We start from the raw sequence: 57671 nt of genomic DNA, 5'->3' as shown, positions 1-57671 counted from the left end.
GGGTCTACTCCGCTGTCCCGCCGCTGCACCGCTTCGAGCTGTCCAATCCGAAGAAGGGGATGGACAAGTACCTCTACACCTACAACGACCAGGAGTATCAGCGGAAGGCCGCCGAGCTCACCAAGAAGGGCGTCAACTTCAAGGAACCCCAACGCTACAAGGGGTTGGGGGAGATGGACGCCCATCAGCTGGCCGAGACCACGATGGACCCGAAGCATCGGCTGCTGCGTCGGCTGACGGTGGACGACGTCGCCGCCGCGGAGACGACCTTCGAATTGTTGATGGGCAACGATGTCGCGCCGCGCCGGGAGTTCCTGATCGACGGCGCCTACCAGTTGGACGCCGCCACCATCGACGCCTGACGCAAGCGTCCTGAGCTTGCAAGAGTCCTGAGCTTGTCGAAGGACCGGTAGCCCCTACCGAGTACCAGCCCTTCGACAAGGTCAGGGCTCTGGTAGCAGGATCTCGCATGTTTTCAGCGGATCCACCCCTCGTCACCGCGGGGCGCTGCGTGACACCATGTCGATCATGACGACATTCATCGCCGAGGTCGACAACGCCACCACCTCCTATCAGAGCCAAGGTGTCGTCCAGGTCCGTGGATTGATCGGTCCGGACGAGATCTCCCGCATCCGCGACGTTTTCACCGAGCAGGTCGAGCGGGACAACTCCTTCGGCCACGATGATCACGTTGCCGAGGACGACATCCTGCGGCGATACCCGCGATTCGTCCACCCCCATCGGCATCCGGAGATGGAGGCCGGCCGGATCGCTCGCGAGCTGATGATCGATCGGCGGATCTTCGATGTCGTGGAGTCGCTGATCGGCCCGGCCCTCGCCGCCCAGTCGATGTTCTACTTCAAGCCACCGACCGCCCGCGGTCAGGCGATGCACCAGGACAACATGTTCCTGCAGGCTCATCCGGAGACCTGCATCGCCGCCTGGATCGCAATGGACCGGATCGCCGGCGACAACGGTGGTCTGAAGGTGGTGCCCGGATCACACCGGATCCAGCTGCTCTGCCTGGAGCCGGCCGATGAGTCCGAGTCCTTCACCGATGCCCAGGTGCCGCTGCCCGACGGTGTCGAGATCGTCCAGACCGAGATGGAGCCGGGCGATGTGCTGTTCTTCCACGGCAGTCTGGTGCACGGTTCGCGGCCGAACACCAGCGATCGGTTCCGGCGTTCGCTGATCTTCCACTACATTCCGCAGGCCTCGCAGGAGGTCGCAGCCTTCTACAATCCGCTGATGACGCGAGCCGGCGACGAGATCAACATCAACGAGGCGTCCGACGGCGGTGCCTGTGGCGAGGGCTGGGAACCGGGTCCGCACTGATCACGGTGGATCTGCTGATCGTGCGGCCGACCCGCCGGCAGTGCTCGCAGATCAGCTCCGGCTTCGGCCGTTAGGCTGGCGCCGTGACTGCCGCCGATGCAACGTCCGAAGATCTCGACCTGGCCGCCCAGCTCGTCCGCGACGCCGGCCGGCTGGCCGCCTCGATGCTGGCCGAAGGGCTGGAGACCCATCACAAGACGTCGATCTCCGATGTGGTCTCTGACGCCGATCATGCCGCGGAGAAGTTGATCAGCGAACGGTTGATCGAGCAGCGTCCCGACGACGGGCTGGTCGGTGAGGAAGGGGCCCGACGGCCGGGGGAACGGACCTGGTACATCGATCCGGTCGACGGTACCTACAACTTCCTGTCCAAGATCGGCATCTGGTGTTCCGCGGTCGGGCTGACCGACCCCGACGGGCTGGTGCTGGGCGCGGTCTACCATCCGGTTGCCGATGAGCTGTGGGTCGGCGGCCGCGGCCACCGCACCACCTGCAACGGGGTCGAGGTCGACGAACTGGCCGATGCGCCGCTGGCGGAGCTGTCGATCGGCAGCTACCTGCCGCCGGCTCGGCTGAAAGCCGACACCATCGGCGGTCTGGCGCCGCTGTTGAACGCGATCTCCGGCGCGGCCACCGTACGGGTGATCGGCTCGGGTTCGATCGAACTGGCCTCGGTGGCCGGCGGCCGGATCGGAGCCTCGCTGCATGTCGGGACGCTGCCCTGGGACTGGATCCCCGGCGCCGCGCTGGTCGAGGCCGCGGGCGGCGTCGGTCGGGTGGTCGAACAGGGCGGACACAGCTGGTACGTGGCCGGCAACGCCCAGGCCGTCGACGAGATCACCGCCGCGATCCAAGAATCCTGAGACGGCCCATCATCCTGAAACGGTCCATCGACGGAGTCGGTGCGATTGCCCCCGTCGTCACTGAGTCCTGAGCCGGAGTAGCGCAGGATTGTTGCACGAAAGTGACGGAAAGTAGATCAAACGAAACAGTAGCGTGCAACCATGATCCCAGTTACGCTCCCAGGGTTTGGGAGCGTTCGGGTCGAAGGACCGGGCGCAGCCGGGACGGACGACTCATGAGATTGGGAGGACGATGGCAGCGGTCGAAGTCGGGGTCGCCCCGCGTGCAGCGGGAGCGGTGCCGGTCCTGCGGAAGATATGGCGGAACTACGTACTGAGGCGAGTGCTCCGGGCGATCTTCGTCGTCTGGGTGGTCGCTACCGCTGTCTTCTTCATGGTCCGACTGCTCCCCGGTAACCCGGTCCAGGTCTACATCAACCAACAGATCGCGCAGTACGGCGTGAGCTACGCCGACGCGGCCGCCTCGGCCAGGTCGTACTTCAGTTTCGACCCCGAGAAGCCCGCGCTGCTGGCCTACTTCGACTACCTCGGCGGCCTGGTCCGGGGCGACATGGGGATGTCGATCTCCAGCCGCGGCGTGTCGGTGATCGACATGATCGCCACCTATCTGCCGTGGACATTGTTCAGTGTCGGCATCGGGATGCTGATCGCGATCGCCATCGGGCTGCTGCTGGGGATGGTGATGGCCTACCGGCGCAGCGGTGTCATCGACCACGCCGTGACCGCGATCGGCAGCATGCTGCACGCCATCCCGAACTACCTGCTGGCAATCATCATCGTCGTGATCGGCGGTGCGCTGCTGCACCTGTTCGACGTCGCCTCGATGCGTGGCACCGTGACGCCCGGCGTCGACCCCTCGTACGGGTTGGCCTGGGTGTCCGACATCTTCTACCACGCCTCGCTGCCGATCCTGACCTACGTCTTGACCACGGCCGGCACCTGGGCGTTGATCATGAAGTCCTCCACCACGCAGATCCTCGGTGAGGACTACGTCACCGTCGCCCGCGCCCGCGGTCTGACCGACGCCCGGATCCGGACCGCCTACGTCGGGCGGAACGCGATCCTTCCGTTGGTCGCCCAGATCGCGACCCAGGCGGGCTTCGTGGTGGGCGGAGCGATCTTCGTCGAGCAGACGTTCAAATACGACGGCATCGGCATCACGCTGTACAGCGCACTGCAGACCCGCGACTACACCGTGCTGCAGGGAATCCTGTTGGTGATCACGGTGACGGTCGTGTTCGCCAACCTGATCGCCGACCTGATCTACAGCCTGCTGGATCCGCGGATCCGTACCGACGAGACGAAGGACTGACCCGATGGCACAGGCAACCGTCGAGCAAGCAGGGCTGCCGGCGGCCGCGGGCCGGAGCAGCATGCGCGGCTCGGGGCTCTTCGCCCAACTCACCCGGAGTCCGTCCGGATTCGCCGGGCTGATCCTGGTCGTGATCATCGTCGCGGTGGCGCTGATCGGGCCGCTGGTGGTCTCGGCCCCCGCCTCGGACACCCAAGCGATCTGGGTCGGGCCCGGTGCCGGGCACCCGTTGGGCACCAACGGCAGCGGTCAGGACGTGCTGGCGATGATCATGCGCGGGGGTGCGCCGGTGATCCTGGTCGGGTTCGGCGCCGCCGCGCTGACCACGGTGATCGCGGTCGCCATCGGCGCTCTCGCCGCCTACTTCCGGGGCCGGTTCGATGCGGTCATGCTGCAGATCACCGACATCGTGATGACGATCCCGCAGATCGTTCTGCTGGCGGTGCTCGGCGCGTTCTTCCAGTTGAACTCGCCGTTGGCGCTGGCGGCGCTGATCGGCGGTCTGTCCTGGCCGGTGCTGATGCGTTCGATCCGCGCCCAGGTGCTGTCGCTGAAGGAGCGCGAATTCGTCGAGGCGGCACGGCTGCTGAATCTTGGAACCATGCGGATCGTGTTCGTCGAGATCGTGCCGAACATGGCGAGCTATATCTTGATCAACTTCATCATCGCGATCACCAATGCGATCTACGCCCTGGTCGGTCTGTACGTCCTCGGTCTGGCGCCGATGGCCGGGAACAACTGGGGCATCATGATCAACGACGGCTGGACATCCGGAGCGATGTTCAATCCCTCGGCGATGAGTTACATCTTCTCTCCGGTAGCGATGATCGTGCTGCTGCAGCTCGGGTTGATCATGCTCAGCCGTTCGCTGGAAGAGATCCTCAACCCGCGGCTCCGCGATCGCTGACCAGGCTGGAAGGACTGAGCAGATGAACAGCAATACTCCGATCCTCTCGGCCGAGGACCTGGTGGTGCGCTATCAGACCGGGTCACGCCAGCATGTCGATGCGGTCCGCGGCGTCAGCTTCGATCTGTATCCGGGACAGTCACTGGCTCTGGTCGGCGAGTCCGGCTGCGGCAAGACCACCCTGGGCCTCGGCCTGCTCCGGCTGCTGCCCCGACTGGGCAGCGTCCCGCACGGGAAGCTGTCCTATGTCGGCAAGGACGGCAAGACCATCGACGTGCTCAAGCTGAGCCGGCAGGCGCTGCGGCGTTGGCGATGGGAAGAAGCGGCGATCGTCTTCCAGGGTGCGATGAACTCGTTCAATCCGGTGATGCGGATCGGCGATCAGATGGCCGACACCATGCGCGCCCACCAGGTCGGCGGCGTGAAGCCGACCAAGGAACAGATCGCGGAGAAGAGCGCGGAGACCCTGCGGCTGGTCCGGCTGGAGCCCAAACAGGTGCTGCCCAGCTACCCGCACGAACTGTCCGGCGGCATGCGACAGCGGGTGCTGATCGCGATGAGTCTGCTGCTGGACCCGCGGTTGTTGATCTTGGACGAGCCCACCACGGCGTTGGACATCCTGACCCAGCGGGCGATCGTCGACGTGCTGTCGGAACTGCGGGAGAAGCTCGGCTTCACGATGATCTTCATCACCCACGACCTGGCGCTGGCCGCGGAGTTGGCCGACCGGGTGGCCACGATGTATGCCGGCCGGATCATCGAGACCGGCAGCGTACGAGACATCTTCTCCTCCGCCCGGCACCCCTACACCGCCGGTCTGATCAACGCGGTGCCGCCGGTGACCGGGGATCTCCCGACCTTGGCGTCGATTCCGGGATCGCCACCGTCGCTGGCAACACTGCCGGCCGGCTGCGCGTTCCGGGATCGCTGCGAGTACGCGATCGACGACTGCGCGACGACCGATCCACAGCTGGACATGATCGAGGGGCGGGCCGAAGGGCTCAGCCACACGGCCGCGTGCCTGCGCTGGCAGGACGTGGACAGCAAGCGAGAGGTGGTGACGGCCGATGTCTGAGCAGCTCGGTGCACGGACGGATGCTCCGCTGATGGAGCTGAAGGGCGTTTCGCAGATCTTTCAGACCAAGCGCGGCGAACGGCCGGCGGTCCGTGACGTCTCGCTGACCGTGAACGCCGGCGAGGTGTTGTGCGTGGTCGGCGAGTCCGGCTGCGGCAAGACCACCACCGCCCGGATGGCCGCCGGCCTGAGCAAGCCGACGGCCGGCACGGTCGAGTTCGGCGGCCGGGACATCTGGTCGATGAACAAGGAGACCTTCGCCGACTTCCGGACCGCGGTGCAGTACGTCCATCAGGATCCGTACGCCTCGCTGAACCCGATCCGGAGCGTCTACAAGTCGCTCGCCGCTCCGCTCCGCAAGCACGGTCTGGCCAAGTCCAACGACGCTGCTTGGGAACAGAGCGCCGAGCTGCTGCGGCGGGTCGATCTGACACCGCCGGAGAGTTATCTGCCGAAGTTCCCGCATCAATTGTCCGGTGGCCAGCGACAACGCGCGTCGGTTGCCCGGGCGCTGTCGCTGAATCCGAAGTTGATCATCGCCGACGAATCCACCTCGATGTTGGACGTGTCCATCCGGGTTGCGATGCTGAACATGCTCGGCCGGCTGCGGGACGACCTCGGTGTCGGATTTCTGTTCATCACCCATGACCTGGCGATCGCCAAGTACTTCGGCTGGCAGGGCCGGACCGCGGTGATGTATCTGGGCCGGGTGGTCGAGTACGGCCCGACCCAGGAAGTGATCAAGAACCCGCAGCACCCGTATACCCGGGCGTTGTTGGACGCGGTGCCCGAGCCGGATCCCGATCTGGCCGCCAAGAAGCTGCCGGGTGGCGGATTGCGCAGCGCGGAGATTCCGAGCCTGGCCGCGCTGCCCAGCGGCTGCACCTTCCATCCGCGGTGCCCGATCAACGAAGAGGGGTTGTGTGAGGTGGAGGAGCCGCAGCTGGTCAGGATCGGAGAGCGTCGGGAGGTGTCCTGTCACGTGGTCGCCCGGGAAGCCGGGGAGCATGAGCTCGACGATCTTCGAGGTGTCAGGACCGAGCCGGCTTCGGCATCGGGGTCGGGACAATGATCAGTCTGGTGATCAGGGCAGCACTCAGCATGGGGATCTTGTTGGTGCTGACGTCGGTGTTGCTGTTCCTGATCGTCAAACCCGGCAGTAGTCAGTTCGTTGTCACTATCATCAATTTGATCATGGGGGGAGTCATGATCGGTGTAGCCATCCCACTCGCCCGTCGACAGTCCCGCCGGATGTCACCCAAGGAGAACCAATGAGTGAACCAAACGGAGTTTCACGTCGGAGTCTGCTGCAGTTGGTCGGGCTCTCGACCGTCGGCATCGCCGGCGTCGGTGCCGCGACCGGTTGCGCGCCGGCTGAGCCGAAGAGCGGCGGCAAGGGCGCGTCGGGTGGTGCTGCCGGTGGCGGCGAGTATCGCGGTGCGTACCCCTATCTTCCTTCTCCACAAGGCAACTACAACGCCGTCGGCAAGCCGTTGGTCGGGTCGCCGAACGCGATCCTGGCCGGGACGCCGTACACCGATCTGTTCCTGCTGCCGAGCGGCATGTACCACTGGAAGGAACAGACCTGGGAGTTGTTCCTGGCCGACTCCTACGAGCTGGACAAGAAGACCAACACCTACACCGTGAAGGTCAAGTCCGGGCTGAAGTGGAGCGACGGATCAGCGCTGACCGCCAAGGACTACGTGACGACCTTCTGGTGCCACTGGATCCTGAACTCGCCGCTGTGGAGCTACGTCGACAAGATCGACGCGCCGGACGACACCACGTTCACGCTGCGGATGAATCAGCCGGCGATGGTGGTCGAGCGCTACCTGCTGCGCAGCAACATCGTCGCCAGCTCGGTCTACGGCGAGTACGCCGACCAGGCCAAGTCACTGAAGGAAGCGGGCAAGGACTCCGATTCCAAAGAGGTGACCGCGCTGAACAAGAAGTTGATCGAGTTCGCGCCCAAGGAGTACGTCGTCAGTGGGCCCTACAACATCGACTACAAGACGATCAACAACACCCAGTTGACGATGGTCAAGAACAAGACCGGATTCGGCGCCGACACGGTCAAGTTCGACAAGTTGGTGATCTACAACGGGGAGACCCCGACGGTCACGCCGCTGGTGCTGAGCAAGGACATCGACTACGCCACCCACGGCTTCCCGGTGGCGTCGGAGAAGCAGTTCGAGAGCATCGGCTACAAGATCCTCCGGCCGCCGACGTACTCCGGCCCGGCGTTGTTCATGAACTTCGACAAGGCCGAGGAGTTCGCCGATCCCAAGGTCCGGCAGGCACTCAACTTCGCCATCGACCACAAGCAGAACGGAACCGTCGCGCTCGGCGAGTCCGGCGTGCCGACCAAGTTCTACACCGGCTTCTCCGACAACCTGATCGACATCTGGATCGAGAAGGCCGATCAGTCCAAGTTCGAGCCGTACGCGTTCGACCAGGACAAGGCGGCGAAGCTGTTGGAGGGCGCGGGCTGGAAGAAGAGCGGTAGTAGCTGGAAGCTGCCCAACGGCAAGCCTGCTGCTTACCAGTTGCTGTATCCGTCCGACTACGCCGACTGGAGTGCCGCGTCGAAGGATCTCAGCGAGCAGTTGACGAAGTTCGGCATCAAGATCACTCTGCACGGCGTGGTCAGCACCCAACAGCCGATCGACGTCGACAAGGGCAACTTCCAGCTCGCGCTGCAGGGTTGGGGCAACTCGACCCAGCCGTATCCGTACTTCTCGTTCGTGTCGGCCCTCTTGACGCACAATTATCCGATCGCCAAGAACAGCGGCGGCAAGGGAATGAACTTCCCGTTGGCCCAGACGGTCGAGGGCTTCGGCAAGGTCGATCTGCAGAAGCTGATCGATGCCAGCGGTAGCGGCATCGACGAGGCGGCCCTGAAGAAGAACATCACCAAGCTGGCCCAGATCTTCAACAAGACGCTGCCGATCATCCCGCTGTTCGAACGGCACGGGAACACCCCGACGCTGAACGGCGACCGGGTCAAGCAGTTCCCGACCAACGACGACCCGATCACCCAGAACTCGCTGTACGCCGACAACGAGGTCGCCCTCTGGATGCTCACCGGCAAACTCCAGCCCGCCTAACCCACCCGCCGACCCGTCAGTTCCTCCCCGCTTTTCGCGGTGTGTCGCGGAGGAACTGACGGGTCGGCGGCGGTTGGTGGGGTGATCAGGCATCAGCGTCCGGTTGTCGGCTTTGAATCAGGAGCTACCGGCCGGCGGCGGAACCGGACCTCCGGGCGGCTCGGCGCAGGCCGGCACGGAGTTGGTTGCCGACCACGTTGGCCCGACTGTGGTAGACCTCACCCCGTCGGAAGTGGTCGACGATCCACCCGTCGGCAGCGAGATCTTCGTCGCGTGCTCGGTCGGCGGCGACCTGTTCCTCGGTCGAGTGCCAATCGTCCCCGTCGTACTCGGCTGCGTAACGCACCCGACGGATACCGAGGTCCAGCCGATAGCGTTGCCACCGGCCGGTCGGAGACACGACGATCTGCAGTTCGGGCGACGGCAGCCCTTCGTCGATCCAACGCAGTCGCAGTGTCGATTCGCCCATCGACTCGGACGTTCCATCGGCCCAGCGAACCAACTCGCGAAGCTGAACGACGCCGCGGTAACCGCGAAACCGCCGCACCTCGCCGATGAGCTCCTGTTGATCGAAATTCCCATGGCGCAACATCGCATCCAGGGCGCCGATCGCGTCGTCACGGGCCATCAGCCGGCCGAGATCGCATGCCGTACGGAGTGGCGACGTCACCGTGATCCCGTGGACGATCTGAATGTCGCGTTCGGACAGGGTGCGTTCGCCGCCGTTCACGGAGGGACGACGGACGCGGCTGCGACCCGGTGGGCGAAAGCAGTGCACCTCCGGCTCACGCAGGTGCGCACCACGGGGCCGTACGTCGGCGCCGTACAGCCAGGCCGCCGTGCTGTCGGTGACGATCGCATCGCTCGGGATCGCCAGCGAGATCGCCTGGGACCGGAGACCGATGCCGTCCGGCACGGCGTTGTCGACGTAGACGCCCCGCAGGACGCGTCGCAGCACACCTTGCCGGACCAGACGGGTGAGCACATTCGGTCCGATCCCGTAGCCGATCGCCATCGCCCGGGTGAAGGGTATTCCGGCGGGCAGGTCCAGTTGGTCGATCTCGGGGAGCGGAGACACCAGCGTCTCCGGCCGGCCCTGCGCGGATTCCGCTGCCGTGTGAGTGGTCCTCATACCCACACACTCGGCCGAATCCGACCGGCCGGTCCTGCCTGTGGACAGTGCTTCGAACAGCTCCCGACCCGGGTGCGTTGTCCACAACCCGCCGAGCCGTCAGTTCCTCCCCGACACGCCGACGAAAACGGGGAGGAATCGACGGGTCGGTGGTTAGGGGATGGTTCGGGTGGCGGCGGCGGTGATCGGCTGGGAGGCGGGGACACCGGAGCCGTCGCGGCGGCCGTCGGCTTCGGGGAGCTCGACGGGGGCGCCGCTGTCGGCGGTGGCGATCGCCGGCGTCGGACCGGCCCAGGCGAACAGCAGGGTGTCCTCGCCCTTCAGGAAGCGATGACAACGGACACCACCGGTCGCCCGGCCCTTGCCCGGATACTCCTCGAACGGCGTCACCTTGATCGCGCCGGCGTCGGTTCCCGGCAGCGCATCGGCACTGCCGGAGACAGTGACCACGATCGCCTCGCCGGCGGGCACCGCACCGAAGAAGGCGACCGATCGTCCGGCGCCGAGCTTGATGCCGGCGATGCCGCCGCCGGAGCGGCCCTGGGGTCGGACACCGGTGGCGGCGAAATGCAGCAGCTGGGCGTCGTCGGAGATGAACACCAGTTCGGCGCTGTCGTCGGTCAGCTCGACGGCGCCGACCACCCGGTCGCCGTCGTCGAGGCGGATGATGTCCCAGCTGTCCTTGTTCAACAGCTCGGGGTTGACCCGCTTGACCACACCGTTCCTGGTGCCGAGGGCGATCGTCGCCGCGTCCTCGCCGAGTCGCGTCAGGGCGATGATCTTCTCACCCGGCTCGGCGGCCGCGATCAGCTCGGTGACGTGCGCACCGCCCTGCAGGTTGGGTGCGTTGGCCGTCACCGGGACGGTCGGCAGGTCCAGCGCGTTGCCCCGGATCAACCGGCCGTCGGTGGTGATCAGGCCGTAGTCGCCGCGCGCCGTCGTCCGGATCGCCGAGACGATCACATCGTGATTGGCCCGGCCGCCCTCGGCGGGCAGCGGATCGGCGTTCTCGGTGCGGGCCAGCAGGCCGGCGGAGGACAGCAGCACCCAGCACGGATCGTCGGGCACCTCCAGCGGTGCGGCACTGGTGGTCGTGCTGACGCCGCTGGAGGACAGCAGGATGGTGCGTCGCGGCGTGCCGAACTGCTTGGCGACATCGGCCAGCTCGTTGCCGACCAGCGTCCGCAACAGGTCCTCGTTCTCGATGATCTCGGTGAGTTCGGCGATCTTGGTCTGCAGCTCGTCCCGCTCGGCGTCCAACTCGATCTTGGAATACTTGGTCAGCCGGCGCAGCTGCATGTCCAGGATGTAGTTGGCCTGCACCTCGGTGAGCTCGAACACGTCCATCAGCTTGGACCGCGCGGCGGCCGCATCGTCGGCACCGCGGATGATCGCGATCACGTCGTCGATGTCCAGGATCGCGATCAACAGGCCCTCGACCAGGTGCAACCGTTCGGCGGCCTTGTCCCGGTCGTAGGTGGTGCGGCGCAACACCACCTCGAGGCGGTGCTTGAGGTAGACCTCCAGCATTTCCTTCAACGACAGCGTTCTGGGCTGCTCGTCGACCAGTGCGAGTGCGTTGATGGAGAATGAATCCTCCAGCTTGGTCTGCCGGTAGAGCTGCTCCAGCAGTGCGTCGGGATTGAACCCGTTCTTGACCTCGATCACCAGCCGGGTGCCGTTGGTCAGGTCGGTCAGATCCTTCAGATCGGCGATGCCCTGCAGCTTCTTCGACCCGACCAGCGACTTGACCTGCTCGATGATCTTTTCCGGTCCGACGCTGTAGGGCAGCTCGGTGATCACGATGCCCTTACGTCGCGGGCTGACCTGCTCCACCCGTGCGGTCGCCCTGATCTTGAACGATCCCTTGCCGGTCTCGTAGGCATCCCGGATGCCTTCCAGGCCGATGATCTTGCCGCCGGTCGGCAGATCGGGACCGGGTACGAAGCGCATCAACGTGTCCAGAGTGGCGTTCGGGTGCTTGAGCAGATGGCGCAGCGCTTGGACGACCTCGACCAGATTGTGCGGCGCACAGTTGGTCGCCATCCCGACCGCGATCCCGCCGGCTCCGTTGACCAGCAGGTTGGGGAACGCCGCCGGCAGCACGACCGGCTCGGTCTCCTTGCCGTCGTAGTTGGCCTTGAAGTCGACGGTGTCCTTGTCCAGGCCGTCGGTCATCGCCAGCGCCGGCGGCGCCATCCGGCACTCGGTGTACCGCATCGCGGCCGGGCCGGCGTCCAGCGAACCGAAGTTGCCGTGGCCGTCGACGACCGGCAGCCGCATCGCCCACGGCTGGGCCATCCGGACCAGGGCGTCGTAGATCGCGGTGTCGCCGTGCGGGTGCAGCACACCCATCACCTGGCCGACGACGCGGGCACACTTGACGTGCGGACGATTCGGCAACACGCCCATGTCCCGCATCGAGTACAGGATCCGTCGCTGCACCGGTTTCAGACCGTCCCGCGCATCCGGCAACGCCCGGGTGTAGATCACCGAGTAGGCGTACTCCAGATAGCTGGTCTCCATCTCCGACGAGACGTCGATGTCGACGATCCGTTCGACGATGTCGTCCGGTGGTGGCGTCGTGGTCTTCCGTGCTGCCATCGTGTGCCTATCACTCTCCAAGGTCGGTGCCGGGCCATTGTCCCTCCTCGGGCGCGTGATCCGGCGAAGCCTCGCCGTTCAGGGGTCAGCCAGGCTGAGAGATGAGTGTCAGAGCCCGTGGGCGCGTTTGGCGATCCGTTTGGCCAACCGGCGACGCAGCGCGGTCTCCTGGGCGTGCAGCACGCCGAAGGTGAAGCCGTTGCGTCCGGGGATGCCACCGAGGTCGCGGAGCAGCACCGAGGCGACCCGGCTGTCCTGGTATTCGCCGAGCTCGTCGGTGAACTGCTGATGCAGTTCCACCAGCCGGTCGGCGGACGGGCCGAGGACCGGGGCCGCGGCCTCGACGGCGTATCGATGCCGTTTGCCGACCCGGCGTGCGGTGTGGATCAGCTCGTCGCTCTCGGGGTCGTCGGCAGCGATCGCCAGCGCGGCGGTCCGGAGCCGGCGGCCGAGCTTGCTCTCCGACCGTTTCAGGAACTTCTTGATCTTGGTGGCCGGCTTCGACGCGTCCGGGACGAAGGCCGGCTTGCGTTGCCAGGCGGCGAGTTGATCAAGAAGATCGGCGTACGGTTCGCTGTGTACGGCGTCGCGCAGTTCGGCCAGCGCGATCTGCCGTCGGTAACCGATCTGGATGATCAACTCCTGCCGGGCGTCGTGCAGGATCAGATCGGCATCGAGCCGGTCCATGGACCGGGTGAGTCGTTCGCCGAGCACGTCGAGATCGCGGACCGCACCCATCCGGGACGCGAACCAGCCGGCGTCGTCGGACAGCCGTCCGCTCTCGGGGACGGAGAAGAATTCCTCGTACACCTTGACGATGCTGCGGATCCGGCGGCACCCGGACCGGCCGTCGTGGATCCGCTCGGCCGACAGCGCCGGTTCAAGATCATCCTGGAGTGCCGCCTGCAGGTCGGCGCCGACCGCCTGCACGGCAGCGCACTGCTCGATCAGATACGGCCCGAGCACATCGGCAACCGTGGGCCCGTTGGTCTTCTTGCTCACGCCACCGTCCCGTTCACAACCCCGAAGCTACTCGAAGTCCTGGGCGTAGAACTCGAACTCGCCACGCTCGCTGCGGGACTGTTCGGCGTTTCGTAACTCGACCCGACGGATCTTGCCACTGATCGTCTTCGGGAGTTCACCGAACTCGATGATCCGGATCCGCTTGTACGGCGCCAGGTGCTCGCGGGCGTAACCCAGGATGTCGCGGGCGACCTCGGCCGTCGGCTGGTGATCACCGGCCAGGATGACGAACGCCTTGGGCACCGCCAGCCGTACCGGGTCGGGGTGTGGCACGACGGCGGCCTCGGCGACGGCCGGATGTTCGATCAGCACCGATTCCAGCTCGAACGGGCTGATCCGGTAGTCGCTGGCCTTGAAGACGTCGTCGGAACGACCGACGTAGGTGAGGTAGCCGTCCTCGTCGACGCTCACCACGTCACCGGTGTGGTAGACGTCGCCGGCGAAGGCGTGTTCGTTCTTGCCGTCGTCGAACTGGTCGGCGCGTTGCTTGTAACCGGTCATCAACGGCAACGGTCGGGGCTGCAACTCCAGACACAGCTCGCCCTCATCGGTCCGAGTCTCGCCGGTGGCCGGATCGACCAGCCGGACCCGGTAGCCGGGCAGCGGACGGCCCATCGACCCGAGCTTCAGCGGCACCCCTGGCGGGTTGCCGACCTGTGCTGAGGTCTCGGTCTGGCCGTAGCCGTCCCGGATCGTCAGCCCCCAGGCCGTCTTGACCTGCTCGATCACCTCGGGGTTCAGCGGTTCACCGGCGCTGAACGCCTCCCGGATGGAGGTCTTCGCCGACCCGAGGTCGGTCTGGATCAACATCCGCCAGACCGTCGGTGGGGCACAGAACGTCGTGACACCGGTCTGCTCCAGCACACCCAGCAGTCCCCGTGGTGCAAACCGCTGGTAGTTGTAGACCAGGATCGTCGCGCCGGCCAACCACGGGGCGAAGAAGCTGCTCCAGGCGTGCTTGGCCCAGCCCGGCGAGCTGATGTTCAGATGGACGTCGCCCGGTCGCAGCCCCATCCAGTACATCGTGCTCAGATGGCCGATCGGGTAGGAGGTCTGGGTGTGTTCGACCAGCTTGGGCAGCGCGGTGGTGCCGGAGGTGAAGTAGAGCAGCATCGGGTCGTCGGCCCGGCTGACGCCGGGGAAGCCGGCCTCACCGACAGCGTCGGTGGTGACCGCCGCGTAGTCGTGCCAGCCGTCCGGCACCGGTGCACCGGAGCCTGCTCCGTCCACCGCCACCTTGCCGTACTCGACCTCCAGCGCGGCGAACTTCTGCTGATCGGCGACGTCGGCGATCAACAGCTTGGCCTCACCACGATCGACCCGGTCCGCCAGGTCGGCCGGCGCCAGCTGCGGCGTGGCCGGGATCACCACCGCGCCGAGCCGGATCGAGGCGAGCATGATCTCCCACAGCGGCACGCAATTGCCCAGCACCAGCAGGATGCGGTCGCCGCGGCGGACGCCGAGGCCGCTCAACCACTGGGCGGCCGCGATCGAGCGGTCCCGCAACTCGGCGAAGCTGAGTTTCTGTTCGCGGCCGGCGGCGCCGTCCGGTGCGGCGTCGATCACCCACAGCGCGGTCTGATCCGGTGATTCCTCCGCCAGCCCGTCGAACCAGTCGGTGGCGAAGTTGAACAGCTGCAGGTCCGGCCAGCTGAATCCGGCGTACGCGGTGTCGTAATCGCTGCGATGCAGCAGCAGGAAGTCCCGTGCTGCTCGGACCTGGGGATGAGTCGCCATGAGCCGACGCTATCGCGAGCGGTTGGTGATGTCCCGTACGACAGCGGTTTCGGAGGCTGTCGCGGTCGTATCCGACGACCGTTCCCGGGCAGCGTGCCAGAGCAGTTCCCAGGCGGGGCCGGCGGTGGCCAGCAGCCGGTGCGCGTCGGAGGGATCGACGTCGGGCAGCCGGAAGCTGCCCGGACTCGCCGCCGAGGTGGCGACCAGAGTGACCAGCCCGAGCCGGCGTTGGGCGGGGGACTGACGCAGGTTCCAGCCGAGCAGACCGCGGCGCCGCAGGATGTTCGTCCGCCGGAACACCGACCCGCTGCGCAGCACGACGTGCTCGGGTGTGATCAGGTGACCCAGGCCGGCGATGTTGTCCCGGCACAGCCACCAGCTGATCGGGATGCCCAGCAACGCCAGCACCGCGACCAGCCACCACAGGTCGGCCGAGCCGCGCAGCGCGGACCACAGGATCGCCGGCACCGCCGCCATGATCAGGACGGCGATCAACGCCAGCAGCGACCAGCGATAGCGCCGACCGGCCGCAGCGTGTGGATGGGACTGCAGACTCGTCGGTGGATCGGCATCGAGGATCGCCGCGGCGACACCGACGGCGACCTCGCGCGGTGCGGCCGGCACGATCGTCGTGCTGTCCTCCTTCTTGGAGCCGTCCTCCTTCGTGGTGTCCAGCCCGACCGCGACCACATGCAGCTTGGCCGCGCCGACCCGGCGATAGCCGATCGGTTCGTCCAGCCCGACTCCGCGGATCCGGGCGCCCTGATAGGAGCTGGACCGGCGGACGATCAGGCCACGCTGCAGATGCAGGGTGCCGTCGGGGTCGCGGTCGAGTTGGTAGCCCCACCAGGACTCGACGAAGAACAGCAGTGAGCCGACGATGCCGACCAGGACGGCGACGACGAGCAGAATCAGGATCCGGACCGGGATCGGCAGGGCGCCCAGGGCGTCGTTGAAGACTCCCAGCAGCCGGGGGACGGCGTTGAACCAGTCGGCCACCTGGACGATCGCACCGAGGGCGGCGATGCCGATCAGCGGGGTGCCGAGGCTGACCGGTGCGTACCGGAGCCAGGACGGGTCGAAGGTCGCCAGTCGCCCGACCCGGTCACCGGTTGCGGCGGAGCGTTCGCCGAGGATGGCGGTCCGCAACGCCTCGGCCTGTGTCCGGTCGATGGCGGTCAGTTCGAAGCGGCTGCCGCTCTGATCACCGGTCCCGAGCCGGACCGATGCCAACCCGAGTCGACGCTGTGCCAGATCGGCGTTGATGTCCACGGCGCGAATCCTGCGCAGCGGCAGCGAGCGGGTGCTGGAGGCGAACAGGCTGACCCGCAGGTCGATCCGATCCTCCCGCAGCCGAAACCGGCTGGCTCGGACCCGGAGCGCCTCGAAGACCGCGATCGCGCCGGTCACGACGATGATGCCGCCGACCACCCAGAGCGCGATCCAGCCGATCCCGACACCGCCGAGCAGCAAGCCGATCGCGACCGGGACTCCCGCGCCGACGACCCCACCGAAGGTCATCGCCGTGCTGGCCAGCACCGTACGAGGGTGCAGTCGTTGCCACGGCTGCTCGACCTCGCCCGGCTCTCGCTCGCTCACGGTCGGCTCTTCCTCGTTCACCTCGGGCTCTCGCTCGCTCACGTCGCGTCCCGGTCATCGGCGCCCTGCTGCTCGGCGGTGCCCTGGGTGCGGACGGTCAACTGCTGCACCAGATCCTCGGCCTCGGCGGCGTCCAGCGCCTCGATCTTGACCGCTCCCTTGGCCGATGCCGTCGTCACCGTGACGGTGGCCAGCCCGAAGCCGCGTTGGATCGGGCCGCGGACCAGATCGACGGTCTGCACCCGGGACAGCGGGGCGGCGCGCCATTCCCGCCACAGCCAGCCCGATCGGACGTAGACCGCGTCGTCGGTGGTCTCCCAGCGGTGCACCTGATACTGCACCCGCGGCGCAGTCAGCGCGAGCACCAGACCGGCCGCGAGGAGGACGGCGGCGGGCACCAGGAACCAGATCCGAGCCGGCGGGATGAGCAGCCCGAGCCCCGCCAGCACGATCACGGCGGAGCCGAACAGCACAGCCCATTGGACCGCCCACCAACCGCGGCAGCGCGGATCGACAGGGGACTGTGGTGGACGAGGAGCGGGGAGAACGGGACCAGAATCTGACCGCATGGTCAAATAATAGGTCGATCGGTCAATTCGGGCAAAGGGTTTCCGATTCGAGCCTGCCTGCACGTGTCACCAGCGGCACCCATCACCGGGCAGTCGCGAGCCCGACGTATACGGTGACTCCGTGGAGCATGATCACTGCTGTGCGCCCGGCCGACCGGTCGGCCCGTCGACGCTGCCCACCGCCGAGCCGGCTGCGACCGCCAGCACGGACGACCTGGGCGACCGGATCGCCTTGCCGGGTGGCGAGTTCCTGATGGGGACCGACGATGCCGAGGGGTTCCCCGACGATGCCGAGGGACCGATCCGGCTGGTGCACGTCGACCCGTTCGCGATCGGTGCGACGACGGTGACCAATGATCAGTTCGCCCGTTTCGTCGCCGCGACCGGCCATCACACCGAGGCGGAATCATTCGGCTGGAGCTTCGTCTTCGCCGGGTTCCTGCCGGCAGCGATCCGCAAGATCAGCGCGCGTCCCGAGGTCACCCCCTGGTGGTGTGCGGTCGAGGGCGCCACCTGGGACCATCCTGAAGGGCCGGGATCGGACCTCGACGGGCGGGCCGACCATCCGGTGGTGCACGTCTCCTGGAACGACGCCGTCGCCTACTGCGACTGGGCCGGCGGCCGGTTACCGACCGAGGCGGAGTGGGAGTACGCCGCGCGGGGCGGACTCGAACAAGCCCGCTACCCGTGGGGCGACGAACTGACCCCGGGCGGTGATCATCTCTGCAACATCTGGCAGGGCAAGTTCCCGGTCCGAAACGTTGCCGACGACGGGTTCCGGGGGACCGCCCCGGTCCGCAGCTACCCGGCCAACGGCTTCGGGCTCTACGAGATCGTCGGCAACGTCTGGGAATGGACCGCCGATCACTGGGGCACCGATCACCAGACCGCCGCGCCCGGACAGCCGATCATGAACCCGTCCGGCCCGCCGAGCGGACCGCAGCGGGTGATGCGCGGCGGCTCCTATCTGTGCCACAAGTCCTACTGCAATCGCTATCGGGTCGCCGCCCGCAGCCGCAACGAACCCAACAGCGGCGGCGGCAACAACGGCTTCCGCTGCGTCTGGCCCGCCGGTTCCTGAGCTTGTCGAAGGACCGGTGGCGATGATCAGCTTTCTTGCCCCTTCGACAGGCTCAGGGTCGCGGTCAGCCCTTGATGCCGCTGGTGGCGACGCCCTCGATGATGTAGCGCTGCAGGACGACGTACAAGATCAACACCGGGATGGAGGCGATGGTGGCGCCGGCCATCACCACCGGATAATCGGTCGACTCCGCTCCCTGCAGGGTCGCCAGGCCGGGCGCCAGGGTCAACCGTTCCGGTGAGAAGAGCACGAAGATCGGCCAGATGAAGTCGTTCCAGTTGGCCAGGAACGCCAGCACCGTCAGGGTGACCAGGGCCGGCTTGGCCAACGGCAACACGATCCGGGTGAAGATCACCCAGGAGTTCGCGCCGTCGATCAACGCGGTCTCCTCCAACTCCCGCGGGATGGACAGGAAGAACTGCCGCAGGAAGAACACATTGAAGGCACCGGCGGCCCCCGGGACGACCAGCGCCCAGATGGTGTCGGTCCAGGACAGCGTGTCCATCAGCAGGTAGTTCGGCATCAAGAAGACGAAACCCGGGATGAACATGGTGGCGATCAACACCACGAACAGCACCTTGCGACCCCGGAACTGCATCCTGGCCAGTGCATAGGCCGCCAGCGACGACACCGCCAACACCAGCACACAGTGCAACGACGCCGCTACCAGCGAGTTCAGGGCCCAGCGGAGCACCGGATTCTCGCTGTCGACAAAGACGAACCGGTAGGCCCGCAGGGTCAACTCGTCGGGGATGAACTTCACCGGGATGGTCCGGGCGTCGGCCTCGGTCCGGAACGAGGTCAGATACATCCACAGGATCGGCACCACGAAGATCAACGACAGCAGCACGATCGCGATCCAGAACAGCGGTCCGTTCCGATCGCGGCGATAGGCCCGACGATGTGGTCCGGGCGACCGGCGATCGGTCGTGGTCGAATCGGTGGCAACCTCTCGTACGGCGGTCATGATTTCCGCTCCCGCAACAGTCCGAAGTTCAAGATCGAGATGATCGCCAGGAAGATCGCCAGCAGGTACGACATCGCCGACGCCGTCCCCATCTGGAACCGGCGTAGACCTTCCTCGGTCATCACCATCAGTGCGGTCCGGGTGCTGTCACCGGGGCCGCCGTTGGTGACCAGATAGGACTGGCCGAACATGTTGGCACTGGCCAGCACGGTCATCGTGATCACAAAGACGAAGATGTTCCGCAACCCGGGAATGGTGATGTAGCGGAACTTCCCCCAGGCGCCGGCCCCGTCCAGTTCGGCCGCCTCGTAGTGTTCCTCCGGCAGCGACTGCAGCCCGGCCAGGTAGATCACGCAGTTGAAGCCGAGCGTCCACCAGACCGTCATGCCGACCATCGCCGCCCAGGCCGCCGGTTGCTCCTGGGTCCAGCCGACCGGATGGATCCCGACCAGGCCGAGGACGGCGTTGATCAACCCGAACTGGGTGTCCAACAGGTAGTTCCACAGCAGGCCGACGATCGCAATCCCGAGGACGAACGGCGCGAAGATGATCGCCCGGAAGACGTTACGACCGGGGAACTTCCGGTTCAGCACCAGCGCGACCACCAGCGGGCAGAGCACCAAGAACGGCACCGACACGACGGTGAAGATCGCCGTTGCCCGCATCCCGTGCCAGAACGACTCGTAGATCACCGACTCCGGATTGAACAGGTCGCTGTAGTTCTTCAATCCGATGAACGGCCTCTCCGGCAGCATGTAGTCCCAGGCGTGCAGGCTGATCCAGATCCCGAACACCGCGGGGCCGATCACGAACGTCAACAGCAGCAGCACGAACGGGAGCACGAACAGGTACGGCGTGATCGGATGGTGGTAGCGGATCTTGCCGCGGGTCGGCTTACCAGGCGTCGTGGTCGCGACCCCCGTCACCGACCCCGGCGCGGTCGCGGTGGTCATCCGTACTTCTTCTTGTTCTGCTCGAGGATCTTGTTGCCCTTGGCCTGGGCAGCTTCCAGCGCGGCCTTGGTCTCCTTCTTGCCGAGCATCGCCGCATTCACCGCCGGCGCCCAGTCGACCAGGCAGTCGGTGATGCCCGGCACCGGCGGGGTGAAGTGGATGTAGTCCAGCTGCTTGGCGAAGTCGACCACCGGTCCCTTGTCGGCGAACTTCGCGTTCTCCCGGACATCGTTGCGGGCCGGGACCTGGCCGGCATCGGCCCAGTCCAGAGAGTGTTTGGACAGCCAGTTCAGGAACACTCGGCCGGCCTCGGACTTGTTCTCGTCGCCGCCCTTGTTGGCCGGTAACACCATCTGGTGCGATCCGGACCAGACCGCCTGGGTGCCGCCGATGTTGGGCACCACGGTGGCATCCCATTCCAGCTTCTTGACGTCGTTCAGCGGTGTCACCATCCAGGAGCCGTTGAACATGAACAGCGACTTGTCGTTCTGGAAGGAGACCACATCGCCGTCGGCGGCCGCCTTGGCCGGGCTGTAGCCCTCCTTGATCAACATCTTCAGCCAGTCGACGGCCTGCACCCCGGCGTCGGAGGCGAATTCGACCGCCGAGCCGTCGTCGGCGACCATCCTGCCGCCGAACTGGTAGACCAGCGTCTGGGCCAGCAGTCCGGAGGCGCTGAGGGCCGACACCCACATGCCCTGGATCCCCTTGGACTTCGCCTTGTCCAGGGCGTTCAGGTATTCGTCGGCAGTGGTCGGTGGCTGCTCCGGGTCGAGACCGACCTTCTCCATCGTCTTCGTGTTGTAGTACAGCCCGGCACAGTGCACATCGAGCGGAACGCTCCAGTGCTTGTTGTCGTACTGACCGCCGCGCCAGGCGATCGGGACGTAGTCGCCCTCACCGAGTCCGAGTGCCTTGTTGACGTCGTCCAGCGGCTGGATCACCTGCCGGGCGGCGTTGGTGGCCACCCGGTCGATGTGCATGATCGCGATGTCCGGGCCCTTGCCCTGGCTGACCGCGGCCGGCAGCTTCTCGTAGTACTGGTCCCAGGCGATCGCCTGCTGTTTGATCGTGATCTTGGGGAACTCCTCGGTGAAGCGGTCGGTGAGCTGCTTCATGATCGGGCCGTCACCACCGGTGAGGCCGTGCCAGAAGGCGAGCTCGACAGCCGGACCGTCGTAGCCCTGGGCGCCGCCGTCGCCTTCCTTGGGTGCGGTCTGTTGGCCGGGTCGCCCGGCCGAGCCCGGGCTACAAGCAGCGGCTGTGAGGCCGAGTCCGGCGGCGAGTGTCCCGCCGAGAAGTGTCCGACGCCCGATGGCCGGCGCAGTATCGCGCTCGGTGTCGATCGGGCTCCTGCCGGCAGGGGTATGGGGTCTGATCATGACTTCCTCCTTGAAGTCTGCACATCGGGCTGCGCGGCCCGTGCAACGATTACGGCAGACCGTAGTGCCCCTGTCCAGCAGGAAGCGCAATTTTGGTTCAGGCCTTTACAACCTTGTAATCAATATGCCAGGGTCAGGTGTCCGGTGCGGCCTCTGGGTCGCCGGACGTGAGCAGCTGTCTGTTTCCACCGTCGTGAGCAGGAGGCACCGATGGACGCGGGTCCCGCGGCCAGCAGCAAGATCAAGATCGATCCGATGTTCGTTGTCGGGGGACTCAACCGCAGGTTGTTCGGGTCCTTCGTCGAGCATCTGGGCCGATGCGTTTACACCGGCATCTATGAGCCCGATCATCCGACCGCCGACAGTCACGGCTTCCGGTCCGACGTCGCGGAGTTGATCACCGAACTCGGACCCACGATCGTCCGTTACCCGGGTGGCAACTTCGTCTCCGCCTACGACTGGCGGGACGGGATCGGGCCGAAGCAGGATCGACCGGTCCGCTACGACCTGGCCTGGAACGTCAAGGAGACCAATCAGGTCGGCACCGACGAGTTCCTGCAGTGGAGCGCCCGGCTCGGACTGGAGCCGATGATGGCGGTCAACCTCGGCACCGCGGGTGTCCGGGAGGCCGTCGAGCTGTTGCAGTACGTCAACGCCGAGCCTGGCCTGGCGCTGTCCGACGAACGCGGCCGCAACGGGCAGGTCGAGCCGTACGACGTCCGGGTCTGGTGTCTGGGCAACGAGATGGACGGCCCCTGGCAGATCGGCTTCAAGACCCCGGAGGAGTACGGCCGGTTGGCCGAGGAGACCGGCCGCGCGATGAAACGCTTCGACCGCGATCTCGAACTGGTCGCGTGCGGCTCCAGCGGCCGCGGGATGCCGACCTTCGGTAGCTGGGAACGGATCGTTCTGGAACGCTGCTTCGACCACGTCGAACACATCTCCGCGCACGCCTACTACGAGCCGACCGACGGTGACGAGCAGTCCTTCCTGGCCAGTGCCGAAGACATGGACCGCTTCATCTCGTCTGTGGTGGCGACCGCCGATCATGTCGCGGCGACCCGCAAGTCGGACAAGAAGATCACCATCAGCTTCGACGAGTGGAATGTCTGGTTTGCCGAGCGCAATGCCGATCATGAGCCGGGCACCGAGGCCGAGGAGATCTACGACGTCTCCGAGGCCGTGGTGGTCGGCAGCCTGCTGATCGAACTGATCCGGCACACCGACCGGGTCGCCGTGGCCTGTCAGGCCCAGTTGGTCAACCTGCTGGCACCGATCCTGACCCGGCCGGGTGGGCCGGCCTGGCGGCAGACGATCTTCCATCCCTTTGCGTTGACCAGTCGGCATGCCGCCCCGGTGGTGCTGGCCGAGGCGGGCGACGGGCCGGTGATCAACACCGCCCGCTACGGCGCGGTCGATCAACTGCACAGTGTCACCACCCACGACCCGGACACCGGCGCGGTGGTGATCTTCGCGGTCAACCGAAGCATCGACACGCCGCTCGGATTCGAGGTCGACCTCGGCGGCTTCGCGGTCGAGCAGTGGCAGCTCGTCGAGCACCTGGTGATCACCGACCAGGACCCGCATGCCCGCAACACCGAGACCGAACCGGACAGGGTCCGTCCGGTTGCCGGCAATGCCCGTCTCGCGGACGGCCGGCTGATCGCCGATCTACCCGCCATTTCCTGGCACTGCATCAGACTGGCTCCGGCCTGAGCCGAGCGCCGGCTCCCGTCCTGCGTCCGTCATCGATCAACCCCCGAGGTCGTCCATGATCAATCTCCGCCAACTGCTGATCATCGCGGTAGCCGCCGCGTCCATGATCAGCTTTGCGCTGCTGCCGGTCGCGGCAGCACCTCCCAGCGGTCCCGCGTCAGCGGCAGCGTCGACCTATCGCAACGCCGTCAGCGATGCCTTCTCCGACACATTCGCCGATCCGTCGGTGATCCAGGGCAAGGACGGCTGGTGGTATGCGTTCGCCACCGCCGACCCGCTGTACGAGGGGCAGCCGTCCGGTGCCATGCACATCGCGCGGACCAAGGACTGGTCGCACTGGGACTACCGCGGCACGGTCTTCGACGACGACAACCGGCCGTCCTACGCCGAACCCGACGCCGGGCTCTGGGCACCGGACATCCGCTACATCGACGGTCGCTACGTGCTCTACTTCACCGTCACCGACACCACCCTGAACGACGGCGGCGACCCCGGCGTCGGCGTCGCCACGGCCGACTCCCCGGAGGGGCCGTGGCAACCGACCGACGAGCCGATCATCGCCCCGCGGGAACGCGACGACGGCAGTTTCCTGGGCACCATCGACCCGGCGGGTTTCACCGACGTCGACGGCCAGAACTATCTCTACTTCGGCGGCTACAACGGAGGCTTCTGGGGGACCAAGATCAGTTCCGACGGACTGACCACCGAGTCCGGCGACTACACCCAGGTGACGGCCACCGACCGCTACGAAGGCGGCTACGTCGTGCGGCACGACGGGTGGTACTACTTCATGGGCTCCTCGGCCAACTGCTGCGCCGGTCCGGCGACCGGCTATACCGTCTACACCGGACGATCGCGATCGCCGCTCGGCCCTTTCACCGACGCCGAGGATCGGTCGCTGACCGATCCGTACGTCGGTGGCACCAACCTGATCAGACAGAACGGGAACCGATGGATCGGCACCGGTCACCACGCGATCATGACCGATGCGGCCGGACGGGATTTCATCGTCTACCACGCCATCGATCGCAAGAACCCGTGGCTGAATCAGCCGTTCGGGGTGAACCGGCGACCGATGCTGATCGATCGGATCGACTGGATCGACGGCTGGCCCCGCGCTCGTGCCGGTGCCGGCCCGTCCGTCACCGCGCAACCGGCGCCGGTGACCGGCTCCGGGCTGGGGATCACCGCCGACGATCCGGCAGCGGGCGGGCTCCGAGGCTTGCGCGGCGGACCGCAGGATCCGCAGGCCGGCGCAACCGCCCGGTTGACCGGCTCGGCGCGGACCGTGCAGCAGGCAGCCGCCGACAGCGTGCTGTTCACCGCTGATCTGGACAGCGTGACCGATCGGACCTCGGTCCGCTTCGGTTCGACCGGCAACCGGGTCACCGTCAGCGTCGACCCCGACCGGTCGGAACTGGTCGTCCGGGTGGACACCGGTGACCAGACCAGGATCGGCCGCGACCGGCTCGTCGGTGCTCTGTCCGATCGCACCGGCTGGCAACGGCTGACCGTCCGGGTCGAGGGCAGGAATGTCCAAGCCTGGTTGAGCGAATCAGGTTTGGCCGATCCGGGAGCCGAGGTCAGGCTGACCGCCGATGATCTTGATTTGCCGATCGCTCCGGTCCAGTTCACCGGGGCGGCGCTGATCGACAACCTGACCATCCGTCCGGTGGCCGCGCAGGCGACAGAGCTGGTCCCGACCCCCGAGCGGGGAGCGCTGATCAGCAGCGACGAGTTCACCGGTGATGATCTTGCCGACTGGAGCTGGGTGCGCCCCGAGGCGTCGTCGGCCGAGGTCACCGACGGGCGACTCAGCTGGCCGGTCCAGGACGGTGATCTGTCCGACCCCGACAACCGGGGTGCGGTGTTGCTGCACAAGCCGTTGGCCGAGCCGGACGCCGACTGGATGGTGGAAACCAGGCTCGATCTCGATCTCGGTGAGGACGAGGTGCGCAACTTCCAGCAGGCCGGGCTGGTGGCCTATCGCAGCGACACCGACTTCGCCCGGCTGGACAAGGTGGCGATCGCCGGCACCCGGGCGACCGAGTTCGGCCGATTGCTGGTCGGTTCCGGCGACGGCCGGACCGCCTGGGGTGCGGCCATCGAAGCCACCCCGAGCCGTGGCAGCACGTGGCTGCGGTTGGCCCACCACCGCAACGCCGCCGGCGAGCACCAGTTCCGGTCCGCGGTGAGCACCGACGGCGAGCAGTGGACCTGGGGAGCGGTCTGGACCTTCAGCGACGGCACGGTGCCGCGGATCGGGCTGGTCACCCAGGGCGGCTCGGAGCCGGCGACCACCGCCGCCTTCGACTACGTCCGCTTCTACAGCGCCAGCTGGCCGGGCTGACCCCACGCCCGCGGTATCGGCCACCCAGCCGCTGTGGGAACGGGGTTGCGGGACGTCGTCGGTCGGGCGGAGGGTTGGTCGAGGAGGTGGTGCGGTGGTGAGGTTCCGACGACGACGGTCGGACCGGCTGCGTACGATTGAGCCCGTGCCCGCCGACCCCAACGCCAACCCGCCGGGATACCCCGTCGGCTGGGAAGCCGACGTGGTGCTCAGCGATGGCGGGCTGGCTCGGCTGCGGCCGATCAAACCCAGCGATGCCGCGATGCTGGTCGACTTCTACGCCCGGGTCTCCGATGAGTCCAAATACCTCCGCTTCTTCGCGCCCTACCCGCGGCTCAGCGACCGCGACGTGGACCGGTTCACCACCGTGGACTACGTCGACCGGGTCGCCTTCATCCTGACCGTCGGTGAACGGATGATCGGCGTCGGCCGCTACGAGCGACTCGAGGACGACCGGGCCGAGGTCGCCTTCCTGGTCGAGGATGCCCAGCAGGGCCGGGGGATCGGCCAGCTGCTGTTGGAGCATCTGGCCGAGGCAGCCCGGGAGCGGGGCATCACCGGCTTCGTCGCCGACGTGCTGCCGGAGAACGAGCGGATGGCCCAGGTGTTCGCCGACGCCGGCTACAAGGTCAATCGGGCCTACGAGGACGGTGTCCTGAACGTCGAGTTCCCGATCCTGCCGTCCGACACCTCGGTCGGTGTGATGGAACGCCGCGAGCATCGCGCGGAGGGAGCGTCGGTGCGGCGGATGCTCAACCCCGAACGGGTGGTCGTGCTCGGCGACGGGGACCGTGCGCAGACCATCGTCACCTCGATGCTGTCCGGCGGCTACCGCGGTGAGCTGGTCGCGGTCAGCACCGACCGGACACCGATCGCCGGCGTCCCGACCAGTCCGTCGCTGGCCACCGTCGACGGCAGCATCGATCTGGTGATCGCCTCGATCCCGCGTGATGATCTTGGTGCTGCGGTGATCGACGCGGCGCACAAGGGCGCGCACGCGATCGTGGTGCTGACCGGTGCCGACATCGGGATCAGCGACAGCGGCCGGGTGGTCAGCCTGGCCAGGGCGTACGGGATCCGCGCGTTGGGTCCGGACGCGCTGGGCTTGATCAACACCAGCTCCGACGTCGCGCTGACCGCGATCCCCGGGCCGATGCCGCGGGCCGGAAGTGTCGGACTGTTCTGCCAGTCGGCCGCGATCGGGGTGGCGATGCTGGCGCCGGCGATCCGTCAGCATCTCGGGGTGTCGTCGTTCATCTCCACCGGCGAATACGCCGACGTCAGTGGCAACGACGTGATGCAGTACTGGGAGGACGACGAGGACACCGCGGTCTGCCTGATGTCGTTGGACACGTTGGGCAACCCACGCAAGTTCACCCGGATCATCCGCCGGTTGGCGCGCCGCAAGCCCGTCGTCGTGTACGCCCCCGGACGGGCCCGCCGGATCGCTTCCGCGCCGGACCACACCCGGCTGGCGCACGCCTCCGAGGCCGCCGTCGACGCGCTGTTCCGGCAGTCCGGCGTGATCGTGGTCGGCCGGCGTGAGGAGATGATCGGGATCGCCCAGGTCGCGGCCCGGCAGCCATTGCCGGCGGGGCCGCGGACCCAGCTGGTCACCAACTCCGAGACGCTGGCCCACCAGCTCACCCAGACCGTCTCCGGCAGCGGTCTGCTGTCGGCCGGTGATCCACTGCTGCTGCCGCCGGGCGCGCCGGTGGAGCAGATCGTCGAGTTGGCCGGTGGCGCGCTGGCCGACGATTCCTGCGACGCGGTGCTGTGCGCGGTGGTCGGGGTCTTCGGTTCCGATCCGCACCGGGCGCGCTGGGGGCTGGAGGACCTCGCAGCCGAGTCGACCAAGCCGCTGCTGGCGGCGTTCCTGGACTTCACCGACTTCGACGACCCGCCGCAGGGGCCCGACGTCGGACAGTCCTTGCCGATCTTCGAGGCACCGGCCGATGCGATCCGCGCGTTGGCCGCGATCAGTGCCTACGCGCACTGGCGGCAACGCGACCCGGGAGCCGTACCGCTGTTGGACGGGGTCGACACACCGGCCGCCAAACGAGTGATCAACGGGGCACTGACGACGGCTCCGGAGGGGCGCCGACTGACCGACGACGAGGCCGCCGGTCTGCTGTCGGCGTACGGGATCGAGCTGGTCCGGCAGCGCCGGGTCGACACCCTGGACCAGGCCATCGATGCCGCCGCCGGCTACGGCTGGGGTGTGGTGCTGAAGGCGACCGCCGAGAAGGTCCGCGGCCGTCCCGATCTGGCCAGCGTGTTCCGCAACCTGGACGGGCCGGACGCCATGAAACGGGCCTGGCTGGATCTGACCGGCCTGGTCGACGATCTCGGTCTGGACACCGACGGCGGTCTGGCCGCCGCCGCGCCCGTTGTGCAGCCGATGGTCGCGCCCGGAGTGCCGCTGCGGATCACCAGCCGGGAGGACGCGGCCTTCGGCCCGATCGTGGAGATCGGGCTGGCCGGGATCGCCAGTGACCTGCTCGGTGACACCGCCTACCGGGTGCCGCCGCTGACTACTGTCGACGCCGCGGCGATGGTCCGCGACCTCCGGGCGGCGCCGACCCTGTTCGGCCTGCATGGCAGCCCGGGCGTCGACGTGTCACTGGTGGAGGACCTGCTGCATCGGGTCGGCCAGTTGTCCGACGATCTGCCACAGCTGTCCAGCCTGCTGCTCACGCCGTGCATCGCGACCCGGACCGGATTGTCGGTGCTGGGCGCCCGGATCGAGGTCGCCCCCAGCAACGACCAACGCGACCCGCTGGCCCGCGAACTCTGATCGGGAGGTCGGCTGTGGATGTGGGGGCCGGGCGGGTTCGGTGGCGTGCAAGGATGGGGCCCATGCAGGCATCGACGACCATTCGGCAGGAGCTGCGCTCCGACATCGAGTCGTGCGGCTACTTCCCCGATCTGGTCGAGGACGGCGTCGTGCTGGCGGCCGGTGACGAGCAGATCCAGGGCTTCGTCGTGCACCACGAGCCGACCTTCGACCGGGACGAGATCCATCGCCATCTGACGGTGCTGCTGCTGACGCCGACCCGGTTGATCGTCGGCCACACCGATGACCATCCGGCCGAGGCCGGGGTGCAGCGGACCTTCGCGTCCTCGTCGACGGAGTCGGTTGCGCTGGGCAAGGTCAATACGGTGGTGCTGTCCCGGGTGGTGCCCGATCCCGAGGGCTTCGGAGCCGCCGGACGACGGGCCAACGGCGGCGCCGACGACGTCTACGAGACGTGGTTGTCGATCGGCTGGGGAGCGATGCGCCGGCTGGATCTCGAGCCCGCGGCCTGCACCGACCCCAACTGCGAGGCCGACCACGGCTACACCGGCAACCTGGTCGCCGATGATCTGACCATCCGGATGAGTGCGGCCGCCGACGGACCGGAGCGAGTCGCCCGGCTGATCCGGTTCGGCACCGAACTGCAACGGGCTACCGGTCGATGACCGTGACCGGTTCGATGACGATGACCGACGGATCTGCGCGGATCCCCGGCCGACCGGGTGACGCCACCGGCACGCGTCGGCTGCCGGAGATGATCCGACCGGCCTACCAGCGCTCGACGCTGGCCGACCTGATGCCGAGTATCGGTGCGCGGCTCGGGGTGCCGGGCTGCTCCACCATCATCGAACTACCCGATGCGGACCGCTTCGTGGTGGTGTTGGTCGACGGACTGGGTTGGCATCTGCTGCGTCGAGCGGTCCGCAACGCCGGCTATCTGACCAGCCTGATGGGCGAGGCCCGACCGATCACGTCCGGTGTGCCGAGCACGACCGCGACCAGTCTGACCTGTCTGGGGACCGGATTGGCGCCGGGGGAGCACGGTCTGGTCGGCTACACCTCACGAGTGCCGGAGACCCGTGAGGTGCTGAACTCGCTCTACTGGGATGCGCCGGTGGTTCCCGAGGAATACCAGCCCAGACAGACGATGTTCGAGCGGGCCGCCGCGGCCGGCGTGGCGGTCAGTTCGGTGTCACCGTCCCATTTCGCGACCAGCGGGTTGACCGCCGCTGCGCAGCGCGGTGCCGATTTCGTCGGCTTCACCGCGCGGGCGAGCGATCGGGACCGCGCCGACCTGATCGGGCGGGCGGCCCGACGCGGCAGCCGCAGCCTGGTGTACGCCTACGAGCGCGATCTTGATCATGCCGGCCATGCCCACGGCTGCGAATCGCCTGACTGGCTGGACGTCCTGACCCTGATCGACCGCCGACTGGGACTCCTTCGGGAGCGTCTGCCGGAGGACGTCGCCATGATCATCACCGGGGATCACGGCATGATCGACATCCGGCAGGATCATCGGATCACCGCCGAGGACGAGCCGGAGCTGATGATCGGTGTCGACGCGATCGCCGGCGAGGGCCGCTTCCGGCAGCTGTATGTCGACCACGACAATCCGCGGTTGGTGGCGGCCCGGTGGGCCGACCTGCTCGGCGACCGGGCCTGGGTCCGGACCAGGGAAGACGCGATCGACGACGGCTGGTTCGGCGCGGTCGACGATCGAGTTCTGGAGCGCTACGGCCACGTCCTGGTGGCGATGCGCGACGACTGGGCGATCATGACCGATACTCAGCCGCGGGAGTCCGGTCTGGTCGGCATGCACGGTTCGCTGACCCCCGCCGAGATGACCGTCCCGCTGCTGGTCGGCTGACCAGGCGGCGCGGCCATCCGGAGTAGAGGTCGGTGATCAACTTCCCCAGACGGCGAGTTGATTGCCACCCGGATCGGTGAAGTGGAACCGGCGCCCGCCGGGGAAGTCGTAGGGGCCCTCGGTGATCGGCGCGCCGGCGTCACGGACGGCCGTCAGCGTGGCGTCCAGATCATCGGAGTAGATGATCACCAGTGGCGCTCCGGACCCGGCAGAAGCCGCCGGATTGAGACCGCCGACCTCACCGTCACCGTCGGCCGCCCGGATCCCGGCATAGTCCGGCCCGTAGTCGTTGAACGTCCAGCCGAAGACTCCGCCGAAGAAGTCCTTGGACGCCTGCAGGTCGGTTGCTGCGAGCTCGACGTAGTTGATCGCGTGATGCGTGTTGGCCATGGTCAGAACCCTAGAACGCGGCTCCGACACCCCGCCTTGTCGCTGGGCGTCGCTGACCATCGCTGACCTCCGCCACCGATCGCAACCGGACTTTTCGCATCATCTGATACCGAATCGCCCAGGAATTGCTCCGGATCGGGACTTTCGCAGTACGTGTCGCGAAAAGTCCCGAGGCCGAGGAGCAGGAGGGGCGACGGGCCGGGCCGGCGGGACTGCAGCGGAGTGGGTCAGCGGGAGGATTTGAGTGCTGCGTAGAGTTCGTCGGCGATCTTGTCGCCGCCGCCGGCCTTCCATTTCTTGACTGCGGGTGCCCAGGCGGAGACGGGTTTGCGGCCTTGGATGATGTCGTCGGTGATGTTGCCGATGTCTTCGTTGAGTTGACCGCCCTTACGGTTCTCGGTCTCGGAGTACATGCCGGCGACCGGGTTGGTGAGGGCGTCGGGGCAGATCTTCTTCATGGCGTCGAAGCAGGCCTGAGCGCTGCCCGTGCGGTCGGGAAGGAAGATCGCCCACGGCGCGTCGGCCTGATAACCGAGGGAGAGCTGGGTTTCGCTCAGCCCCTTGTCGGTCAGCACCGGATTGCCGTCGGAGATCTCGTGATCGACACCCTCGATGCCGAACCGTCGGAACAGGTACTCGCTGGTGCCGAACGGCGTGGCGAGGTAGTTCAGATAGCTGAGCAGGGTCTCGACCCGGTCCTCGGCCTTCTTACTGATCGCAGTGACCGCGATCGTCGGTGCGCCGAGCCAGGTCTTGCCGACGCCGGAGCCGTCGTGCGCCGGCGTCGGGATGACCGCGAGCTCGGCGTTCTGCGGCATCGTCTGCAGATAGCCGGGCCAGCCGCTGAAGGTGTCGAACACCAGCGCACTGGTGCCGTTGCCGAAGCGGGTCTTCATGTCCTGGTTCTGGCTGGCGAAGGCGTCGGGGTGGATGTAGCCGGCCTTCCAGAGTTTGGCCAGCAGGGCGAGCGCATCTTGCTGCGCCGGATCCTCCCGATTGCTGACCAGCTTGCCGCCCTCCTCGGTCCAACTGTTGGCGATGCCGAACATGTTCTGAACGAACTGGGTCGGCACGTTGGCCAGCGCGAATTGGTTCTTGCGCTTGTTGCTGAGTTCCTTGCAGAGTTGGACGAAGTCGTCGGCGGACTTCAGCTCGGTGGACAGTCCAAGATCATCGAGGATGTCCTTGCGCGCATAGAGCGCCTGGGAGCTGATGGCTCCGCGGGGGATCGGGATGCCGTAGATCTTGCCGTCGAAGATCGCCGCATTCCAACTGGCATCGGCCAGGTTGGCCAGGAACGGGTATTTCTTGATCTTGTCGCCGGCCAGGTGTGGTGTGAGGTCGACGGCCTTGGCGGCCAGCATCTGCGGCTTCTGCGGGATGCCGCCGATCATGAACAACTCACCGAGCTTGTCGCCGGCGACCGCGGTGGCGAACTTCTTGTCGTAGTCCACCGACGGGGTGAGATCGAGCTCCAACGGTGAGCCGGCTCGCTTGTTGAACTCCTGCCAGAAGTCGTTGCGGGAGAGCTTCGGCGGGATCGGGGTGTTGGTGAACGTCATCACCTTGATCGGCTCGCCGTCGCCGGGCGGAGCGTCGATCGCCTGCACCGGTTCGGCCGGATACTTGTTGAAGGCGTCCGGGATGCCGATTGTGGCGCCGGCCATGTCAGGTTCGACACCCTGGTACGGGATGTAGGCCGGCCGGACCTTCGACTTGGAGGCGGCGTCGTTGGCTCCGGTGGTCCCGCCGCGTCCCTCGTTGGAGCAACCGGCTAGGGCGCCGGACAGGCCGACAGCCGTGCCGGCACCGAGCAGCGCCCGACGGGTCAGCGTCCGACCGGTCGCGGCCCGGGATGGGATCATCGTCAAGATGGTGTGACCTCTCTCGCAGGATGTGGTGGCTGATCAGACCGAGGAACGGACCTCAGCGGGAGGATTTGAGTGCTGCGTAGAGTTCGTCGGCGATCTTGTCGCCGCCGCCGGCCTTCCATTTCTTGACTGCGGGTGCCCAGGCGGAGACGGGTTTGCGGCCTTGGATGATGTCGTCGGTGATGTTGCCGATGTCTTCGTTGAGTTGACCGCCCTTACGGTTGTCGGTCTCGGAGTACATGCCGGCGACCGGGTTGGTGAGGGCGTCGGGGCAGATCTTCTTCATGGCGTCGAAGCAGGCCTGAGCACTGCCCGTGCGGTCGGGCAGGAAGATCGTCCACGGACCGTCCGCCTGATACTTCAAACCGAGTTGGGTCTCGCTGAACCCCTTGTCGGTGAGTACCGGGTTGCCGTCGGTGATCGTGTAATCGACGTCCTCGATCCCGAACTTGCGGAAGAGGTACTCGCTGGTGCCGAAGGGGGTCGCGAGCCAGTTCAGATAGCTGAGCAGGGTCTCGACCCGGTCCTCGGCCTTCTTGCTGATGCCGGTGACCGAGATCGTCGGGCCGCCGATCCAGGTCTTGCCGACGCCGGAACCGTCGTGTGCCGGCGTCGCGATGATCGTGATCTCCGCTTCCTTGTCCATGATCGGCAAGTAGTCCGGCCAGCCGCTGAAGGTGTCGAACACCAGCGGACAGGTGCCGTTGCCGAAGCGGGTCTTCATGTCCTGGTTCTGGCTGGCGAAGGCGTCGGGGTGGATGTAGCCGGCTTTCCACAGCTTTGCCAGCAACGCCAGGGCGTCCTCCTGTGCCGGGTCCTCCAGGTTGGTGACGAGCTTGCCGCCTTCCTCGGTCCAGCCGTTGGCGATGGAGAACATGTTGCGGACGAACTGGGTCGGCACGTTGGCCAGCGCGAAGCGGTTCTTGCGCTTGTCGCTGACCGCCTTGCAGAGCTCGAGGAACTCCTCGGCGTTCTTCAGCTCAGCCGAAAGTCCTTGCGCGTCGAGGATGTCCTTGCGCGCGTAGAGCGCCTGCGAGCTGATGGCGCCGCGCGGGATCGGGATGCCGTAGATCTTGCCGTCGAAGATCGCGGAGTTCCAGCTGGTGTCGTCCAGGTTGGCCAGGAAGGGGTATTTCTTGATCTTGTCGCCGGCGAGGTGGGGTGTGAGGTCGACGGCCTTGGCTGCGAGCATCTGCGGTTTCTGCGGGACGCCACCGATCATGAACAGTTCACCGAGCTTGTCGCCGGCGACGGCGGTGGCGAACTTCTGGTTGTAATCGACCGACGGCGTCAGATTGACTTCGATCGGTGAGCCGGCCCGTTTGTTGAGTTCTTGCCAGAACTTGTTCTGGGACAGCTTGGGCGGGATCGGGGTGTTGGTGTAGGTCATCACCTTGATCGGCTTGCCGTCGCCCGGTGGCTCGGTGGTCGCTTGGACCGGGTCGGCGGGGTAGGTGTTGAAGGCGTCGGGGATGTTGTATTCGGCCCCGGACATGTCGGGTTTGACACCCTGGTAGGGGATGTAGGCCGGGCGGACCTTCGACTTCGAAGCGACATCGTTGGCCCCGGTGGTCCCGCCGCGTCCTTCGTTGGAGCATCCGACCAGGGCGCCGGACAGACCGACCGCCGCGCCGGCGCCGAGCAGCGCGCGACGGGTCAGGGAACGAGATTCGAACATCGTCATTGTTGTGAAACCTCTCGCGGGAATGAGTGGCCCGGTCAGCGGATCCGGGGTTTTGTCAGCCTTTGACGGCGCCGGTGAGGACGCCTTTGGCGAAGTGGCGTTGGATGAAGGGGTAGACGCAGAGGATGGGGATGATGGAGATCATCAGGATGGCCATTTGGATGGTGGTTTGGGGTGGGAGGGCTTCGTTGCCCAGGCCGAGGTCTTGGCCGCCGAGTTCGACTCCGTTGACGACGTAGGTGCGGAGGACGAGTTGGAGGGGCCATTTGCTGGCGTCGTTGATGTAGAGCAGGGCGTTGAAGAAGCTGTTCCAGTAGCCGACGCCGTAGAACAGGCCGATGACGGCGATCACGGCTTTGGACAACGGGATGCCGATGTGGCGGAACATTTTCCATTCCGAGGCGCCGTCGATCCGGGCCGAGTCGAGGATCTCGGCGGGCAGGCCGGTGAAGAAGGACCGGACCACGATCACGTTGAACGCGCTGACACAGGTCGGCACGATCACTGACCACAGACTGTCCAGCAGGCCGAATTGTTGGACCACCAGGTAGGTCGGGATCAGGCCGGGGTTGAACAACAGGCTGATCAGGACCAGCATCAACAACGCTTTGTTGCCGATGGTGCCGCGTCGGCTCAACGCCCAGCCCAGGGTGCAGGTCAACACCAGGGAGATGGCGGTGCCGACCGCGGTGATGAAGCCGGAGACCAGCAGGGCTTGGGTGACGGTGCCACCGGCGAAGATCGATTCGTAGGCGGTGAGGTCGATGCCGCCGGTGGGAAACATCACGAACCCGCCGGCCCGGTTGACCTCTTCGGGAGTGGCCAGGCTGGTCGAGATCACCCCGATGAACGGCAACACGACCAGGGCACAGATGATGGTCAGGAAGACGCCCTTGACCACGCGTTCGGGCCAGCCCGGGGTCGGCATCCCATCGATCACCGCCGGCCGTCTCCGCCTACGCTGGTCGGGCCGCGACGATCGGTCCGGCCGCGATGATCGTCCCGGCCGGGTCGATTGGTCCGGTCCGATGGTGGGTGTGGTGGTCATCCGCGGTAGATCCCTTCCTCGCCGAGCCGGTGGGCCAGTTTGTTGGCCGCCAGCACCAGGGCCAGACCGATCACGCCCTTGACCAGCCCGACCGCTGCCGACACACCCCAGGCCCCGCCCAGGATGCCGTTGTTGTAGACGTAGGTGTCCAACACCTCACTGGCATCGGTCCCGACCGCGGGCTGTTGCAGGATGATCTGTTCGAACCCGACCGACAACGAGTCACCCAACTTCAAGATCAGCAACAAGATGATGATCGGTTTCAACCCCGGCAACGTGACATGCACGATCTGCTGCCACCGCGACGACCCGTCCACCGCCGACGCCTCATACAACGACCGATCGATCTGGGACAACACCGCCAGGAACAAGATCGTGGCCCACCCGGTGTCCTTCCACATCACCTGCGAGGTCAACAACGCCCGGAACGCCTCGGCATTACCGATCACATGGACCGCGTCCAACCCGTGCCCACGTAGCCAGTTGTTGATCATCCCGGTCCCGCCCAACACCTGCTGGAAGATCGCGACCACGATCACCCAGGACATGAAATGCGGCAGATACAGGATCGACTGCACCAACTGCCGCACCTTGTTCGACAACAACGTGTGCAACACGATCGCGACCACGATCGGCGCCGGGAACACGATCACCGTCTGGATCAACGTCAACACCAGAGTGTTCTTCACCGCGTTCAAAAACTCCGGATCACCGTTCACGATGACACCGAAATTCTCCACACCGTTCCACAGGCTCTTACCGATCCCCAGATACGGCTGGAAATCCTGGAACGCGATCACATTGCCATACAACGGGTAATACTGAAACGCCAAAATGATCAACATCCCCGGCACCGCCAACACCAACACCGGATAATCCCGCCACAACCGCGCACCGAACGGCACCCGACGCCGCCCCGACACGCTCGGCTCGCCGGTCCGGCCTGCTGACTTCTCGGCGGTGTCGGCGCCCCGGTCGGTCAGGGCGACACGCGAAGCCGGCTCAGTAGCCATGCCGACCCGCTCCGACCTGACGTCGGACGCCGTTGTGGCGACCGGACCGACCACGGCTCGCCGAGGGCTGGCCATCCTCTCGTACAGCGTTGGAAGAACGGTCCGCAGACGACCCTTGCCTCATTACATCTCCATCGTTGTAATGCCTGCCTGTATTGGCATTGCGGCATATCCCTGACAACTTGCACGAAGGCCCTCATGTTCATACAGCGTTAGAAGACTGTCAACCGTTTGCCATCCGGTTTCCACCGTGCCGTCCATCGGTGACGAGGCCGTGGTGTCGCGTACTGTCAGCGGGGCGGCGACTGCTGGGATAGCATCCGAGTTCGTTCAGTTGACCGATCCGGATGAGAGCTGCCGATGCGCACCGTGCGACTGGTCGACGTCGCCGAGCGCGCCGGGGTGTCGATCAAGACCGTCTCCAACGTCGTGCACGACCACCCCTACGTCCGTGCCGAGCTGCGGGCACGGGTCCAGGCTGCCATCGATGAGTTGGGTTACCGACCCAATCTGTCGGCCCGCAGATTGGTGACCGGCCGGACCGGCACCATCCTGGTTGCCGTCACATCGATCGACGTGCCCTACTTCGGCGACCTCTGCCAGCGCTTGGATCGGGCCGTCCGCAACGTCGGGATGCAGATCGTCATCGAGCAGACCTATGCGACCCGCGAGTCCGAGTCGGCGGTGCTGGATCAGCGCGAGCGAGGGCTGGTCGACGGTGTGATCTTCCACTCGGTCACGTTGTCAGCGGAGGAATTGGCGGCTCATCGGCTCGGGCTGCCCGTGGTCCTGCTCGGTGAGGCACCGGCACCGGCCGGTGTCGATCATGTGAAGATGGACAACGTTGCGGCGGCAGCGGAGGCGACCGCCAGCCTGTTGGCCGCCGGTCGACGTCGGGTCGCCTTCCTGGGACACGAACGGCGTGGGTTGAGTCACACCACGGGCCAGCGGTTGACCGGCTACAAGCAGGCGATCAAGGCGGCCGGGATGTCCCTGGACCGGCGACTGTATCTGCGGGTCGATGACTATTCCCCAGAGTCCGGCCGGCGGGCGGTCAAGGATGCGATCGAACGGGGGATCGGATTCGACGCGATCATGTGCCGCGACGATCTTCTTGCACTGGGCGCTCTGCATGCGCTGGCCGATCTGGGCCGGGCCGTGCCCGAGGAGGTCGCGGTGATCGGCTGGGACGATCTGTCGATCGCGGCTCACCTGACCCCACCGCTGAGCAGCATCGCGCCGGACAAGGACGCGTTGGCCGGGCAGGCAACCCGGCTGTTGATGGAACGCCTGAACGGTTACCACGGTCCCGGACGGCATGAGCTGGTGCCGTATCGGCTGATCGAGCGAGCCAGCTCCGCCGCGACCGATTCGACCGTCCGCGGTCGGGATGCGGCCGGGTCGGATCCCCGGTAGCAGCCGACGATAGGGCAGGATGTTCCCTCGTGGCTGAGTTCGTGTTCTTCACCGGTCCGATGGACTGTGGCAAATCGACGTTGGCGCTGCAGCTGGACTACACGCACAACAGCACCGGGCGTGAAGGCCGGCTGTTCACCAGTCGGGACCGGGCCGGCGAGGCGATCATCTCGTCCCGGCTGGGGCTGCGCCGACCGGCGATCGAGGTCGGTGACCAGCTCGACTTCTGGGCCTATGTGGTCGGCGAACTGACCGGCGGCAAACGCATCGACTACCTGATCTGCGACGAGGCCCAGTTCTACCGCCCCGGGCAGGTCGATCAGCTGGCCCGGATCGTCGACGAGCTCCAGATCGACGTCTTCGCCTTCGGGATCCTGACCGATTTCCAGACCCGGATCTTCCCCGGCTCGCAACGGCTGGTCGAGCTGGCGGATCGGATCGACACGCTGCAGGTCCGGGCGCTGTGCTGGTGCGGTCAGCAAGCGACCCACAATGCGCGGACGTTGGACGGCGAGATGGTCACCGAGGGCGACCAGGTCGTGGTCGGCGACACTGCCTCGACCGATCCCGCCGATCCGGTGGCGGCCTATGAGGTGTTGTGCCGTCGTCATCACCGGCGTCGGGTGACCCGGGCCGTGGCCAAGGCGACGCTGTCCGACCCGTTGCCGTTCGGTGACGGCTCGGACGACGACAGCCAGCTCTGGGACTGACCGGCCAGCGGATCGAGCTGATCATCGGCCGGGATCGACATCGCGCCGGAGGCACTCGATCACATCGCCGACACGCGGCTCCGCGATGCTGGCCTTGAGCTCGCGCCCCGATTGCAGAGGGACTTTCGTACGGGCGGATACTCGACGTCATGGCTGATTGGAATCAGAACATCATCGACGAGTTCCGCAACAACGGCGGAACAGTCAGCACCATGGGCTTCGGGCGTGGACTGGTGCTGGTGCACCACCGGGGTGCCAAGTCCGGCACTGAGCGGATCAACCCGTTGGCGGCGATCCGCGAGTCCGACGACAGCTGGCTGATCGCTGCATCGGCCGGCGGCGCGGACGCCAACCCGGCCTGGTACCACAATCTGCTTGCACACCCCGACGTGACGATCGAGACTCCGGACGACGGTGTGGTGTCCGTCCGCGCCCGGGATCTGCCGCGGCCCGAACGGGACGTCGCGTGGTCGCGGTTCACCGAGATGTCCGACGGCTTCGCGGGGTATGAGAAGAAGACCTCGCGGGTGATCCCGGTGCTGCGGCTGACTCGTCGCTGAGCGGCAATGCACCGGCAATCAGCAGGGTGTTCAGACCGCGACGGCCCTGATGGCGAGTTGTTCCGGCGAGGCCGGCATCAGTGGTGTGGTGAGCCAGCCGGCTTCGGTGCTGCCGTCGGCGGCCTGCCGCAGCCGGAGTCGGTGCGGCGTCTGGAGGAAGCAGATCTCCGCGTCGAAACTGCCATCGGCGTTGCGTACGCCGGACGCCGCGTAGTCGAGCATGGCCGCCGACGCGGCAGCGTCCGTGACCTCGACGCTTCCGCCGATCCACTGTCCGAGTCCACAGGTCAAGCGCAGCGGTGCCGTCGGCCGGACCGGCACCGGCCGACCGGGTTGCTCGGGATGATCATGATCAAGCTGCAACACGACCCGGTCGGAGCCGATCTCATCAATGGTGTCGATCCGGATCGCCGGCGGCTGCCGGTCCGGCTCCGGGACCGGGCCGGCCGACCAGGCAGCCGATCCGGGCGCCGGCAGGCTCAGCGCCGCCAGCCGGTCCGACAGCGCCGTCGCGGCGGCATGATCATCGGGGAGTTCATGATCATCGAAGCCCGGCAGCAGGTTGCCCCAGACCTCGTCCAGGATGCCTTGCAGATCGCCGGTCGCCGAGGTGATCGCGACCACCGCATCCTGCTCGGGCAGGACCAGGCAGAACTGCCCGTACGCGCCGTCGCCGCGGAAGCCGTGCCGGGCCATCCAGAACTGGTAGCCGTAGCCCTGACGCCAATCCGGATTGGCCTCGCCCGAATTGTCGGTCTGCTTGCTGGTCGCCAGTGCCAGCCACTCCGGATCGAGCAGTTGTTCATCGTTCCAGCGACCACCCTGGATGATCAGCTGTCCGAAGCGGGCAATGGATTCGGTGCTCAGATGCAGCCCGCTGAAGCCGAGATGCCGGCCCTGGGTGTCGCTCTGCCAGAAGTAGCGGTCGATACCGATCTTGGCGAACAGCCGGTCGGACAGGAACGCGCCGAGCGTCTGCCCGGACACCTTCTGGACCGCGGCGCCGACGACGAACGTCGCAACGTTGTTGTAGGCGAAGATCGAACCTGGCTCTTCGTCCGGCGGGACCTGCAGGAAACCGCGGACAAGATCGTCGGGATCGGCCTTGTATGCCGCCGGCAGTGCGTCCTCGCGGTGACCACTGGCCATCCGGACCAGGTGTCGCAGGGTCAGTCGACGGACCCGATCATCGATAGCGACGTCGGCGTGTTCGCTGAAGACGTCGATGATCTTGTCGTCCAACGAGAGCAGTCCCTCGGCCGCGGCCATCCCCGCCGCGGTCGAGGTGAAGCTCTTGCTCAAGGAGTAGAGCAGCTGAAGTTGATCACGACCGTACGGCTGCCACCACCCCTCGGCCAGCAGCCGCCCGTGGCGCATGATCATCACGCTGTGCAACTCGAGCTCCGGGCGGCCGGCGACGGCGTCGAGGAACGCGGTGATCGCCGTACTGCGCAGGCCTTGGGACTCGGGGGTCGCCCGCTGCAGCGCGGGGACCGATGTCTGATTCGGCACCCGGCCACTCTAGCCATCAGGTCTGCGGCGCAGTGCGCCCGGCCGCGCCGAGCATCGGACCGGATGACAAGATGAGGGGCCCGAACACGAGAGGAAGCCACCGGTGATGGACGTCCTGATCGAAGCCGCGGAACTCGCCACCCTGCTGACCGAGACCGGTGCCGGCCGTGCTGCTCGTCCGGACGGCGCTCCGGTGCTGATCGATGTCAGATGGAGTCTCGGCGGACCGTCCCGGCTGCCGGACTTCCTGTCCGGGCACATTCCCGGCGCGCACTGGGTCGATCTGGAGACCGAACTGTCCGATCACCAGGCCACCGAACGGCGGGACAGCGATCCGCCGGCCACGGACGGGGACGTGCGCGGCCGGGGCAGGCACCCGCTGCCCGCGCCGGCCGCCTTCGAAGCGGCGATGCGGCGCGCCGGTGTCGACACCGACTCGACGGTGATCATCTACGACGCCGACAACGCACTCGCCGCGTCCCGGCTGTGGTGGATGCTGGCCGATGCCGGACACCGGCAGATCCGGGTCCTCAACGGTGGTTACGCCGCATGGCTCGCGATGGGCGGCCCGGTCGAGACCGGTGCGGGGGAGCCGATCCCGCCGGGCGACTTCCGGGCCAGCCCGGGTCAGTTGCCGCGGATCGACGCTGCGGAGCTGGCCGAACAGATCAGCGCCGGCGAGGCGGGCACCATCATCGACGTCCGCGGGCCGGAACGCTACGCGGGGGAGTCCGAGCCGATCGACCCGGTCGCCGGACACATCCCCGGAGCGATCAACGTCCCGTCCATGATCAACGTCGGCAGCGACGGCAGATTTCTTTCCGCGGCAGAGATCGCCGCCAACTTCGGCACTGCCGACCGATCCGACTCCGAGCCCGTCGTCTACTGCGGATCGGGCATCACGGCCGCGCACACCGCCTTGGCCAGGACCGTTGCCGGACTGTCGATGCCGCGGCTGTATCCCGGCTCCTGGAGCGATTGGATCACCGATCCGAGCCGACCGGTGAGCACCGGCGATCAGCCGTAGCCGGGCGGCCACGGGAGGCGGTGCCGGTGGGCGGAAAAACCGCCCACGCCGCTGAACCGCGGATCACTTGCCCTTCGGGCTGCCGAACATGATCTCGTCCCAGCTCGGCACCGAAGCCCGCTTGCGCTTCTTCGGCTTCGGTTTGGGCTCCTGGACCGGTTCGTGGTCCGCACCCGGCAGGGCGTCCTGCGCCGCGCCGTCGGCGAGGACGGACGGCTCCGCGGACTTCTGATCCGGAGTGTCCGCCGCGTCGCCCGATGTTGCCCCGTCGCCCGCGGCAGTCGTCTCACGTGGTACAGCCGTATCGCCGTTGGCGGCAGCGACGCTCGGCTCGGCGGCAACGGCGGGCTCAGCGGAAACATCGGGCTGAGCAGGCGCATCGGGCTGAGCAGGCGCATCGGGCTGAGCAGGGGAGCTCTCGACCTCGGACGCGGCAGTGGTTGCCCCGGTGTCTTGCGGGGTTGGGAACTCGGCCACCTCGGCGACGTCCTGCTGGTCGACAGCCTGTGTCGCGTCCGCCTGCTTGTCGGCTGCGCGCTCGACGGCTGCCGGATCCTCAGCCGCTGGGTCGCCGGATCCGTTCGACTGCTCGGCCGGGCTCGGTTCGGTGGTCGTGGCGTCGGCCTGAGCGGGCTCCGGTTCCGGTTCGGCCGGTACGTCCTCGTCAAGCGGTGACTGCCATGCACCATCGGCGACATCGGGCACAGCCGCGGCGTCGGTCAGACCGTCGTAGACGCGGATCGAGTCCTCGGCGTACCCGTCGCTGCCCAGGATGTCGTAGAGCAGATCGAGCTGGGACGGTTCCTCGGCCGTGACGGCGTCTGCGGTCGCGGTGTCGTCTTCTTCCTCGGGCACCCCGGCGGCGTTCGTCTCGGGGACCGAATCCGCCGCTGCCGTCTCACCGGTTGCGGCATCCTCGGCGGTCGCCGAGTCACTCGCCGATGCGGTGGTCTCGGTGGGAATCTCGCCGGTCCGATCCCGGTCCGTGAGTGCGCTGTCGAGCGGGGCGCTCCCGGCGTGTGCGTTCTCGGCCTCTGCGTCGGTGTCGAACGCGTCGCCTTCCTCGCCGGTCGCGTCGACCGACGGGGCGCCGGTCTCGACCGAACGCAGCAGCGCCAGTTCCTCGGCGGCGCCGGCCAACTTCAGGGTCGGTTCGGTGTCGTCGGCATCGGCCCCGTCGTCGACTCCGGCCGAATCGGCGGCAGGGTCCTCGGCCTGTTCGCCGACGATCCAGCGGGCCTCGTCATTGCCGGTGACCGAGAAGCGGCCCCGGTTGTCGAAATGGAAGATCGCTTCCCGTTCGGCCTGTTCCAGCCGGTAGCCGGCGCTCACCGACCACCGGCCGTCGTCCATCTTGAACGCGTCCCAGGCGACCGTGACGGGATCGACGCCGCGCTCGCGCAGGCGTTCGCCGACCGCGGCCTGCAGCGTACGGTGGCCGGTCGGCTCGCCCCGGCGCCGCAGCGAACCGTTCTGGGCCATCCCGGCGATGTGCTCACGTTCGGCGATCACCGGGGAGGCGAAGGCCTCGATCCGGCTGCTGGGCATCCCACTGGCGTCGGCGAGCTCCTCGACCGAAGCGCCGGCGCGGATCCTCATCTGGATCTCGCGAGGGGTCAGTTCGGTATCCATCTCGATCTCCAGCTGTGGTCGGGGCCGATCACCGCGCAGCAGCTGTCGCAGTTGCGCGTCCGCCAGGATAGCGATCTGTTCGCCGTCGTCGGTCTCCACGATCAGGCGCCGGCCATCCTCGCTCAGCGCATGAGGTCGTGCGTACCGCATCGATGGGTCGATCCTCGCTCTCTCTTCCTCGGGCGTCTTCGTCCGGATCACGCGCTCAGGCACGATCCGGCTTAGGCAGACAACCTACTCTGAATCGGCTGCCGGACGTGGGAGGGCCTGCGCGTCGCGGCCGCACCCGCTGGACCTGAAGTAGAGGTCTGGACTTCAGCGTGCGTCCTGACCTTCCTGACGAGGTTCCTGAGCTTGTCGAAGGGCACGGGTCCTTCGACAAGCTCAGTGACCTTTGGCCTGCTGAGCTCCGGGCTCGCGGGCCGCAGGGTGGGCACCTGCTGGGTGGGGCGACTTGTGGACCGGACTAGCGTGGTAACTGCCGATCGCAATCATGACGCCCCGCGACCCTCCCGACACCTTCGTCCCACAGCCGTGACGAGTCGGATCGGCCGAGCCGCAGGCGGATCCACCCATCACGTATGGAGCCGCAGCAGATGAGCCAGTCAACCGGATCGAACCAGGCACCCGCACACACCCCGTCGGCCGAACGGCCACGCACCCTCGGTCAGCTCAAGGCAGCCGGTCACTCGACTCGTACGGTGAAGGAGGAGATCCGCGGCAACCTGCTGGACCGGCTCCGATCCGGCGAACAAGCCTTCCCCGGGATCGTCGGCTTCGACGGCTCGGTGCTCCCCGAACTGGAAGCGGCACTGCTGGCCGGTCACGATTTCGTGCTGCTCGGCGAGCGCGGCCAGGGCAAGACCCGGCTGATGCGGACCGTCGGTGGTCTGCTGGACGAATGGATCCCGGTGGTCGAGGGCTGCGAGATCAACGACGACCCGTACGATCCGATCTGCGTCCGCTGCCGCAGGCTGGCCGCCGAGGTCGGCGACGACCTGCCGATCGGCTGGCTGCATCGTGAGGACCGCTACACCGAGAAGCTGGCGACGCCGGACACCTCGGTCGGCGACCTGATCGGCGATGTCGATCCGGTCAAGGTCGCCGAGGGGCGCACGCTGGGTGACCCGGAGACCATCCACTACGGGCTGGTGCCACGCACCAACCGCGGCCTGTTCGGGCTGAACGAACTGCCCGACCTGGCCGAACGGATCCAGGTCGCGCTGTTCAACGTGTTGGAGGAGCGCGACATCCAGGTCCGTGGCTATTCGATCCGGATGCCGCTGGATCTGATGTTGGTCGCTACCGCCAACCCGGAGGACTACACCAACCGCGGCCGGATCATCACTCCGCTGAAGGACCGTTTCGGCGGCGAGATCAGGACCCACTACCTGACCGAGGTCGCCGACGAGATCGGACTGCTCCGGCAGGAGTCGGCGGTGGTCGCCGAGGTCGGGACCCATCTGCTGGAGGTCGTCGCGCGGATGACCAGGGGACTGCGGGAGTCGTCCTCGGTCGACCAGCGGTCCGGGGTCTCCGCTCGGTTCGCGATCGCCGCGGTGGAAGGGATCGCAGCGTCGGCACTGCGGCGTTCGGCGCGCACCGGAGACGCCGATCCGGTGGCCCGGATCTGTGACCTGCCGCCGGTGCTGCCGACCTTGCTGGGCAAGATCGAGTTCGAGATGGGCGAGGAGGGCAGGGAAGCCGCCGTCCTTGATCATCTGCTGAAGATGGCCGTCGCGGAGACCTTCCGGGAACGGCTCGGTGGTCTGGATCTGTCCGGATTCACGGCACCGTTCGCCGACGGAACGGTGGTCGAGACCGGGGACCTGGTCACCGCCGAGGAACTGCTGGGCCAGTTCGGCACCGTGCCGGGTCTGGCCCGGGTGCTGGAACGGCTCGACTCCTCCGATGCCGCGAACCGCGGCGAGGTGGCGGCCGCCGTCGAGTTCGTCCTCGAGGGCCTCTACCTGACCCGCCGGATCGAGAAGGACATCGTCGACGGCCGCACCGTCTACGGCGGCTGAACCACTCCGCAGAGAGGTGGACGAAGATGGCTGAACGCTTTCGGTACGGGGCTTGGCGCGGTGGCCCGGATCCTCTGAAACCGCCGTTCGATGTCCGGTCGGCGGTCGATGATCTTGGTCATGACGTGTTGAACTCGGGGAACATCGGCGAAGCGCTGCGGGATCTGCTGCGCCGCGGCACCGACGGCCGCGGCGGACTGGACCGGCTGGCCGACAAGATCAAGAAGCTGCGCCAGCAGGCCCGCCGCCGCGGCAACCTGGGCGGAACGCTTGATCAGGTACGGGCGGCCCTCGATCAAGCGCTCGCCGCCGAACGGGAGACATTGGCCGGAGACGACGGGATGGATGCCCGGCTGGCCGAGATGGAGTTGGACACCATTCCCGACGACGTGGCCGGCGCCGTACGGTCCCTGGACGACTACGACTGGCGGTCCGACGAGGCCCGACAGACCTACGACTCGATCAAGGAGATGCTGCGCCAACAGGTGCTGGACAGCCAGTTCGCCGGTCTGAAGCAGGCGCTGAGCAATCCCGATCCGCAGGCGATGCAGCGGGTGAAGGACATGATGGCCGACCTGAACCGGTTGCTCGATGCGCATGCGCGCAACGCGGACACGCCGGAACAGTTCGACGAGTTCATGGCCCAGCACGGCGAATTCTTCCCCGACAACCCGACCGACGTCGAGGAGCTGATCGACTCGCTGGCCCGTCAGCAGGCCGCTGCCGAGCGGATGCTGAACTCGCTCAGCCCCGACCAGCGACGCCAGCTCAGCGAGATGATCGACGACGCGATGGCCGATGCTGATCTTGCTTCCGAGCTCGCTCAGCTGCAGGACAATCTCAGGGCGCTGCGGCCGGGACTCGACCGGCGGTCGCCGACCGGGATGCGTGGCGAGGGGGAGGGCGAAGGTCTGGGCTACGGCGATGCGGTGTCCGCGGTCGCCGACCTTGCCGATCTTGAAGCACTGGAAGCACAGCTGTCCCAGTCCCATCCGGGCGCGACCCTGGATGATGTCGACATCGACGCCTTGGAACGGCATCTGCGCGATGAGGCGGTCCGGGACTTCTCCCAGCTTCGTGATCTTGAACGGGAGCTGGAGCAGCAGGGCTACCTGCGACGTGGGGACGACGGCCTCCGGCTCACTCCGAAGGCGGTCCGTCGCTTGGGCGAGACCGCGCTCCGACGGGTGTTCGCAGAATTGGAAGCCCGCGGCACCGGTGATCATGCCGATCGGCGGACCGGGTCCGCCGACGAGGCGACCGGGTTGACTCGAGCCTGGACCTTCGGTGACGAACTGCCGATCGACGTGCCCCGTACGGTCGGCAATGCGCTCCGCCGGCGCGCGGCCGACCGGACCCTGAGCGACCCCACCAGGTCCCCGAGCTTGTCGGAGGGGCGTGATCTTGGGTTGCGTACCGGTCCTTCGACAGGCTCAGGACGCTTGGGGACGGGCTCGGGACGTTTGCTGGAGGTGGACGACTTCGAGGTGACGGAGACCGAGCGACGGACCAGCGCCGCGGTGGCGTTGTGTGTCGACCTGTCGTTCTCGATGTTCGCCGACGGCCGCTGGGGGCCGATGAAGCAGACCGCGCTGGCACTGTCCCACCTGGTCGAGACCCGGTTCCGCCAGGACGCCCTGGAGATCATCGGTTTCAATCTGCTCGGCCGCCGGATGTCGGCGGTCGAGCTGGCCGAGGTCGAGCCGGAATGGGTGCAGGGCACCAACCTGCAGCATGCGCTGATGCTGGCCTCCCGGCACCTGCGCCGGCACCCCGAGGCGGAGCCGGTGGTGCTGGTGGTGACCGACGGAGAACCGACCGCCCATCTGACCGAGACCGGGCAGCCGATCTTCGGCTGGCCGACCACACCGGAAGCCGTCCGTGCCACCGTCGCCCAGGTCGACGAACTCGGCCGCTACGGCGCAACGCTGAACACGTTCATGCTGGGCGAGGACCCCGGGCTCGCCCGATTCGTCGACGCGATGGCCCGCCGTTGCGGCGGCCGGGTCTTCACCCCCGACATCGGCCGGCTCGGCGAGTACGTGGTCGCCGACTACCTGCGGTCGCGCGGCAGGTGATGAGGACGAGCACGGCTGTCGTCAACCAGCCTTGGATCCTGTACCAGGAGATCTCGGCCACTGGCACACCTGCAGCGTGGCGTTCGCTGCCTGTTCACTTCTGGGACATAATGCCGACACCTGTCGCTCCGGGGTGCGGGGCGGTGTCAGTGATGGGACCTGATGATGACCTACGCCTTGGAGGAACTCGTCGACACTGTTGACGAGATCGCAGAGACGAGCTTCCCCGATCTGGAATTCCTCGACCCGTCCGGCGTTCTCGAGGTGAACGCTCGAGTGTCATCGGTATCGACCGTGCGGATCGAGCTGCCGAGCAACGAGTATTTCCATCTCAGTTCGGTGCAGATCGATGCCGAGGGTGTCGATGATCTGGTGACGGCGACCGAGCGAGTCGCCAGCAGCAACTGGAAGGGCTACGGACAGCTTCTGGCGCAAGGCACACTGTTTGATCCTGATCATCGTGGCACCGGGTTCCACACCAAGAAGGAGCAGTTTCCCTGGGTGGAGTTCAGGTTCGATCGACCGGTCGAACTGCGCCGGCTCCGGTTCCGGAATCGCGGCAATGCGACGGCGCTCCGTGCGAGAGGACTTCGGGTACGGGTCCGGACTGCCGGCGGGCGTTGGACGACGATTTACGACGGCGCCGAGCGAGCACAGGCCTTCGTTCGTGCGACGGAGGGCATATTCGGCGGCGTCCACGACGTTGAGGCCGCCGAAGGGGGAGGCGTCGTTCCGGCCGCAGCCGATCTGGTGCAGCTACTGACCCAGGTGCACCTGCGCGAGTACGGCCCCGCTCTGGTTCGCGACCTCGCGCAGATCCCGATTTCGCCGGCAGCTCGGGCACAGTTCCGCGACCTGGTCTCCCAGAAGGTGCTGGGCCGTCGGGAACTGGAATGGACCAGCCATGGAGTTCGCCGCTCGTTCCGCTTCTGGAAGCCGGCCGAGAAGGAGCGATACGTCGCCTATTCGATGGAGTTGGTCGCGGATCTCCGCGAGCTCACACCCCATGTCTGCCTCGGATTCGGCTCCGTGCTCGCGGTGGTGCGGGACAAGGATCTGATTCCGCACGACGACGATCTGGACATTATCGTCGGGTTCGAGCCGCACGAAGCGGCGAAGATCGGTGACGCGCTCCGCCTGATCGAGAAGCATCTGGGCGCCCGGGGATACACGGTGGCGGGTAAGAACACCGCGCATCGACTGGTCAGCCGACGGCCGGATAAAAAGGTCGACGTCTTCGTCGGCATCTTCGAGGGTGATGAGATCGCCTGGTATCCCGGTCGCCGCGGCGACCTCAGCCGGCAGATCGTCTTCCCGGCCCAGGAGGTCGAGTTCCTGGGCACGAAGTGCGCGATCCCGGCTCGGGCCGAGACGTACCTCGAACGGATCTACGGCCCCGGGTGGAAAGTGCCGGATCGGCACTTCAAACACACGTGGGACCGTCGCGGGTATGCCGATCTGATCCGTTGACGCGCTCGACCACGGCGGCGGTGCTGGGCTGTCGGACGACTCGGCCAGCCGGATACGTTCACGTTGGCGACAACTGTGATTAAGATGCACGAAACCTCAAGGGTCGGCGACCGTCCGGCCCGTGATCGATGGGACATGATGGACTCGTCCAAGAGCGCGTATTGGGATCGCTATTACGCGGGTGCGGCAACAGCCTCCCGCCCGGTTCCCTCGCAGTTTGCCGTCTTCGTCGCCGGCGAGCTGGCTGAGCCGCACCGCATCGTCGAGTTCGGCTGCGGGAACGGCCGGGATTCGCTGTTCTTCGCCAGCAACGGTCACCAGGTGATCGGACTGGATGGGTCGACCTCGGCGATCGAGCGAGGATCTGCGCTCGCCGACCAGTTCGGTGAGAAGGTTGAGTTCCTGGCTGCCGACGTCAATAGGTCCGACCTGGTCGACCTGATAACCGACGGCGGCGGGCGCACCGTGGTCTACGCCCGCTTCTTCGTCCACGCGATCACCGAGGACGAGCAGTCGGCCTTCCTGGACACCGCCGCCCGACTCACGAAGCCAGGTGATCTGCTCGCGGTGGAGTACCGGACAGTGCGTGATCAAAGCGGGGCCAAGGAGACCGGCGACCATTACCGACGGTTCGTCAGTCCCGCCGAATTCGATCATGCTGCTGCCCAGCGCGGATTCACCGTCCAGTACGCCGTCGAGGGATTTGGCTTCGCCAAGTACAAGCACGACGACGCCTACGTCGCTCGACGGGTCCTGGCGCGGACCTGACGTGCCCGTCGAATCATCGTCGGGGTCACCGGGGGTCTCCTCAGCGCCGGATCTGCGGGCATTGGTCGACTCGTTCGAGCGGGTGGTTCGGCGATTCCCCGACCTCGCGTTCGCCGATCCGGCGGGCAGGCTGGCGATCGAACTCGGGTCGGCAGCGGTGCGCTGCATCCGTGTCGAACTGCCGGGTAACACATCGCTGCGACTGAGATCGGTGCTTGTCGAGGCCGACGGGATCGACGATCCTGTCGCGCAGCTGACACGAACGGCCAGCTCTGCTCTCGATCCGGAGTCGGCGAACATCCTCGAAGCTGGTGACCTTGTCCGGTCCGATGGTGCCGGCGTCGGTGTCCAGACCCGCAAGCAGGACCGTCCGTGGTTGGAACTGAGCATGGACGAGCCGATCAGCCTGAAGCGGCTGACGATCGTCAACGTCGACGACCAATCGGCGGATGCCGTGCGCGGGCTCCGAGTACTGGTCCGTTCGGCTGCCGGCTGGTGGGAGACCGTCTATGACGGTGCGCAGCGTGAACGGGCCTTCGCCGGCGCCGTCGAACGGCACTTCCGCGGCGGACCACTGGCGGCCATGCCGGTGCGACTGCTTCGACGCTGGGTGGGACAGCGCGCCGCTGAACCGACATCGCCGACGTCGGCGGATCTGGTCCGAATCCTGACCGACATCCAACTGGGTGATCGAGGGTCAGCGGTCAAGGATCTTGACCGCGTCGACCTCGATCCGGAGAGCGCGGCAACGTTTCGGACATTGATCTCCGACAGGATCGTCAAGAAGCGGCAGCAGGAGTGGACCGTCCACGGCATCCAGCGCTCGTTCCGATTCTGGAACGAGCGGGAGAAGTCTGACTACCTCGCCTTCGCGATGGATGTGATGAGTTGTCTGCGGCAACTGAACGGCAACGTCTGCTTCGGCTTCGGGTCGGTACTGGCTGCAGTTCGCGATCAGGAGCTGATTCCGCACGACGATGATCTCGACATCCTGATCGGCTTCGAAAGGGATCAGGCAGCCACGTTGAATCAAGCGCTCCGGCTGATGAAGAAGTGCCTGCAGGACAGCGGATACGTCGTCACCGGGCCCTACACGTCATTTCGATGGGTCTTCCCACCTGGCCGGAAGGGACCCAAGCTGGACGTCTTCGTCGGGCTGTTCGAAGGTGAGTCGATCTCCTGGTATCCCGGGAAGCGGGGCGCGCTCACCCGCCAGATGATGTTCCCGCCATCCAGGCGCCCGCTGCTCGGCTTCGACTGCCCTGTCCCCAGGGAACCGGAGCAGTATCTGGAGCAGGTGTACGGACCCGACTGGGGTGTGCCGGACCCGACCTTTCGACATGTCTGGGACCGGTCCACCTACGCCGATATCGCCAAGTAGTACCGATCAGCGAGCTGAGGTCGGTTCAACGCGCCCATTCGCCGTCGCGGCGTCGATGACCTCGTCGGTGGTACCTGGCCGAGCGATGTGGTCGAGCAGCGCGAGCCTGTCGTGAGCCAGGATGAGATCGCAGCGGCGAGCGTTGACCTCGGACAATGCCGATCGAACCTCTGGCGTGACGTGCCTGGCGAAAAATCCTGCGTGAGCAGTCATCCATTTGAGCTGCAGGTCCACCGGGGCCCGTGCGAATCGTTCCGGAGTATAGATGTGGAAGCACTTGCGGCGGACCAGTTCTGTGATCAAGATCCGGGCCATCTTCTGGCTCCGGGACAGCTCGTAAACGTTCTGCGCGATCGCTTCCAGGGAAGGGATGTAGGCGTCGGGATCGATTCGTTCGGCCGATAGGTTCTTACCATCTTCGCGGCCGCGGAAGTAGTAGAGATCGCGTTCGGCGAGGATGCCGATCCGATCTGCCAGGAGGTAGCAACGGCTCAGAAATATCCCGTCCTCCAATCGCACCTTTCCCTCACGAAACCGCATCCCTGGTTCCTCGATCAGATCGCGTCGGATGAGCTTGTGAGGGGTGAAGGTCCGGAAGGCCTGCCGCTTGGAGGCCGACACGAGAGTCTCGCGGAACTTGCCGCCGTGTCGGGTGCCGCAGCGCTTGACGCGAGGCAGCACGACCTGGGCGTCGTGGCGATCGCCGAAATCCGCGAGCTCCAGCAGCGCGTCCGGGGCGAACCAGTCGTCGGCGTCGGCGAAGAACACCCACCTGCCGGTCGCGATGTCAAGACCCAGATTGCGCGGTTGTCCGGGCCACCCCGAATTGGCTTGATGGATGACGGTCGCGTGAGTGTGGCTCCGGGCGTAATCCTCAAGCACCGCGTCCCCACCGTCGGTCGAGCCGTCGTCGACAATGATCACCTGCAACTGTCGTGCATTGAGACCCTGCCGGTCCAGTGAGGTCAGTAAGTCGATCACATAGGGCAGCGCGTTGTAGACCGGAATGATCACCGACACCCGAACCCCCGAGGATGCCTTCGCCCGACGACGGCGGTCCTGCCAGTTACTGGTGACCCGGTGGACGCCGGTCTGAAGTGACGCACCAAGGCTGCCATCACGCTGGATCATCGGTTCCCCCTTGTCGGCTGAATCAGCGTACTGCGTTGAAGTCGGACGGCTACGTACTTCGGGCCGTCTGCCGGGGGCGTGACTGGGAAGCCTCTCAGGTTGCCGATTCACCAACACGAGATGTTGGAAACCTTAACGTGCCGTGACGGGGGACACGGCGAGTGAAATTCGGGATACCACGGTAGGTTCCGCTTCGGCGGGCACCGGCACCGGTAGCGTGACATCGCACAACTCGGGGTGTGCTGCCGACCAGATGCAAGCATTCCTGCTCGTGGCACCGACTCTCGAGCCAGCGTGATGCCGACCAGTGAGGAGCCCGAGAACGCATGACTGAAGAGCAGCCCCGAGCCGCCCGTAGCCGTGGAGCCGATGTCCTGAGGCGCGGAAGACAGACCCTCGATCGCGTCATCGGCCAGCGAACGCGCGAATTGGAGTTCGAGCTGGCGCACGCCAACGCAGAGGTCGAACGGTTGCGTGCCGACAACAAGCTGCGCGAGGAGCTGACCGCTGCCCAGGCCGAGGTCGGGCGGCTGCGGGCTCTTGCTGATCGAGAGCGACGGACCGTCAACAAATGGAAGGCAGAACTGCGCGCCACTCGATTGTCCCTCTTCGATCCGTTGCCGGGGCTCGACGTACCAGATCACGTGCGGAAGATCATCGACGATACCCGCGGGGAACATCTCACCTACCTCGGTGTGCCGGAGCTGACAGTGCTTGCTCGTCAGGCTCTCGACGCGGATCTGTCCGGCCGCGAGGGTTTGATCATCGAAGCCGGAGCGGCGCGCGGAGGCTCGGCGATCGTGATGGCGGCGGCGAAGGACAAAGAGCGGCCGATGAAGGTCTACGACGTGTTCGGTCAGATCCCGGAACCTTCGGAGTCCGACGGGAAGGACGTGCACAAGCGTTACCGGGAGATCGCTGAGGGCGGCGCCTCCGGCATCGCCGGAGAGACGTATTACGGATACCGCGACGATCTCTTCGGTGAGGTCACCGAGGCGTTTGCCCGACACGGCGTGCCGACAGCTGAGCACCACATCGACCTGGTGAAAGGCTTGTTCGAAGACACGATTCAGATCGACGAGCCGGTGGCGTTCGCGCACCTGGACGGCGACTGGTACGAGTCGACAATCGTCTGCCTGGAGCGGATCGCACCCCACCTCGTCACCGGGGGCCGGCTGGTGCTCGACGACTACTTCCACTGGTCCGGTTGCCGCAAGGCCGTCGACGAATACTTCGCAAACCGGCCGGGCTACTTGCTTGAGCGGCGTAAGAAGGTCCACGTCGTGAGGTTGTGACGGGTGGCGCACCGTCCTGATCGACGGTTGCCAGAGATTTGAGGGCCCACTCGTCGTTGCTGAGCGGGCCCTCATCCGTGGGCTACGCGACCGGTGGTTGAGATCGAGCGTTCGTGACGGCTTGAGCCGCCTGCCAGATATCACGTAGCGGTGCCGGATCCTCGCCCCACGGCCAGGGACGTTCGGCCCAATGAACCAGAGCGATATCGCTCGCCGGGGCCTGACTGGGGATGACGTGCCAGCGGTCGGGGATGACAGCGGTCTCGGCCCCCAGATGGGCGTGCAATGCCTCCCGGTAGGTCAGACCGAAGTTTTCCGCCCAGCCCAACAGACTTCTCAGCGATCCGCGCTCTTGCCACTGCTGCGCATCGATCACAAGCAGGTCGGTCTCGAATCGTTCGAAGTCGAAGGCGTGACGTTGATGCATGAGGCGACGGAATTCGGCGCTGCGATCGATCAGATCGCGTAGTCTACGGGCGGCTCCCAGGAGAACGGCGTACCCGCTGGTGTGCCGAGATCCGTAAGGGCGCGGGGCAGCCAGCAGCTGACCGTCCAGCTCGAGGTCGGCCAGCTCGGCCAGGTCACCGGTGACGATCGTTCCGACCGGCATCGTGATCAACCGGCGTACTCCCGGGAACAGATCGGCAGTGATGAACTTGTCCACTTCGGCCGCGGAGTGTTCGTCGCCATCGGGCTTGACCAGATCCTCGGCGTAGGCGCGGCTGTCGACGACAGAAACGCGAACCCCCGGCGCCGTCTGCTCCAGCTCGCCGACCTTGAACAGATCGGGTGAGCGGGTGATGATCCGTGCATGGACCGGTCGCGACGTGTGCTCGGCGATCGATGAGAGCAGCACCCGGAGCAGGCGGACGTGGTGTCGGGTGGCCCGGATCGCAACATGGATTGCATTCGGGTCGAGCCCGTTGGGCAGTGCCGGTGCGCTTTGCGGCACGACGCTGGCAAGACGCGACGTCGGGGCGGCGATCTCGACCTGCTGGGCGAGGCGTTCTTTCGCAGCACTGACAGCGGGACCGGTGAGCTCTCGCCACAGGCCGTAGACCTCGTCAACCGAACTGCCGGACAGCGCGGCTCCGATCACCGGCTCCAGTTTGGCGTTGATGCCGTCTCTGATCGCGTCGAAGGCAGCGTCATCGATCGGTGCCAGGCCCGCGAAGCGGGGATCCGACATGTTCTCGGGAGTGAAATTGACCTTGACGCCGATACTCCGGCTGGGGAGGTAGACGTGAAGTCGACTGGTCGTGATGTCGGCATACTTGCGCCGGTAGGTCTCGAGCATGCCGACGGCAAAATCGACGTTCTGCGCGAACGGTGTCAGACGGACGGCGTCACGAGCCTGGCCCGCGGTCAGCGCGCCCGCGGGGACCTTCTCGGCGGGGACGTCGATGTACGCCGTCGGGGCGTCGTCGGCCGGCCGGACATCGGTGTCGGGGAACACGTTGCTCACCGTGGTGGTCATACAACCGGAGAAGAAGGCGTCCACACCGGCGGAGAGCAGCAGATCGACCGTTGTCCAATCCCGGCAGCCGACCGGGCCGTACTTCTTGAGGTACTCGATCGCCTCCGGCGTGATCATCTGCCGGCTGTTGACGTGGAACGACACGAAGATCGGGCGAAGGTTCGGGTGAAACGGGAAGTCGTAGTTGATGCCGAACTGTGGGTGCATGTACCAGCCGAAACCGATGGCCCAGGTATCGACCGGAAAGGCGTCATGGTTGGATGCGTCGCGTTGGGCCAAGAGGAGCTGCACGGTCCCGGTGCGATCGGTCCGCCGGACCTCCGGCCGGACCCGGGACTGCAGCCGGCTGGCGAGGTCGACCATGTCGTCGGCGCCGTCGAAGCGCAAACCCTGGTGGCGGACAACGTGGCTCAGCGCGGCCAGCGATTGGACGTGGTCGCCGATGTTCGCCGAAGCCCGAAAGCGGTCCGGGTGCCGGTAGTCAAGAATTGCGAATGACGACGTGACGCCCTGCGCTTGCTGGATGGTCGGTGCGTCACCCGGCTTGTCCACCCAGTCACGGAACCAGTCCCGGGGCCAGCGGACGTTTCCGTCGACACCGGACCCGTCGCCGACAGCCCCGTCCAGCCGTTTGAAGATGGCTTTGGCCAACTCCGACTCGCCGTAGGCGTAGACCGGGCCGAGGAGATCGTGCCAGGCCCGTGCCGGCATCTTCGGCGGCGGCGTCTTGGTCAACGACCACAGGCTTGCCACCGTGGCGTCCCGGTCGCACGCGAGCCCCGACCGCACGTACTCGCTGGGTGCCAGGACCGACCAGATCTCGACGGGAAGGTCTTTGAGTAATCCCCATGCACGATCATCGAACCCTCGGACGCCTGCGACGATCCCGGCGGCGAGAGCGGCCGGGGTGCCTTGCAGCGCGGAGGCGACACCCAGTGCTGTCGATGGTTGCTTTTCCTCCAACAGGCGGCGTATCGCGGCGGCGACATCTGCGGGACTCGCCGACAGCAGCGGTTCGGCAATCTGCAAGGTCTTGGACTGCTTCGTCGGGTGGGGCCGCTCGGCAGATGTTGCACGGTGCGACGCGACGGGCGTCTCGGTGGTCGTGCCCGCGGCCTGCGACGCGGGTGCCTGGGCGCTCCCGGTCACGGTAGGCAGGTTGTTCCGCAGAAAGACGGCGATCGGGTCGGGGACGATCCGGCGCACAGCACGTCGAACGGGTTGGAACATGCAACTCCTCCGCAGAGTGATCATGGTGACCGCTCCTCGATCGTTGTCATCGAGGACTGGCGAAACCCTATCCGGTCAGGATCGACCGCTTTCGTCGGCCGATCGTCGACGGATCGTAGCGCGTTCGTCGAGTACCGGATTCGGCTTCCGTGCGATCACCACCCAGTTCTTCGGCATGCCGTGCCCGACGTACTTCCAGCGGACCTCGGCGGCCGAGTACAGCTTCCGCAGATGGCCCGCCATCCACCGAGTACCGAGCACGAATGGGGCGAGGTAGACGATGCGACCGCCCACGTTCAGTTGCCTGAGGTCGTCGACGGTCCGGGGCAGGAACAGCCACATCTGTTGGAACTGGTAGGCGGTGGTGCCGAAGACACCCTCCAGACGCTCGATCGAGGCGATCTCGAAGCCGGCCTCGGTGAAGAGTCGTCGCAGGGCGAATTGGGTATAGCGATAGAAATCGTACGGACGCTGATGCTCGGCGTAGAAGAGTGGTGCGGAGCAGAAGATCAATCCGCCCGGCTTCAGCACTCGATACAACTCTCGAATCGCCTGGGCGGGCTCTGGGACGTGCTCCAGGACCTGATTGCAGATGACGCGGTCGAACCGGTCGTCCTCGGTTGGTATGGCAGTGATGTCGCAGACGTAGTCCAACGGCGCATACTTCTTGGGCAATTGGGCGAAGTCGGAAGCTTCGTAATGGTGCCGGCGGAACAGGCGCCTGTAGGGCGAGGTCCCGGCGCCGGCATCCAACACCCTCGAACCACTAGGTGTTTCTGCGGCGAACCGCTCCATGGCTCGCCGCAGTTGCACCCGGCTTGCGTTCACGTAGGCCGGTGCCGACGAGGGTTTGGACGGTCGTTTCGGCCAGAATGGTGGACGCGGCATCTGCGTGAGTCTAGAGCTCGGCGACGTCGGGCCGACGTGTCGATCGGCACGCCGTGCCGCTGATTCTCACGTGGCGCCCCGAACATTAAGGTAACGTTGCCGATTCGATCGGGCGCCGGCGAAAGGGGCCTTGGGAGATGTTCAGATCGGCGAGGCGTCAGTCGCCGAAGACACCTGGACCGGGCAAGCAGGAGAGGTCAACGGTGACCATTGGCGAGAACACTGTCCTCCCGCAGGTCCGCAACCTGGCCCCGTGCCCTCGTCTGGGCCGTGCGACGGTTCTGGGTGTGAACTCCGGCGACGCCGAGTCATACGCGGCCGGTGCCGTTTACGTCCACGTTCACGCCCGCCGAGCGTCGAGATCGGACGCCACGACGGCACTGTGGATCGAGGGTGTCGGTCGCAATACCGATACGCACCTCGCTCCCGGGGGGCGGCACGGCGGCATACGTCTGCGGATGCAGCCGGGGAAGTTCTACACCTGTTCGGTGGATGTCGTGCTGAGCGATCCGTTGACCGGGCCACTGGCCCAGAGCCGCCTGTCCATTGCGGCGGGCGCTGTCATCGACGGCTCCACTAAATGGGCGTTGGCCAGTAGCGACCGGGCGCCGAATGAACCCGGTCGGTATCGGATCATGGTGCGCTTCCGGGTGCCCGAGGAGGCCTCGGAGGCGTGGATCCGGCTGA

At 66.5% G+C, this 57671-nt stretch carries 46 protein-coding genes (2 of these 46 cut by a window edge); 26 read left to right on the top strand and 20 right to left on the bottom strand.

Translation table 11 applies throughout. The annotated features are described in order from the left end of the window. The 9 genes from BLU38_RS00465 to BLU38_RS00425 form a co-directional block, all read left to right on the top strand. On the top strand, positions 1 to 362 hold the end of the coding sequence (locus BLU38_RS00465; protein ID WP_157683117.1) for a DNA gyrase/topoisomerase IV subunit B. 1723 nt of this gene lie to the left of the window's left edge; 362 of the gene's 2085 nt are visible here — the last part of the coding sequence; its start codon lies beyond the left edge, outside the window; its stop codon occupies positions 360 to 362. Positions 363 to 528: 166 nt separating this feature from the next. Then, the gene (locus BLU38_RS00460) at positions 529 to 1335 is read left to right on the top strand and encodes a phytanoyl-CoA dioxygenase family protein (protein WP_091518170.1); all 807 of its coding nucleotides are present in this window, start codon (positions 529 to 531) and stop codon (positions 1333 to 1335) included. Positions 1336 to 1418: 83 nt separating this feature from the next. Continuing rightward, positions 1419 to 2198, top strand: a complete 780-nt coding sequence (locus tag BLU38_RS00455) for an inositol monophosphatase family protein (RefSeq protein ID WP_091518167.1) — start codon at positions 1419 to 1421, stop codon at positions 2196 to 2198. Positions 2199 to 2430: 232 nt separating this feature from the next. Continuing rightward, a complete protein-coding gene (locus BLU38_RS00450) occupies positions 2431 to 3510 on the top strand; it encodes an ABC transporter permease (RefSeq protein WP_091518164.1) in 1080 nt (359 codons plus the stop codon). Positions 3511 to 3514: 4 nt separating this feature from the next. Then, on the top strand, positions 3515 to 4417 hold the full coding sequence (locus tag BLU38_RS00445; RefSeq protein ID WP_197679934.1) for an ABC transporter permease: 903 nt from the start codon (positions 3515 to 3517) through the stop codon (positions 4415 to 4417). Positions 4418 to 4439: 22 nt separating this feature from the next. Then, entirely contained in the window at positions 4440 to 5492 is a 1053-nt protein-coding gene (locus tag BLU38_RS00440; RefSeq protein ID WP_091518160.1) for an ABC transporter ATP-binding protein, read from the top strand. Beyond that, positions 5485 to 6564: an ABC transporter ATP-binding protein gene (locus tag BLU38_RS00435; RefSeq protein WP_091518156.1), complete on the top strand. Its 1080-nt coding sequence runs from the start codon at positions 5485 to 5487 to the stop codon at positions 6562 to 6564. Before BLU38_RS00440 ends, BLU38_RS00435 begins: the two co-directional genes overlap by 8 nt. A gap of 8 nt (positions 6565 to 6572) precedes the next feature. Continuing rightward, positions 6573 to 6767 carry a hypothetical protein gene (locus BLU38_RS00430; protein WP_172836036.1) on the top strand — a complete coding sequence of 65 codons (195 nt, stop codon included), beginning with the start codon at positions 6573 to 6575 and terminating at the stop codon, positions 6765 to 6767. Next, a complete protein-coding gene (locus BLU38_RS00425; protein ID WP_197679933.1) occupies positions 6764 to 8599 on the top strand; it encodes an ABC transporter substrate-binding protein in 1836 nt (611 codons plus the stop codon). Before BLU38_RS00430 ends, BLU38_RS00425 begins: the two co-directional genes overlap by 4 nt. 124 nt (positions 8600 to 8723) lie before the next feature. On the opposite strand, the gene BLU38_RS00420 is transcribed toward BLU38_RS00425, so the two are convergent. The 6 genes from BLU38_RS00420 to BLU38_RS00395 form a co-directional block, all read right to left on the bottom strand. Then, positions 8724 to 9731 (bottom strand): type IV toxin-antitoxin system AbiEi family antitoxin domain-containing protein, encoded by a 1008-nt coding sequence (locus tag BLU38_RS00420; protein WP_091518149.1) that lies wholly within the window; start codon positions 9729 to 9731, stop codon positions 8724 to 8726. A 153-nt stretch (positions 9732 to 9884) separates the two neighbouring features. Further along, positions 9885 to 12335 (bottom strand): DNA gyrase/topoisomerase IV subunit A, encoded by a 2451-nt coding sequence (locus BLU38_RS00415; RefSeq protein ID WP_091518146.1) that lies wholly within the window; start codon positions 12333 to 12335, stop codon positions 9885 to 9887. A gap of 108 nt (positions 12336 to 12443) precedes the next feature. Then, on the bottom strand, positions 12444 to 13337 hold the full coding sequence (locus BLU38_RS00410; RefSeq protein ID WP_091518143.1) for a CHAD domain-containing protein: 894 nt from the start codon (positions 13335 to 13337) through the stop codon (positions 12444 to 12446). A 27-nt stretch (positions 13338 to 13364) separates the two neighbouring features. After that, positions 13365 to 15095, bottom strand: a complete 1731-nt coding sequence (locus tag BLU38_RS00405) for an AMP-binding protein (RefSeq protein WP_091518138.1) — start codon at positions 15093 to 15095, stop codon at positions 13365 to 13367. 9 nt (positions 15096 to 15104) lie between these two features. Beyond that, entirely contained in the window at positions 15105 to 16694 is a 1590-nt protein-coding gene (locus tag BLU38_RS00400) for a PH domain-containing protein (RefSeq protein WP_172836035.1), read from the bottom strand. 38 nt (positions 16695 to 16732) lie between these two features. Beyond that, on the bottom strand, positions 16733 to 17263 hold the full coding sequence (locus BLU38_RS00395; protein WP_091518126.1) for a PH domain-containing protein: 531 nt from the start codon (positions 17261 to 17263) through the stop codon (positions 16733 to 16735). 121 nt (positions 17264 to 17384) lie between these two features. On the opposite strand from BLU38_RS00395, the gene BLU38_RS00390 reads away from it, so the two are divergent. Beyond that, the gene (locus tag BLU38_RS00390; RefSeq protein ID WP_231920113.1) at positions 17385 to 18344 is read left to right on the top strand and encodes a formylglycine-generating enzyme family protein; all 960 of its coding nucleotides are present in this window, start codon (positions 17385 to 17387) and stop codon (positions 18342 to 18344) included. 64 nt (positions 18345 to 18408) lie between these two features. On the opposite strand, the gene BLU38_RS00385 is transcribed toward BLU38_RS00390, so the two are convergent. The 3 genes from BLU38_RS00385 to BLU38_RS00375 are packed head-to-tail and all read right to left on the bottom strand — an operon-like array spanning position 18409 to position 21646. Further along, entirely contained in the window at positions 18409 to 19311 is a 903-nt protein-coding gene (locus BLU38_RS00385) for a carbohydrate ABC transporter permease (RefSeq protein ID WP_091518123.1), read from the bottom strand. After that, a complete protein-coding gene (locus BLU38_RS00380) occupies positions 19308 to 20264 on the bottom strand; it encodes a carbohydrate ABC transporter permease (RefSeq protein WP_091518120.1) in 957 nt (318 codons plus the stop codon). Before BLU38_RS00380 ends, BLU38_RS00385 begins: the two co-directional genes overlap by 4 nt. Further along, a complete protein-coding gene (locus BLU38_RS00375) occupies positions 20261 to 21646 on the bottom strand; it encodes an ABC transporter substrate-binding protein (protein ID WP_091518116.1) in 1386 nt (461 codons plus the stop codon). Before BLU38_RS00375 ends, BLU38_RS00380 begins: the two co-directional genes overlap by 4 nt. Before the next feature lie 210 nt (positions 21647 to 21856). Here BLU38_RS00375 and arfA point away from each other — a divergent pair, with 210 nt between their 5' ends. From arfA to BLU38_RS00350, 5 genes are all read left to right on the top strand, one after another. Further along, on the top strand, positions 21857 to 23362 hold the full coding sequence (gene arfA, locus BLU38_RS00370) for an arabinosylfuranosidase ArfA (RefSeq protein WP_091518113.1): 1506 nt from the start codon (positions 21857 to 21859) through the stop codon (positions 23360 to 23362). Between the two features lie 55 nt (positions 23363 to 23417). Next, on the top strand, positions 23418 to 25712 hold the full coding sequence (locus BLU38_RS00365) for a family 43 glycosylhydrolase (RefSeq protein ID WP_091518110.1): 2295 nt from the start codon (positions 23418 to 23420) through the stop codon (positions 25710 to 25712). Positions 25713 to 25857: 145 nt separating this feature from the next. Further along, positions 25858 to 28509, top strand: coding sequence for a GNAT family N-acetyltransferase (locus tag BLU38_RS00360; RefSeq protein ID WP_091518106.1), 2652 nt, complete (start codon positions 25858 to 25860; stop codon positions 28507 to 28509). Between the two features lie 62 nt (positions 28510 to 28571). Beyond that, on the top strand, positions 28572 to 29174 hold the full coding sequence (locus BLU38_RS00355) for a DUF5998 family protein (protein WP_197679932.1): 603 nt from the start codon (positions 28572 to 28574) through the stop codon (positions 29172 to 29174). 20 nt (positions 29175 to 29194) lie between these two features. After that, positions 29195 to 30376 (top strand): alkaline phosphatase family protein, encoded by a 1182-nt coding sequence (locus BLU38_RS00350; protein ID WP_231920112.1) that lies wholly within the window; start codon positions 29195 to 29197, stop codon positions 30374 to 30376. 36 nt (positions 30377 to 30412) lie between these two features. Here BLU38_RS00350 and BLU38_RS00345 read toward each other — a convergent pair whose 3' ends face one another. From BLU38_RS00345 to BLU38_RS00325, 5 genes are all read right to left on the bottom strand, one after another. Then, positions 30413 to 30766 (bottom strand): VOC family protein, encoded by a 354-nt coding sequence (locus tag BLU38_RS00345; protein ID WP_091518099.1) that lies wholly within the window; start codon positions 30764 to 30766, stop codon positions 30413 to 30415. Between the two features lie 227 nt (positions 30767 to 30993). Continuing rightward, positions 30994 to 32631 carry a type 2 periplasmic-binding domain-containing protein gene (locus BLU38_RS00340; protein WP_091518095.1) on the bottom strand — a complete coding sequence of 546 codons (1638 nt, stop codon included), beginning with the start codon at positions 32629 to 32631 and terminating at the stop codon, positions 30994 to 30996. A 61-nt stretch (positions 32632 to 32692) separates the two neighbouring features. Next, positions 32693 to 34321 carry a type 2 periplasmic-binding domain-containing protein gene (locus BLU38_RS00335; RefSeq protein WP_091518092.1) on the bottom strand — a complete coding sequence of 543 codons (1629 nt, stop codon included), beginning with the start codon at positions 34319 to 34321 and terminating at the stop codon, positions 32693 to 32695. Between the two features lie 55 nt (positions 34322 to 34376). Next, positions 34377 to 35261 carry a carbohydrate ABC transporter permease gene (locus BLU38_RS00330; protein WP_231920022.1) on the bottom strand — a complete coding sequence of 295 codons (885 nt, stop codon included), beginning with the start codon at positions 35259 to 35261 and terminating at the stop codon, positions 34377 to 34379. A 104-nt stretch (positions 35262 to 35365) separates the two neighbouring features. Beyond that, the gene (locus BLU38_RS00325) at positions 35366 to 36382 is read right to left on the bottom strand and encodes an ABC transporter permease (protein WP_172836034.1); all 1017 of its coding nucleotides are present in this window, start codon (positions 36380 to 36382) and stop codon (positions 35366 to 35368) included. Between the two features lie 360 nt (positions 36383 to 36742). Between BLU38_RS00325 and BLU38_RS00320 the strand changes: the two genes are divergently transcribed. The 3 genes from BLU38_RS00320 (at position 36743) to BLU38_RS00310 (ending at position 39068) form a co-directional block, all read left to right on the top strand. Beyond that, positions 36743 to 37798, top strand: coding sequence for a LacI family DNA-binding transcriptional regulator (locus BLU38_RS00320; protein ID WP_091518085.1), 1056 nt, complete (start codon positions 36743 to 36745; stop codon positions 37796 to 37798). Between the two features lie 29 nt (positions 37799 to 37827). Continuing rightward, positions 37828 to 38508, top strand: a complete 681-nt coding sequence (locus BLU38_RS00315; protein WP_091518080.1) for a thymidine kinase — start codon at positions 37828 to 37830, stop codon at positions 38506 to 38508. 149 nt (positions 38509 to 38657) lie between these two features. Next, positions 38658 to 39068, top strand: coding sequence for a nitroreductase/quinone reductase family protein (locus tag BLU38_RS00310; RefSeq protein WP_091518077.1), 411 nt, complete (start codon positions 38658 to 38660; stop codon positions 39066 to 39068). A gap of 30 nt (positions 39069 to 39098) precedes the next feature. Here the strand turns inward: BLU38_RS00310 and BLU38_RS00305 are convergent, their stop codons facing one another. Further along, positions 39099 to 40580, bottom strand: coding sequence for a serine hydrolase domain-containing protein (locus BLU38_RS00305; RefSeq protein ID WP_091518073.1), 1482 nt, complete (start codon positions 40578 to 40580; stop codon positions 39099 to 39101). A gap of 106 nt (positions 40581 to 40686) precedes the next feature. On the opposite strand from BLU38_RS00305, the gene BLU38_RS00300 reads away from it, so the two are divergent. Next, positions 40687 to 41607, top strand: a complete 921-nt coding sequence (locus BLU38_RS00300; RefSeq protein ID WP_091518069.1) for a sulfurtransferase — start codon at positions 40687 to 40689, stop codon at positions 41605 to 41607. 63 nt (positions 41608 to 41670) lie between these two features. Here the strand turns inward: BLU38_RS00300 and sepH are convergent, their stop codons facing one another. Then, on the bottom strand, positions 41671 to 43389 hold the full coding sequence (sepH, locus tag BLU38_RS00295) for a septation protein SepH (RefSeq protein ID WP_091518066.1): 1719 nt from the start codon (positions 43387 to 43389) through the stop codon (positions 41671 to 41673). 446 nt (positions 43390 to 43835) lie between these two features. Here sepH and BLU38_RS00290 point away from each other — a divergent pair, with 446 nt between their 5' ends. From BLU38_RS00290 to BLU38_RS00270, 5 genes are all read left to right on the top strand, one after another. Then, complete coding sequence (locus BLU38_RS00290) at positions 43836 to 45266, top strand: sigma 54-interacting transcriptional regulator (RefSeq protein ID WP_091531491.1); 1431 nt, start codon at positions 43836 to 43838, stop codon at positions 45264 to 45266. A gap of 26 nt (positions 45267 to 45292) precedes the next feature. Beyond that, entirely contained in the window at positions 45293 to 47344 is a 2052-nt protein-coding gene (locus BLU38_RS00285; RefSeq protein ID WP_091518062.1) for a vWA domain-containing protein, read from the top strand. 162 nt (positions 47345 to 47506) lie between these two features. Beyond that, complete coding sequence (locus tag BLU38_RS00280; RefSeq protein ID WP_091518058.1) at positions 47507 to 48814, top strand: discoidin domain-containing protein; 1308 nt, start codon at positions 47507 to 47509, stop codon at positions 48812 to 48814. A gap of 84 nt (positions 48815 to 48898) precedes the next feature. Next, a complete protein-coding gene (locus BLU38_RS00275; protein ID WP_091518054.1) occupies positions 48899 to 49582 on the top strand; it encodes a class I SAM-dependent methyltransferase in 684 nt (227 codons plus the stop codon). 1 nt (position 49583) lies between these two features. Further along, positions 49584 to 50963, top strand: a complete 1380-nt coding sequence (locus BLU38_RS00270) for a hypothetical protein (protein ID WP_091518051.1) — start codon at positions 49584 to 49586, stop codon at positions 50961 to 50963. A 6-nt stretch (positions 50964 to 50969) separates the two neighbouring features. On the opposite strand, the gene BLU38_RS00265 is transcribed toward BLU38_RS00270, so the two are convergent. Further along, positions 50970 to 52094, bottom strand: a complete 1125-nt coding sequence (locus BLU38_RS00265) for a glycosyltransferase family 2 protein (protein ID WP_091518047.1) — start codon at positions 52092 to 52094, stop codon at positions 50970 to 50972. Positions 52095 to 52201: 107 nt separating this feature from the next. Next, a complete protein-coding gene (locus BLU38_RS30660) occupies positions 52202 to 52738 on the bottom strand; it encodes a hypothetical protein (RefSeq protein ID WP_157683116.1) in 537 nt (178 codons plus the stop codon). Between BLU38_RS30660 and BLU38_RS00260 the strand changes: the two genes are divergently transcribed. Next, positions 52739 to 53389, top strand: a complete 651-nt coding sequence (locus BLU38_RS00260; protein WP_157683115.1) for a TylF/MycF/NovP-related O-methyltransferase — start codon at positions 52739 to 52741, stop codon at positions 53387 to 53389. It begins immediately after the preceding gene. A gap of 82 nt (positions 53390 to 53471) precedes the next feature. Here the strand turns inward: BLU38_RS00260 and BLU38_RS00255 are convergent, their stop codons facing one another. Together BLU38_RS00255 and BLU38_RS00250 are read right to left on the bottom strand one after the other, a co-directional pair. Then, on the bottom strand, positions 53472 to 56120 hold the full coding sequence (locus BLU38_RS00255; RefSeq protein WP_157683114.1) for a glycosyltransferase: 2649 nt from the start codon (positions 56118 to 56120) through the stop codon (positions 53472 to 53474). Positions 56121 to 56171: 51 nt separating this feature from the next. Then, positions 56172 to 56984 (bottom strand): class I SAM-dependent methyltransferase, encoded by an 813-nt coding sequence (locus BLU38_RS00250; RefSeq protein ID WP_091518035.1) that lies wholly within the window; start codon positions 56982 to 56984, stop codon positions 56172 to 56174. Between the two features lie 458 nt (positions 56985 to 57442). Between BLU38_RS00250 and BLU38_RS00245 the strand changes: the two genes are divergently transcribed. Then, positions 57443 to 57671, top strand: partial view of a capsular polysaccharide synthesis protein gene (locus BLU38_RS00245; protein ID WP_157683113.1) — the 5' end (the start) only. It continues 1556 nt past the right edge of the window; only the first 229 of its 1785 coding nucleotides appear in the window; its start codon is at positions 57443 to 57445; its stop codon lies off the right edge, out of view.

The organism is Microlunatus soli (assembly GCF_900105385.1).
GTDB lineage: Bacteria > Actinomycetota > Actinomycetes > Propionibacteriales > Propionibacteriaceae > Microlunatus > Microlunatus soli.
The sequence above is the reverse complement of the archived record's forward strand: the minus strand, read 5'-3'. Positions and strand labels throughout refer to the sequence as shown.

Coding starts and splice junctions, on each gene's coding strand:
- BLU38_RS00255 (WP_157683114.1), bottom strand. CDS start 56,120: ATGATCACTCTGCGGAGGAGTTGCATGTTCCAACCCGTTCGACGTGCT.
- BLU38_RS00265 (WP_091518047.1), bottom strand. CDS start 52,094: ATGATCCAGCGTGATGGCAGCCTTGGTGCGTCACTTCAGACCGGCGTC.
- BLU38_RS00325 (WP_172836034.1), bottom strand. CDS start 36,382: ATGGCTACTGAGCCGGCTTCGCGTGTCGCCCTGACCGACCGGGGCGCC.
- BLU38_RS00350 (WP_231920112.1), top strand. CDS start 29,195: ATGACCGACGGATCTGCGCGGATCCCCGGCCGACCGGGTGACGCCACC.
- BLU38_RS00405 (WP_091518138.1), bottom strand. CDS start 15,095: ATGGCGACTCATCCCCAGGTCCGAGCAGCACGGGACTTCCTGCTGCTG.
- BLU38_RS00450 (WP_091518164.1), top strand. CDS start 2,431: ATGGCAGCGGTCGAAGTCGGGGTCGCCCCGCGTGCAGCGGGAGCGGTG.
- BLU38_RS00285 (WP_091518062.1), top strand. CDS start 45,293: ATGGCTGAACGCTTTCGGTACGGGGCTTGGCGCGGTGGCCCGGATCCT.
- BLU38_RS00345 (WP_091518099.1), bottom strand. CDS start 30,766: ATGGCCAACACGCATCACGCGATCAACTACGTCGAGCTCGCAGCAACC.
- BLU38_RS00460 (WP_091518170.1), top strand. CDS start 529: ATGACGACATTCATCGCCGAGGTCGACAACGCCACCACCTCCTATCAG.
- BLU38_RS00385 (WP_091518123.1), bottom strand. CDS start 19,311: ATGACCGCCGTACGAGAGGTTGCCACCGATTCGACCACGACCGATCGC.
- BLU38_RS00395 (WP_091518126.1), bottom strand. CDS start 17,263: ATGCGGTCAGATTCTGGTCCCGTTCTCCCCGCTCCTCGTCCACCACAG.
- BLU38_RS00300 (WP_091518069.1), top strand. CDS start 40,687: ATGGACGTCCTGATCGAAGCCGCGGAACTCGCCACCCTGCTGACCGAG.
- BLU38_RS00340 (WP_091518095.1), bottom strand. CDS start 32,631: ATGATCCCATCCCGGGCCGCGACCGGTCGGACGCTGACCCGTCGGGCG.
- BLU38_RS00365 (WP_091518110.1), top strand. CDS start 23,418: ATGATCAATCTCCGCCAACTGCTGATCATCGCGGTAGCCGCCGCGTCC.
- BLU38_RS00420 (WP_091518149.1), bottom strand. CDS start 9,731: ATGAGGACCACTCACACGGCAGCGGAATCCGCGCAGGGCCGGCCGGAG.
- BLU38_RS00320 (WP_091518085.1), top strand. CDS start 36,743: ATGCGCACCGTGCGACTGGTCGACGTCGCCGAGCGCGCCGGGGTGTCG.
- BLU38_RS00415 (WP_091518146.1), bottom strand. CDS start 12,335: ATGGCAGCACGGAAGACCACGACGCCACCACCGGACGACATCGTCGAA.
- BLU38_RS00275 (WP_091518054.1), top strand. CDS start 48,899: ATGCACGAAACCTCAAGGGTCGGCGACCGTCCGGCCCGTGATCGATGG.
- BLU38_RS00290 (WP_091531491.1), top strand. CDS start 43,836: ATGAGCCAGTCAACCGGATCGAACCAGGCACCCGCACACACCCCGTCG.
- BLU38_RS00335 (WP_091518092.1), bottom strand. CDS start 34,321: ATGACGATGTTCGAATCTCGTTCCCTGACCCGTCGCGCGCTGCTCGGC.
- BLU38_RS00380 (WP_091518120.1), bottom strand. CDS start 20,264: ATGACCACCGCGACCGCGCCGGGGTCGGTGACGGGGGTCGCGACCACG.
- arfA (WP_091518113.1), top strand. CDS start 21,857: ATGGACGCGGGTCCCGCGGCCAGCAGCAAGATCAAGATCGATCCGATG.
- BLU38_RS00440 (WP_091518160.1), top strand. CDS start 4,440: ATGAACAGCAATACTCCGATCCTCTCGGCCGAGGACCTGGTGGTGCGC.
- BLU38_RS00435 (WP_091518156.1), top strand. CDS start 5,485: ATGTCTGAGCAGCTCGGTGCACGGACGGATGCTCCGCTGATGGAGCTG.
- BLU38_RS00445 (WP_197679934.1), top strand. CDS start 3,515: ATGGCACAGGCAACCGTCGAGCAAGCAGGGCTGCCGGCGGCCGCGGGC.
- sepH (WP_091518066.1), bottom strand. CDS start 43,389: ATGCGGTACGCACGACCTCATGCGCTGAGCGAGGATGGCCGGCGCCTG.
- BLU38_RS00280 (WP_091518058.1), top strand. CDS start 47,507: ATGATGACCTACGCCTTGGAGGAACTCGTCGACACTGTTGACGAGATC.
- BLU38_RS00355 (WP_197679932.1), top strand. CDS start 28,572: ATGCAGGCATCGACGACCATTCGGCAGGAGCTGCGCTCCGACATCGAG.
- BLU38_RS00425 (WP_197679933.1), top strand. CDS start 6,764: ATGAGTGAACCAAACGGAGTTTCACGTCGGAGTCTGCTGCAGTTGGTC.
- BLU38_RS00375 (WP_091518116.1), bottom strand. CDS start 21,646: ATGATCAGACCCCATACCCCTGCCGGCAGGAGCCCGATCGACACCGAG.
- BLU38_RS00250 (WP_091518035.1), bottom strand. CDS start 56,984: ATGCCGCGTCCACCATTCTGGCCGAAACGACCGTCCAAACCCTCGTCG.
- BLU38_RS00310 (WP_091518077.1), top strand. CDS start 38,658: ATGGCTGATTGGAATCAGAACATCATCGACGAGTTCCGCAACAACGGC.